Origin of the sequence: Streptococcus sp. HMSC065H07 (assembly GCF_001837325.1) — a bacterium.
Lineage (GTDB): Bacteria > Bacillota > Bacilli > Lactobacillales > Streptococcaceae > Streptococcus > Streptococcus salivarius_H.
Genome location: NZ_KV832014.1, coordinates 1 through 47041, shown reverse-complemented (window position 1 = coordinate 47041; position 47041 = coordinate 1). Strand labels below are relative to the sequence as shown.

Genomic DNA, 47041 nt, shown 5'->3' with positions numbered 1-47041 from the left:
AACACTTTTTTTGAAGTTTTTTTACTTCTCGTGTTGGCCGCCCCTTCCGAAACAGCTTCGAAACAGCTTATTTATAATATCATCTCTGACTTATCTTGTCAATAACTTTTTTAAAGTTTTGGAACCTTTTCAAGTTTGTGGCAAGTCAGTTAAGACAACTTTTATATCTTAACACCCAAATAAATGCTTGTCAATAGGGTTTTTCAAAAAATAAAGGAAGCATGTCTCTCAACCTACTTCCCTTCTTTTTTAATTATTTAGCTTCAATCAAACCGTAGTTACCGTCTTCTCGTTTGTAAAGAACATTAGTTGTATGATCCTCGCTATCAGTATAGATAAAGAAGTCATGACCCAACAATTCCATTTGAAGGATAGCTTCTTCAACATCCATTGGTTTCAACTCAATGTTTTTAGTTCTTACAACTTCAACAGCTGGTGCTTCTTCAACTTGTTCGTTATTAAAATCAGCTGAGAATACTTCTCCTGTTGGAACTTTTTCACGATGCTTACGTGCAATTTTTGTTTTGTTTTTACGGATTTGTCTTTCAATCTTATCAACCACTAGGTCAATAGAACCATACATATCTTGCGAAACATCTTCTGCTCTTAGTGTTACAGAACCTGTTGGAATAGTAACCTCTACTTTAGCTGTCTTTTCGCGATAAACCTTAAGATTTACACGTGCATTCAATTCTTGGTCTTCGTTGAAGTATTTTTCAACTTTGCTAAGTTTACTTTCAACATAGTCACGAAGTGCTTCAGTTACTTCGATGTTTTCGCCACGGATACTATATTTAATCATAAAAGACCTCTTTCTCGCTTGTTAGCGTTTTCTTTATCTTTATTATATCCTTTTCATGAAAATTTGCAAGGATTTTTATTATCTAGCTAGTGAAAAGGTCAAAACTTCTTTAATACCTATACCTTCTAATAGTTGGACCATCTGATATAAAGTGGATCCTGTTGTATAGATATCATCCACTATAATAATCTTATCTGGTACATCTATACCTTTCTTGAGACAGAAGGCATTATCTTGACTTAAACGCTCCTCACGTGTTTTCGATGATTGCTTCTCAATATCTCTTTTCTCAAAGATATCCTGATAGGGAATTCCCTCTATTAATCCCTCAACTTGGTTGAATCCTCTTTCTACCAGGCGTTCTTCTGATAATGGGACTGGCACTATGGCGTAACCTTTTTTAAAAAATGGTTTTAAGTTATTTCTTATATCTTTTTGAAATATTTTTCTAAGACAATAGTCTCCCATAAATTTATAGCGACTAAAATACTCTTTCATATTTTCCTCATATCGATAAATAGCAAGGTGCTTAGGAATATAGCCTTTTTTCATCCAAAGTTTACAATCAATACAAGCATCTCCATATAACTCTTTATTACAATTTTGACATCTTTCTTTTGAGAGGTTTTTAAACTGATGTTTACAAGATCGGCAAGAGTACTCTTTTCTTTGGTTAAACATAATGAGGTCTCTTAATTTTGGTAGTGATTCAATCCAATCATTACATAGCAGACACTTCATTGTTAAATCCTCCTTTTTTATTCATAACCTTTATCTCTTCTCGACACCGAAGCATTGATTTGGAGAGTCCTTCATGAAAGAAATAAAGCTTTCCTGTCGGTCTATCTGGTGATCTTCCAACTCGACCTCCAATCTGAATAAGACTCGAACTAGTGTATAAGTGATGATTTGCCATACAAACAAAAACATCTACTTGTGGAAAGGTTACACCACGTTCGAGAATAGTTGTTGTAACTAAGATAGACAGTTCTTTTTCTCGGAACTTCTCTACGATAGTTGAACGCTCCTCACTTTTTGAGGAAACAAAGGCCATTTTTTCATCTGGAAGATATTTTTGTAGAATACTTGTAAACTTTTCACCTATCGCTATATTTGGAAAGAAGATTAATAGAGGAAATTTTGATTTACGTTGCTTTTTAATCTGATAAAGAAGAGGTCTTGGAAGCTTACCTCTTGTCAGAGATTTTTGTAATCTGCCCTGCCAGAAGAATTTAGGAAGTACTAAAGGATTTCCATGGAAACGTCTAGCAAGGTGATGCTTTTCTAAAGTCCCAAGTCGAACTTGCTCTTCTAAAGATAATGTTGAAGTCGCTGTTAAGTAAATAAATCGACCTGTTTCGGTCTTCGCCTGTTCTACAGCATGATTTAACATGACATTTCCTACAAAAGGATATGCGTCTACTTCATCTACAATAACTAAGTCAAAACTCTGGTAAAACTTTAGTAGTTGATGTGTGGTAGCTATTACAAGCGGACTACCATCATATGGTTCACTCTCAGCATGAAGCAGGGAAATACTACAAGTAAAATCCCTCTTCATACGTAGAAATAATTCTCGACAAACATCAACCCTAGGACTTGCGATAGCTACATGACCTTTATTTTCCAGAACATAGGCAACGATGTTATAAATCATTTCTGTCTTACCAGCACCGGTCACAGCATGTACGAGACTATCTTTCTGTTTTTGATAAGTTCTCAAAAGTTTCTCTGAGACCTTAGCTTGATAGGGAGTTAGTTCTCCAAACCACTTCAAAACAGGAAATTCAATTTCTGATGTTTTGGAAGGAAAATAATAAAGTTCTTTTCCTTCTTGGTTTCTACCAAAGACAATACATGCTCTACAATAATACTGACCTCCCGGTAATTGCCAATCTTCCTCTATCCGACTGTAACATCTTTTACATCTAAGTTGTTTATCGACCTTTATCATACTTTCTAATGTTAAAGCCTCTGGGTGATAGTTCACTGGCAACTGCTCTTTCGTAAATAGTCGTCCATAATATTCTTTAGGTACCATATCTTTCTATTCGAAAATATGTTTGAATTCATCTTTTTATGATAAAATTTTTTTATGGATTACAAAACTATTGCCAACGATGGAATCGTTGAAGAAGAAATAAAAAAATCTCGTTTTATTTGTCACTTGAAACGTATCAGCCGTGAGGAAGAAGGAAGAGAATATATCGCTCAGATTAAGAAACAGCATCACAAGGCCAATCACTCTTGCTCTGCAATGATTGTCGGAGATGATGGTCAAATTAAGCGTTCAAGTGATGATGGCGAACCTTCTGGAACAGCTGGGGTACCTATGCTTACTGTTCTAGAAAAACAAGGACTTACTAATATCGTAGCAGTTGTGACTCGTTATTTTGGAGGAATCAAGCTTGGGGCAGGTGGTCTTATCCGAGCTTACTCTGGTAGCGTTGCCCATGCTATTGAAGAGATTGGCCGAGTTGAAGTCAAGGAATTAACAGGACTAACCGTAGAGTTAACCTACTCTCAATACCAAGTCTTCTCCAACTTCCTTGAAAAAGAAGGACTACAAGAATTTGATACAACTTTCTTATCAGATGTTTCTACTACTTTATTTGTCGAAGAGTCTGATATTGAAAGACTTGGTCAAGAACTAACTGAGTTCTATCAAGGGAAAGTTAATTATGAAAAATCTGGAAAGAAAATCGTTGAAATTCCTATCTGATAGTTAAACGTTATCACAGTGATAAAGAAGATGTATTTTACAAGTTGAGCCTACCGTCGTATACTTAAAACCATCAATCAAAGATTAAGAGGATTTTAAATATGACAATTTACAACTCAATCACTGAACTTGTTGGAAAAACACCTGTTATTAAACTTAATTCTATTGTTCCAGAAGGATCAGCAGATGTTTACGTTAAACTCGAAGCATTCAACCCTGGTTCTTCAGTAAAAGACCGTATTGCTCTTCGTATGATTGAAGATGCTGAAAAAGCTGGTACGATTAAACCTGGTGATACCATTGTTGAACCAACTTCAGGTAACACTGGTATCGGTCTCGCTTGGGTTGGGGCTGCTAAGGGCTATAAAGTTGTTATCGTAATGCCTGACACAATGAGTGTTGAACGTCGTAAAATCATCCAAGCTTATGGAGCTGAACTTGTATTGACTCCTGGTAGCGAAGGAATGAAGGGTGCGATTGCTAAGGCTAAAGAAGTTGCTGCTGAACGCAATGGTTGGGTGCCACTTCAATTTGCTAACCCATCAAACCCAGCTGTTCACGCGGCTACAACTGGTCAAGAAATTCTTGAAGATTTTGGTGCAGAAGGTTTGGATGCTTTTGTTGCTGGTATCGGTACTGGTGGTACTATTTCAGGTGTTTCAAAAACCCTTAAGGCTGCTAATCCAAATATCAAGGTTTATGGTATTGAAGCTGATGAATCTGCCGTCTTGAACGGTGATAAACCAGGACCACACAAAATCCAAGGTATTTCAACCGGTTTCATTCCTGACACATTGGATACAAAATCATATGACAGTGTTGTCCGTATTCCTTCTGATGAAGCTATCGCAACATCACGTACATTGGGTAGCCAAGAAGGTTTCCTAGCTGGTATCTCATCAGGTGCTGCTATTGCTGCCGCCCTTAAGGTTGCTGCTGAACTTGGCGAAGGTAAAAAAGTCTTGACACTCTTGCCTGACAATGGTGAGCGCTACCTCTCTACAACACTTTACGATTTTCAAGACTAATAAAAAAGAAGCTGGAGCATAATGCTCTAGCCTCTTTTTATTGTATAAAGTTAAGCCTGTAGTTCATTAATTACTAGAAAAAGTAAGGATTTTAATCTCATTTCCACTGAACTGTTTCTACAAACTTTCTATTTTTAGGGTAACTAAAGTTAAGAATTTATTTTGTTTTATCCTTTTTATTAGTCTAACTCTTTTGCTTCTGTTTCTGCAATTTCAGTAACTGTAAATCCTGCTTCTACAAAAACCTTCTTGAGTTGGTCAATTCCAATCTCTCCTTCAACTTGGAGTTCGACACGAAGTACAGTGTCATTTTTAGGTGCAACAATTGTACGTTCGATGTTGAGATTCTCACTAGCGATAAGGTTAGCAATTTTTTCCAAAACACGTGGAGTATCTGGAACTTCCAACCCAATACGAATTCCCGCTTGACCATAACCAGAAATTTCCAAGAAAGCACGAAAGACATCTTTATCTGTGATAATTCCTGAAATTTGGTCATTGTCCACAACTGGAAGCACTCCAATCTTATTTTGAAGCATGATATAGATTGCATCCTCAAGGCTAGCATATTTGGAAACAGTAAGGACATTCTTAATCATGATATCTCCTACTTTTGTCTTATTAAGGAGATAGTTCATTTCATAAATTGATAAGCTTGTTGCTTTTGATGGTGAGGCCTCCGCCATTGTACCTTCTGTAATAAGCCCAACAAGTTTATCGTGTTCAATTACTGGCAAACGGCGCAAACCTTTCTCACGCATAATATCTGCAGCTGCTGCAACTGTTGTTTCTGGTGAGACATAAACTACACGTTTCGTCATAAAATCTTTTACTGCCATGTTTCATTTTCCTCCGAATGATTTCTTACTTGTATTATACCACACTAAGTGAAACCGATTGCAATATTTTACTGAAAAATTAGTATTTTACAATCAGCATAAGACGATAGAAAAACGCCCTTGGGCGCTTTTTCTTATCCTCCAAGATAGGCTTTACGAACTTCATCTGATGCAAGAAGTTCTTCACCAGTACCTGAAAGAACCACTTTACCAGTTTCAAGAACATAACCACGATCCGCAATTGACAAAGCCTTATTGGCATTTTGCTCGATCAAAAGAACGGTAGTCCCTTGTGCCTTAATATCTTCGATAATATCAAAAATTTCTTGAATAAAGATTGGAGCAAGTCCCATTGAAGGTTCATCCAAAAGCAAAAGTTTTGGACGGCTCATAAGGGCACGACCCATTGCAAGCATTTGTTGCTCACCACCAGAAAGTGTCGCTGCATCTTGATTCTTACGTTCTTCTAGACGTGGGAAACGTTGGAAGACTTTTTTCAAGAGAGCTGCGTTCTCTTCTTTATTTGTATGAAGGAAAGCTCCCATTTCAAGATTTTCCATTACGGTTAATCCTGCAAATACATGACGTCCCTCAGGTACTTGAGCCAAACCTTCGGCAACAATCTTACGTGCTGGTGTTTTGTGGATGTCGTTTCCAAGATAAGAAATGGTTCCCTCAGTTGGACGAACAAGACCTGAGATGGTACGAAGAATTGATGTCTTACCTGCACCGTTAGCTCCGATAAGAGTTACGACTTCACCTTCATTAACTTCAAAGCTGACGTTTTTTACAGCTTCGATCGATCCATATTTAATTGAGAGATTTTCAACTTTCAACATTGCCATTATGCTTCACCTCCCAAGTAAGCTTCAATAACGCGTTTGTTATTCTTAATTTCATCAGGTGTTCCTTCGGCAATCAAGCGTCCATATTCCAAAACATAAATACGCTCAGTAACATCCATGACCAAACTCATATCGTGCTCAATCAAGATGATGGTAATTCCGAAGTCTTTTTGAATTTGACGAATATGAGCAGTTAATTCAGCTGTTTCTTGTGGGTTCATACCCGCAGCTGGTTCATCAAGGAAAAGAATTTTTGGTTCTGTTGCAAGTGCACGAACAATTTCCAAATGACGTTGTTGTCCGTAAGCCAAGTTTTTCGCAAGTGTATCTGCCTCACCATCCAAGTTGAAGATAGCCAAGAGTTTCATAGCTTTTGCTTTTAACTCTTCTTCACTTGAATAGTACTTAGGCAAACGCAAAAGAGATGCAAAGAAATTTGAAGGTTGCTTATTTGATAAACCAACAAGAACGTTTTCAAGTACAGTCATGTCTTTGAAAAGACGGATATTTTGGAAAGTACGTGACAAACCGAGTGAAGCGATTTTATAAGGTGCTTTACCGTTTAGGACTGTACCATCAAGTGTAACAGTCCCTTCACTTGGCTCATAGACACCTGTCAAAAGGTTAAACAAGGTTGTTTTACCAGCACCATTTGGTCCGATAAGCCCAACCAACTCACCTTCATTGAGTTCCATTGAAACATCACCAACGGCAGTCAAACCACCGAAATTTTTAGTCAGATTTTTAACTTCAAGAAGTGCCATTTTTATTTGCCCTCCTTAGATTTATTGAAGAATTTTGAGAGATAGAGTTCTTTTGTTCCAAGAAGTCCACCTGGACGGAAGAGCATTACAAGAATCAAAGCCAAGGCGTAAATAATCATACGAAGGTTTGAAACATTTTGTAGGAACATGTTGATAATACCAAGAACAACAGCGGCAATGATAGTACCTGTGATAGATCCAAGACCACCAAGAACGGCAATGATAAGGTAATCAATTGATTTCATGATGGTGAAGTCTTTTGGCACGACTGTACCGATGTAGCTGACATAAAGTGAGCCAGCAATCGCTGAAATCATGGCACCGATAACAAAGATAAGAACCTTCATTTTTGTGACATTAACACCCATTGACTCAGCAGCAATTTCATCTTCACGAAGAGTGATTGCTTGACGTCCAGTTGCTGAACGTAAGAAATTAAGCACCAAAATGGTAATGATTACCACAAAGAAATAAATTACAGGCCAACTAGTATAGGGAAGGATACCTGTCAAACCAGCGGCACCATTGGTCAATTCACCACCATTAACGATAATGATACGGATGATTTCAGCCATACCAAGAGTTGCAATGGCAAGGTAGTCACCTTTCAAACGAAGGGTAGGTAGACCAAAGATAAGGGCAACAATAGCTGCGATGATGACACCGACAACCATTGAGAGGTAGAAACCGTCATATGTTGGCATCATACCAGTGATGATAGCTGATGAATAGGCACCAATTGCCATGAAACCAGCTTGCCCAAGTGTAAATTGCCCTGAGAAACCAAGAACCAAGTTAGTACCAAGTCCCATAAGGATTGAGATTCCAATCCCCATTAAGATTTGGATATAGTAAAGGTTCATGATACCTGAAAGTTCAAGAGCTTTCAAAACAAGGAAGAGCCCAATGATAAGACCAAACCAAATAAGGTTTACTTTTAGATTTTTCTTCATGTCTTACACCTTCTCTTTCACATTTTTACCGAGGATACCCGCTGGGCGAACCAAAAGGATAACAATCAAGACACCATAAACGATGGCATCACGGTAACTTGACAAACCAATTGCAGTTGATAATGTCTCCAAAATACCGATAACAAATCCACCAAGTGCTGCACCAGGGATAATACCGATACCACCAAGAACAGCGGCAACAAAGGCTTTAATACCTGGCGTCATACCCATAAGAGGTTCGATAGAGTTATAGTAAAGACCAATAAGGACACCTGCTGCCCCTGCTAGTGATGATCCAAGAGCAAAAGTGAAGCTGATAGTGTTATTAACATTAATACCCATCAATTCAGCGGCATCACTGTCTACAGATACGGCACGCATAGCTTTACCCATCTTAGTCTTTTTAACAATCAATTGAAGAGCAACCATAAGGACAAGGGCAACTACCAAGATAAGCAATTGCACATTTGTTACAGAGATTGATCCAAGATGATAAGTCTTAATCGCAATCTTTTGAGGGAATGAACGTGTATCTGCACCTACAAAGAGAACCATGATGTACTCAAGGAAGAATGAGACACCGATAGCCGTAATCAAGGCAGAAATACGTGTCGAATTACGGAGTGGGCGATAAGCCAAGAACTCAATGACAACCCCTAAAATCGCACAGACAAGCATAGCAAAGACAAGGGCAACCCAGAAATTCATTCCAAGGCTATTAATCGCATAGTAACCAACGAAGGCACCCATCATATAGATGTCTCCATGGGCGAAGTTAATCAATTTGATAATCCCATAAACCATGGTATATCCAAGGGCAAGTAGGGCATAGATACTACCCAAGATGATACCATTGACTAGTTGTTGGGGAAGTTGTTCAAAAAACATATATAACCAAACTTTCTAGTTCATTTTCAATATTGATAACAGATTATTTTTCAATTTCAACGGCTTCCGCTGAAACTTCTTCACCATTATCTCTTTTAACCATAAGAGCTGCTTTAATAGGGTTATGATCCTTATCAATCGTCATTTTACCTGTAACCCCGACAAAGTTTTTCAAATGTGCTAAGTTATCAGCAATATCAACTGATGTTTTCGCATCTTTAGATGCTTCTGCAATCATATAAACTGAATCGTACGCTAGAGCAGCAAACATATTTGGTTCAGTTTTGTAAGCTTTTTTATATGCTTCGATGAATCCTGATGCTTTGTCAGAAAGAGAAACATTTGTTGAATACCCTGATACATAGTAGACGTTTGAAGCATTCTTTTTACCTGCAAGCTCAGTAAATTTCGCATCACTGAATCCGTCAGGTCCTAGAATTGGTTTATCAATTCCAAGGTCACGTGCTTGTTTAGTGATAATACCAGTCTCAGTATAGTAACCAGGCATTACAATCGCATCATAATCAAGGTCTTTAAATTTAGTCAAAGCTGACTGATAGTCCTTGTCACCTGAAGCAAAGGTAGCTTCAGTAACGATTTGACCTTTATATTCACGCTTGAATTCATCCGCAATCCCCTTAGCATAATCCGAAGCATTATCATAGTAGAGAACTACTTTCTTAGCATTCAAATTATTGTAAGAATAAGTTGCCAAAACTTTACCTTGGTAGCTATCTTTAAAGGTTGTACGGAAAACAAATTTCTTAGCTCCGTTAGCATCTACCGTAAGGTCATCCTGAGTACCAGAAGGTGTCAACAAAGGAACCCCTGTTTTTTGTGATACGAGGCTAGCCGCAGCGACAGCACCTGATGTCGCTGGACCAACGATAGCATTTACATTACTCTGAATAGCCAAGTTCGTTGAAGAGGTTGAAGCTTCAGCGTTTTCAGATTTATTATCTTTTGTGACAAGCTCAAGTTTTTTGCCATCGACGCCACCAGCTTTGTTAATTTCATCAACAGCCAACTTAATACCATTTTGCTCTGCCTTACCATAGGCTGCAACGGCACCTGTCAACTCCATATTAACACCAATTTTGATGGTATCGCCAATCTTAGTACCATTGGCATTAGCAGTCACATCTGGTGACTTGCCACAGGCAACCAAGAAAATGGAAGCAAAAAAGGCTAACACAATAAGTGTGATCTTTTTAGACATAAGATTTCTCCTTAATATTTTCTTAAAAAAGTCCATCTTATAGCTTACAGAATTATCAGACAATTGTCAACTATACCTAACTAAGCTTTAGCCACAGTAATCGTTTCCATTACTTTAAGAATAACTCTTTGAAAAAAAAACTTTTCTCCCCTTAAAGAGAAAAGTTCTTAAACGGTTCAGGAACTGAGGTGTCGTAGCGTTCCAGACTACCTACAAAGTCCATATCAATATCAGAATAGTAGGAAGGCAGAACTTTTTTCACTGCTTTCATTCCATCGAGCTCTTTCAAAATATCCTCAACCTTGTCCTCATCTACATAAAGGTGCACATAACGCATCTTATAAGAATGGTAGACAACATCCCCAAACTTGGTAATTTTACGTAAGTCTCTATTGTAGTATAAATAAACAATAATGCCTTGATGCTTAATCATGACTCATTTTCTCCTTTATGTTAGTGTCTCCCTTTTTATGATGCGGTTTGTGAGGGGCAAGAGGTAGCCCAGAATCGATAAAAATCTGGTCTGAAACAGCTTGGGCAATCTCCTCACCAAGATTGGCTAAAATAGTCTGCAAATCGAACTCTGCCTGACGATAGCCAATAACCACCTCGTTCAAATCAATTTGGCGCTTCATTCGCAAAACCTGACGTTTCAACTCTCTCACATCTGGTCTAAAAGCTTCGTACTCCTTAGCAGTATCATAGCTATTCTTTAATTCCTGAAATGCAAAGAGTTGCTCTTGAAGTTCTCTGTCATTTTCGAATTTCTGGCGTTTCAAACGGTAATTTTCTACCTCAGGTAGCTTTAGAAAATACGAAACAAGACAATCTATAGCTTGATCAATAGCAAGCAACTCCTCATTGATTATTAACATGTTTTCTATTATAACACAAAAAGCCAGATGAAACGGTCCTTATACAACCGATTTGCATCTGACTTTTATTTAAGACAAGCTCAGTCTATTTTAATTGGTTATTAGCCATGATTTCATCGATAAAGCCATATTCAAGCGTTTCTTGGGCACTCATCCAATTGTCACGTTCAGCGTCTACATGAACTTTTTCAATTGGCTGTCCAGAATTATCCGCCAAGATTTGCTCCAAGTTATTACGCGTTTTGAGCAAATGTTCAGCTGCGATAGCCATGTCTGTTTGTTGCGTACCACCACCAGTACCACCCATCGGTTGGTGAATCATGTACTCTGCATTTGGCAACATGAAACGTTTACCTTTGGTACCGCTTGAAGCGATAATTGTTCCCATAGATGCTGCCATCCCCATAACGATAGTCTGAACATCAGACTTGATGAAGTTCATTGTATCAACAATGGCAAGACCTGCCGAAACTGATCCACCTGGTGTATTAACATAAAGATAGATATCTTTTGTGTTGTCTTGAGCATCCAAGAACAAGAGTTGGGCGATAATTGAGTTTGCCATATTATCTTCAACAGGACCTGTTAACATGATGATACGATCCTTGAGCAAACGTGAGTAAATATCATAAGAACGCTCACCGCGTGATGTTTGTTCAATTACTACAGGAATCATATGAATCCTCCTTTTAATATTGTCTTGATGCTATTATATGATTTTAGTCAAATTAGGTCAAATAAAAAACATCATTCTTAGCACTCTTTTCAAAAGAGTGCTAAATCACTCTAAAACAATCTCACTTAAAACTTATTAATCTAGTAAAAAAAGGGAAATTTTCCCTTTTCAACTTATTTTGTACCAAAGAGACGGTCACCTGCATCTCCAAGACCTGGAACAATATAACCGTTTTCATTAAGTTTCTCATCCAAAGATGCTGTGTAGATATCGATATCTGGGTGAGCATCTTGCAATTTTTTGACACCTTCTGGTGCTGCAACTAAGCAAACAAACTTGATATTAGCTGCACCACGTTTTTTAAGTGAGTCTACTGCCAAGATTGCTGAACCACCAGTCGCAAGCATAGGGTCTACTACAAAAATCTGACGTTGATCAATGTCTTCTGGTAATTTAACCAAGTACTCAACCGGCTCAAGAGTTTCCTCGTCACGATACATACCAATATGACCAACTTTAGCTGCTGGTACAAGGCTAAGGAAACCATCGACCATACCAATACCCGCACGAAGAATTGGAACAATCGCCAATTTCTTACCAGAAAGTTGTTTTTGTACAGTTTTGGTAATTGGTGTTTGAATTTCAACCTCTTCGAGAGGAAGGTCACGAGACACTTCGTAACCCATGAGCATAGCAATTTCATTAACTAGCTCACGGAAGTCCTTAGTAGAAGTATCCTCACGACGGAGGATTGAAAGTTTATGTTGAATCAGTGGATGTGAAATAACTTGAAATTTACCCATAATAGTTTCTTCCTTTGCTTTATACTCACTCCATTATATCAAAAAGGCAAAAAAAACGCTTGCTTTACTGCAAACGTTTTTGAAAAGGATTATTTTTTAGGCAAATGAATCTTTCCTGTGACCAAACCATAGCCAAGAAGAGCTAGACTTGCAATTGCTGCAAAGATAGTCGCCAAGATTGAAAGAATGTTGCTCTTTGAACCTTCTGAATCACTTGGTGTCTTAGGAGTCGTAGCAAGTTTGGCAGCAACTTTAGTATTGTTGTCTTTACTTGACTCATCAGACTTAGTTACTTCATCAGCTTTAGCGACTCCGTGAGACTGAACTTCCTCTTCAGACTTCGCTGGTTTTGGAGCTTCTGTTTCAGTGACAGACTCTTCTTTAACAGGAGTCGTTGAAACAGTTGGTCCAGTTGCTACAATAGCCTCTGGTACTGGTGACGCAATCTCTGTAGCTTGAGCTACTGGACGACGGTCACCCACAGAACCCTCTGTTGAAGGTTTCGCAGGAACCTCTACATGATGATCATCTGATGAATTATTATCATTAGATGGGCGGTCTGTGAAATAAGGGAACGGATTACGAACTGGAGAATCTGGATTCGTCGGCGTTGCTGGTTTATCTTCTTTATTAGTTGATGGTTGATTATTGTCTGCTGGTTTAGAAGGTGTATCTGGTTTGTTAGACTTATCATCAACAGAATGATTACCTTCTGTTGGATTTACTGGTGTTTCTGATTTATCTGATTTCTTGTCTTCACCATCTTTAACAGTTACAGTTAAGACACCGCGAGCTTCAGAAACGCCCGGTGAACCATCAACTGTAGGATAAGTATGTGGTTTAAGACCATAATCTGACACTGCATAATAATCTACGTTATAGTCCTCATTTGGCAATTTAGCACTGTTTTGATCGGCCACGTGTACCAAGCTTTCACTAGATTTATCCCAAATCCAGTCCCCTTGGTTGGTCATCTTAGGAAGAACTTCTGTAGTATCATCTTCATTCATCTTAATGAGGAAGCTTGGAGCCCATGTCGATTTATTCTCAGCACCAGCAATACCACCACGGTTAGTCATGTAAGAAGTTACCAAAAGAGTATCTGATGATCCTTCAACAGGAACCGCATAGTAAGAATAGGTAGATGTACGCCAGTCAGCTGGAACAGAGGCTGTCAAGACCACACCTGAGCCGTTAAGTGGACGGTATTTCCCACGGAGGCTGTCTGATACGAATCCAAGCATGACAACGTCATCACCGACAGCTTCACGCGCTGCTACAGTACCTTCAGCATCCGTAGATTTGTTGATACGTGAAGCAGTGAAGAGGTAATACTTGCCACCCATCTTAACAACACTTGGACGTTCTACTTCATCAGTAACCATGTGGCTAGTGACAAGCGGTGTGTAAAGTTCAGCTACAGATGGATTTTTCTCATTATCATCAAGTTTCAAGATACCGATAGAACCATTTGCCCATGATGCAAGGTTGTAAAGGTGTTTATTATTAACAATATTGAGGAATGACTTAAGGTTAAAGGCGTCATCTCCTCCATAGTTTGACCATTTGTAAATTTGTTTTTCGCCTTGGTAGTTTTCGTCACCTGTATTTGATTCAAAAATAAGGTAACGGCTACCGTTATCTTCAATGATGTGTGGGTCACGAAGACAGTAGTTATCCGTACGGTCTGGATTACCATCATGGTTATGGTCATCATCAAAAGTACTCATAAATTTAGGATAGCTTTGATAGTGATAATTATCTCCACCAAAGAGAATGTGGTCATTTTCAACTGACTTGATAACAACTTCGTCGTTTTCAACAGCTAGGTTAAGTGTAGCACTAGCCAATTGTTGCCAGTTCAATTTACCGCCACTAGTATCATTCTTAGTGTAGTAAAGTTGGATACTACCGTCAGAGTTTACCGTCGCTGAACCTGACCATTGTTGGTCATCTTCAAGGGCATTATAACCAAAGATTGGACCCGCATTTTTCCAATGCGTAAAGTCATTATCTCCGTATTTACTATAGAGCAAGTAAATGTGGTTTGAGTTTTTATTTGGTGCACCGGCCATTGAGATAACCAACTGATAACCGTTCCAGTTGCTTACTACACCTGACTCAGCATCTTGGACTGGCCAAGAATCCCAAACGTCGATTTCTTCTTTTTTCATCGTTTGGGCATCAACAGTGTTGAAAGCAGGCATATTGATGATTGTATCTGCTTTAAAGTAAGGAACTGCCAATTTGCTGTCTTGCTTCAAGAAGCTAGCAACGATATCTTTCAAGTTACGGTAAGTCAAGCTAGTACCTGTACCCTTGATAGCATCATCGCTAAAGTCAACTTTATTAAGTGCTTTAATTTCTTCCTCAGTCAAGGCAACGATTTGATCTGAGGTCATATTATCTTCAACAATAGACTTGATACGACCGTTAAGTTTGCTAAGGTTTGCATTAGCAGCGCTGTTTTCAGTAGGTTTAAGGGCTACTTCAGTATGTGTATCAGCTGTTTCTGAGCTTGCTGTTGAAGTTGGTGCTTCTACTGCAGCCTCTGATGTATGAGCTGGAGCAGAAACCGCAGCAACTGTTGATGAAGGTGTTGTTGCATCTGATGAAGATGTCACTACTGTGCTAGACGCCTTTTCTTCGACTACTGATGGAGTTGTGTTGCTTGGTTGTGTCTCTGTAACTGGTGTAGTTGTAACCTCTGAATGTGCAACTGAAGATTCAACTGCTTCTGAAGTTGCCACACTTGTTGCTGTTTCACTGGCTACCGTTAGAGATGCTGTGCTTGTTTCTGGTGTTGCTGTCGCAGTAGCTACAGCTGGTGCTGTTTCTGTAACTTGATCAGCTTTTACCTGAGTGGCACCTAAAAATGCCAAGGTACCAACAAGTGCTGATGTTGCCCCTACTGCGGCAACCTTACGGATGCTATAACGCATCTTTTTGCACTCTGCTTGCTTTGGTGCTACTGTATTTGACTGTGAATTAACTGTACTATCCATATAAAACTCTCCTTTTAGGTTTTTACATGTTTTATTCTATCATTTTTTAATCTAAATTCCAATCTTTTTTTAATGACAAATTGATATTTTTTGTAAAAAACTATTTTTTTGTTAAAATAATAACTACAAAATAAGTAATTTTATCAGGAAATATCACTATATGGAATCAAAATATTCACCTCTAATTTTAGCTCTCGTTTTTTTAATTTTATTTTTTGTTTTTATAATAAAAAATGAGAACGCTAACAATCCTTCCCAAAAAACAAATAAGGTTTCTGTGAGTCAAACCTTTCATCTAGCATCTCATAAAGGATGGTCTAACGACCTACAGACTATCGTGTGGAATCAAGAAAAAAATTACTATGATATCTATTTTCTACACTCTGTGGATGGGGCTACTGACCCTTTTGGACCCAACGGTCAAGATTGGACACATACAACGACTAAAGATTTTATCACCTATAGTAAACAAGAGACTGCTATACCAGCAAAGGGTGGTGACCCTAAAGAGGGGTGGCATTCTGCTTGGACAGGTAGTGTAGTCACAGATAGTCAGGGGATTTCTGGTATCCAAAACGAAGAACCTGTCGCCTATTTTACTGGACTCATGGATGATGGAAGCCAGGCAATCTATGCTAGTGAGTCAAACGACAAGGGAGCTAGCTTTACTAAAGCTTTAAAAGATGGTAAACCTTTATTGACAAAGGAACACTCCTATAACGGTAAAGATTTCCGCGATCCTTATGTCTTCCACTTCAAAGACAAATTACTCATGTATGTCGCTGAAGGTGACGCCTTAGGTGTTTATCAATCTCAAGATGGTATCAACTGGACCAAAGCAGATAGCAAGGGAGACTCCAAAATCCTACCCGAAACATTTTTTAAGGGGCGTAACTGGCAGGACAACGCTCCTATCGAGTGTCCCATTCTCAAAACAATGACAACAACTGACGGTCAGGAAAAGCAAGTTCTCTTTTTTGGAGCTAAGGATACAGCTTCAGGCGAAACAACTGGAACCTACTATACTGTAGGGCATTTAGATGGTAACGGCTTATTTATTGTAGATACAGAAACAAAACGCTTAGATCAAGGCTCAGACTATTATGGCGCTAACTTCACTGGAAGCGATCGAATTGAAGAAAGCAACCATAACCTTATCAGTCTTGGCTGGGTTGGTAATTGGAACTACTTCACGTCAGGCATTCACAGTGACCAAGAGGCCAAGAGTGATTTTCTAAAAACTATCGGATTTTACGCTACACCCAGAAAGCTACAACTGGATAAAGACGGTATTATTCAGTCCGCCCCCCTCTATAAAAATGAACAATTAACCCTCAAAAATCAAAACGGCAACATTTCGAGTCAAAGGCCACTCACCAGTGACAATAGAAAACCTTGGATTGATAAAAGTCACAATCAGAATGCTAATGGCCTTCTTGATCTTGCTGGAAAAAATAGTGCAGGATATTACCAACTGCATTTTTCAAATATTAAGAAAGAAGGAGGCTATATCTACATTGATATCTGGCAAGGCTCTGATTACGTTAAAATCGCCTACCAAATAACAAGTGGTACCTATCAGGTCTCTGCCTATGCTGCCGAACTGAATAACAGCATGGATGGTAGTCAAACTGCCTCTTCTTACTATTACGATGGTCTCTTGGGTAACGGTCAAGGTTATAAAGCTGACAGTCTCTATAAGGAAACTGATAATATCACTATAACGCTTATTACAGACAATCGTAGCTTGGAAATTTTCTTCCCCAATGGCCAAACCTACACTCTAGCCAGATTTAATACCTCTGGCAGGCAGGATGTCAAGGTCTTCTCCACTCAGGAAGATCTTCTACTCAACTTGAAAATCTACGATGTACACTCATAACAATAATAAAAGTGATGCTGTTCGCATCACTTTTATTATTTTCCAAAGACAGAAACGAGACGTTTAACCCCTTCTGCAACAACTGTAGTTGGCGTAGCTACGTTAAAGCGGAAATGCTTTTCTCCTTCGGAACCAAAAGTAATACCATCATTTAGCACTACCTTGGCTTCTTCTTTAAGCAAACGTCCAAGTTCATTATGGTCTTGGTCATAGGCTGAAAAATCAAGCCAGACCAAGTAAGTTCCCTCAGGTTTCATGACCTTGATATTAGTCTTTTCACTAAGTTCCTTGGTTAAAAGGTCAATATTAGTTTCAAAGACAATTTTCAATTCCTCTAACCAAGGTTGCCCATAGGTCAAAGCTGCTTGCGTTGTAATCAAACCAATGGTTGGAATTTCATGTTGATTATTTGCCAATTGCTTTTGTTTAAAGGCTTTACGTAAGTCTTCATTTTCAATGATAGTAAAACTGTTTTTGGTACCAGCAATATTAAAGGTTTTAGTAGCCGAACTAAGCACCAAGGTAAAGTCCTTGTAAGCATCTGAAATGGTATTCATAGAGATGTGCTTATTTCCATATAGAGCTAAGTCTTGGTGGATTTCATCAGATACCAAGAGGACACCATGTTTCTGGCACAAATCTGCCACCTTAGTCAATTCTTCTTTAGTCCAGACACGCCCACCCGGGTTATGTGGGCTACAGAAAACATAAAGTTTAACATCATTCTCGACGATATCACGTTCCAATTGTTCAAAATCAATTTCGAAATGGCCATTAACCTTAACAAGACTATTTTCAATCAACCGACGATTATTCAAGCGGACAGAACGAGCAAAAGGTGGATAAACTGGTGTGTTGATGAGAACAGCATCACCTTCTTTGGTAAAGGCTTGAATAGCCGTTGAAATAGCTGGAACAACACCTTCAATGAGAACAATACTCTCTTTATCAACGACGTAACCGTGTTGATTTTTTTCCCAATTAATGATGGACTGATAAAGCTCTTCACTTGGATAAGGATAACCAAAAATATGTGTCTCAGCATAGTTGATAACTGCATCCCTAATCTCAGGAACAGGTAGGAAGTCCATATCAGCAACCCAAAGCTCAAGTAGTTCTGGATTACTTTCGGCTTCGTGCCATTTCATGGTATTTTGATCCAAGCGATTTGGTTGTGTTGTAAAATCATAACGTGTCATAGATAACTCCTTAAAGACTAAGGGCATTTTCCAAGTCAGCAATCAAATCTTGTGCTGCTTCAATACCAATTGAAAGACGAAGCAAGTCGTCTGTCAAACCATAGGAAGCACGCACATCACCTGGAATATCTGCGTGGGTTTGTGTCGTTGGGTAGGTAATCAAGCTTTCGACACCACCTAGACTCTCCGCAAAGGTAAAGACCTTTAGGGAATTGATAATGGTAGGAATCTTGTCTTGATTAGCCACTTTGAAGGAAATCATACCACCCTTGCCTGGATAGAGGACTTCCTTAACAGCTGGTGACTTTTCTAAGAAAGCTACAACTTCTTGAGCATTGGCTGTCGATGCCTCCATTCGAAGTTTTAAGGTTTTAAGACCACGCATGAGCATATAGCTATCAAATGGTGACAAGGTAGGACCAGTAGTATTGAGGTTATAATAAAGTTTATCGTAGAATTCTTGGTTGCTGGTCACAACAACACCAGCCAAAACATCATTATGCCCTGATAGGTATTTAGTAGCTGAATGTACAACGATGTCAGCACCTTGAGTAATCGGGGTTTGATAGATTGGGCTATAGAAAGTATTATCAACAATCACCACCGCACCCTTGTCATGAGCAATTTTGGCCACTTTTTCAATATCAAACTCAATCATAAGTGGGTTTGTCGGTGTTTCGATGTAGACAATATCGGTATCTTCTGTAATAGCCGCAATCATCTCGTCTTCTGTATTAGTGTATTCAAAAAAGAAACGCCCTTCTTTTTCCTTGTCATTAAACCAACGGAAAGAACCTCCGTAAAGGTCACGTGCAGCTACAACCTTACTGCCTACTGGGAAAATTTCAAAGGCCAAAACAATGGCGCTCATCCCTGAACTTGTCGCAATAGCATAATCTGCTTTTTCAATAGCTGCAAGTGTTTTTTCCACTGTTGCGCGTGTTGGATTTTTAGTTCGTGTATAGTCAAAACCAGTAGAATGGCCAAATTCTGGATGTTGGTAAGTTGTTGAAAAATGAATTGGTGAAGCCAAGGCTCCTGTTGCTTCATCCGAATTGATTCCTGCGTGTGCCAAAACGGTTTCTAATTGATATTCTTGTGTCATAATGTGCCCTTTCTACATGGTAAAGTGGATATGCTCCATATCTATGACCTCTATTTTATCACTATTTTCTGAAAATAATGGTAAGTTCATCATACGGATTCTTGATAGTTAGTTATAGTTTATTTCTATAACCTAAAAAGACAGATAGATACTGACTCTAATTTAAAATAAGCCCAATTTTTGAGATTTTCGAAAGTAGGTTTTCAAGCATCAAAAAGTGCCTGAAACATTATCGTTTCAGGCGCTAAGAAATGATTTAAAAGTCTTGCTTCAATCTAAGGTATGCCACTGACTTACTTTTTATCAAATAAGCGATATCTGATTTCTTCCAAAGCCATAATAACAAACGGACAAGCAAGTAAATAGAGCCAATCATCAAGTCCAATAGGTGCAGTGTTAAATAACGTGTGGAAGAAAGGCACGTAAGACAGGAGGATAAAGAGGACAATTTCTAAAACAATCCCTAAGCTAATAATACGATTAGCAAATGGATTAACTTGGAATATAGACCCTCTACCTTTACGACTATTCATAGCCATACCAATTTGGGTAAAGATAATAGCACCTAAGGTCATAGTGGTTGCCTCTCGATAAAGAGGACCTGAGCTGGCCAAATGGTTTAAATTACCTTGATTAACCCAATAATTAAGGAAGAAAGCCCCCATAGCTAAGGCTGCTTCAATCAGTCCATACCAGACAAAAGCTTTAATCAATAATTGTCGATTGAGCAAGCGATCTGAAAGACGTCTTGGCGGTCTATCCATAACGCCCTCTTCAGGTGGTTCAACCCCCAATCCCAAAGCAGGTACCATATCTGTCCCCAAGTCAATAGCTAGGATTTGCATAACCGTTAAGGGAAGAGGTATGCGTCCCAAAGAGAACAAGAAGAAAGCAGAGGGTACGGCTTCTGGCGTGTTGGAATTAAAAATATAAGTCAGGAATTTTTGAATATTTCTATAAACTGCACGACCTTCTTCGACAGCATGAACAATAGAAGCAAAATGATCATCTGTTAAGATCATATCTGCAGATTCCTTGGCAACATCAGTTCCTGATACCCCCATAGCTACACCGATATCAGCTTTTTTAAGGGCAGGGGCGTCATTAACACCATCACCAGTAACAGCGACAACTTCACCAAGCTCTTGAAGGGCATTGACCACACGGTATTTTTGTTCAGGAGCCACACGAGCAAAAACGATTTCGCCTTTAAGAGCTTCTTTAAGCTGATTGTCATCCATACCAGCTAGTTCAAGGCCTGAAACAACACGCGCATCGTCTCCTTGTACAATTCCGATTTTCTTAGCAATGCTAAGAGCTGTCAAACCATAGTCACCTGTCACCATGATAATACGAATACTAGCTCTATGGCATTTTTCAATGGCTTCACGCACACCCTGACGTGGCGGATCACTCATGGCAACCAAGCCTAGAAAGACCATATTGTCCTCCAAGGTCTGCATGTCCCATTTGTCTTCTCCAATATGCTCACTGTCTAAAGGTCTATAGGCCACAGCTAAAACACGTAAACCGTCTCGGGCAAACTGGTCGTTGGCCGCAAGGATAGCCTGACGCTCAGTAGCTGTCAATGATTTAATCATTCCTTGATTATCATAATAGTCTGAGCAAAGCTCCATCACTTCTTTCGGAGCACCTTTGGTGATAGAAATATGCTGACTGCCATCTAATCCTAACTCAAGCTTATGCATTGTTGTCATCCGTTTACGATCAGAATCAAAGGGGATTTCCTTGAGGCGAGGGGCCCAAGTATGATTGTCATTTAAATTAATTCCTGCTTTTTCGGCGAGAACATTAAGACAAGCCTCAGTTGGATCACCTAAAATTGTAAAATTGGGATTATCAGCACTAGGGGCCACAACTTGAGCATTACTAGCCAAATGAGAGAATCGTACCAAACGATTAAGAAGCTCATTGTCTTCAAGAGAAATAGGTCGTCCTTCCTGCTCAATCTGTCCTTCTGATGCATAACCTAGCCCAGTTACCTCATAACTGTCTGACAAAGTCCACAGATGGTTAACCGTCATGGCATTTTGCGTCAAAGTCCCTGTTTTATCCGAACAAATAACAGAAGTTGCTCCCAACGTCTCAACCGAAGACAGTTTCTTAACCAAAGCATGGTCCTTAGCCATGCGCTGAACGGCCATGGCTAAAGATAGAGTAACTGTGGGAAGAAGTCCTTCAGGAATAAAGGCCACAATCATCCCCAATGCAAAAATAAAGGCTTGAGACAAAGGCTGATGGACAAATAGAGTCGCTGCCACCATAAAGAAGAGACCTACAGACACCGCAATAACTGAAATCTGTTTAGTCAAATGGTCTAATTCTTTCTGAAGGGGACTCTTTTCCTGAGCAAGATTCTGTGTCAAATCCGCAATCTGTCCAAACTCAGTTTTCATCCCGATAGCAGATACTATAAAATGTCCAGAACCAGAAGAGACAGTAGTCCCTGCAAATACCATATTGTCATACTCTAACTCAGTCTTGTCGGGAGTCAAATCTGCTTGATCTGACTTATAAATAGGATTAGACTCACCAGTGAGGGCAGACTGGTTAACCTGCAAATCTGTCACAGCGACCAAGCGTCCATCTGCAGAAATACGGTCTCCTTCTTCAATGAAAACCAAGTCACCTGGCACCAAGTCCTGAGCTAGAATCTTATCCTCCTTACCATCACGAAGAACTCGCGCATAGGATGGAAGAAGCTTATTAAGAGCTGCCGTAGCCTGACTCGCCCTATATTCTTGAATAAAGCTAAAGAGACCATTAATAATGTTGACCAACCAAATTGCAATCCCCAACTCTAAACTATGAGAAAGCATGGCGATAAAGCCACCACCCCACAATAAGAGTGCCATAAGACTAGTAAAATGTCTGAAAAAGGTCAGCCAAATAGGCTCCTTCTTACTTTCCTTCAATTGGTTAGGGCCATACGTCGCCTGCCTCTCCTTAACCTCTTGTGAGCTCAAACCCTGAGGGCTTGTCTGCAAGACTTGGTAAACTTGTTCGGGAGGATAGGTCCCTAATTTTATATGTTCTTGTCTAGAATCAACCATAATCCTTTCCTCGATTCTAAATCATTAAAACGATTTCATTTTTTCACCCCTATTATACTCCTTTTTCAGAAAAGGTTGAAAAGAAAAAAACCAAGCCACATGACTTGGTTTAGATTTTATTTAATATGTAATTTAGCACGCAGACTAGCAGCTCGGGCACCAAGTAGTTGGTCAGCCATACGAGTTACAAGAGCAAGAACGCCGTAGACACCGATTCCAAGGCCTCCTCCAATGACCAAGTAAATCACACTACCCATACGGCTTGTTGGTGACAATACAAACTGGAACAACCAATAGAAGATCGCAACTGGAATAGCCATGAGTACCGTAAGGATACAGATGAGCAAGGCTTTTCTAAACACTGTCTTACGACTAAAGTGCGTAACAGTGTGGAGGTGATTATACATGAGAGCAATTGGAACACCTAAACCGATGGCTGTTGAAATAACCGGGCCAAGGGCTCCTAAGAAAATAATCAATGGCAGCTGTAGAATAGCCTTAACTAAAACCCCAATCGCAAAATAGTTGATAGCTTTGCGGGTTTCAAAGATTGCCTGAAGCATTGGTGCTAAAACGCTATACAAGGCCAAGAAAATAACTTGAATCAGACTGGCTACAAAGAGCAAGTGGGCCTGACTATCTGGCGCACCATAAAAGACTGTATAAAGTGGTTTAGCTAAAATCACTGATCCTACAATGGCAGGAACAATAAAGAGCAAAAGCAACTGTAAGTTATTAATAATCAGTTTAGCTGCTCCCCTAAGATCCTTCTTAACCATATTTTCAGTCAAGAGTGGAATCCCAACCCCAGCAATGGAGATAGCTACAGCAATCAAAATCATAGTAATCTTACTTGGGTTTGAAGACAAGTAAGCATAGAGAACCTGAAGCTGACTGTTGCTATAGCTTGTAAACTTCTCCATAGTACGGATAAAGGTCCATTGGTCAATCAACTGGAAAAGTTGAACTGCTGACCCAGTAATAATGAAAGGAATGGCTTCCTTAAAGGTTTCAATAACAATTGCAGTTGGATTGATATCCGGATGAACAGCCTGCTTGCCAAAAAGACTCTTGAGTTTACCCTCCTTCCAAAGGTAGAAGAAAAGCACCCCATAACTAGCCAACATACCGATAAAAGCGGCAAAAGTCGATTGGACAACTGCTGTCACATAATCGCCTGTCCCAATTTTCATGATGAAGAAGGTCGCCAACAGCATCCAAATAACACGGATAATCTGTTCCGCAATCTGACTCAAGGCATAAGGTTTCATGTTGTTAAAGCCTTGGAAAAAGCCTCGTAAAACAGACATCGATGGGAAAATAACAACTGCCCAAGAAAGACTACGCATGACGCGAACCAGATCCTCGTCTCCCCCAGAAAGGTAAGACATCCACGGCGAAGCAAAGTACATGAAAACGCCAAAGATAAGTCCGAGACCAATCATGTAATACAAGATACGCTTGAGTAAGAAGAAACTCGTCTCCATCTTTCCAAGTGTGTTGTATTTAGACACCTGTTTGGCAATTGCGACTGGAATACCTGCTGTTGAAATCAAGAGGAAAAGAGCATAAATATTATACCCTTGACCAAAAAGGGCATTGGCTTGGTCACCTTGTTTACCCATCCAAGCATACCAAGGAATAATGTAGAGTGCCCCCAATAGACGACTGATAATATTGGATGCTGTCATCCATGCCGTCCCTCTTAGCATCTGCTGCTGCTGTGTATCAGTTTTAGTTTCAGTCATAACTTTCTTTCTAGAGAATAAAATATAATCTAGTTTATTATAAACTTTTGGCTGTGACTTGTAAAACAAGAACATTAAGGCTAAAATAGGAACTATGATTACTATTGAACAAGTTCTAGAGGTTCTTAAAAAGGACCATAATTTTAGAGATATTATCGACCAAGACAACTACTACTATTCATGGACTGGGGTGACTTTTGATCATCTTTCTTATGATAGTCGTGATGTCACACCATCGTCCCTCTTCTTTGCCAAAGGAGCTGCTTTCAAGCCTGAATTTTTAGAGAATGCTGTCAAAGCTGGCTTGAGTTTCTACGTGGCTGAGAAAGATTATCAAGTGGGAATACCTGCCATTATCGTATCAGATATTAAGCAGGCTATGAGCCTCGTTGCTCAGGCCTTCTACCAATACCCTCAAGACAAGCTTAAATTGCTGGCTTTCACTGGGACAAAAGGGAAAACAACAGCAGCCTACTTTGCCTTCAATATTCTCAAGCAAAGTCATAAACCTGCTATGCTTTCAACCATGAACACGACACTAGACGGAAAAAACTTCTTCAAGTCTACCTTAACAACACCTGAGAGTTTGGACCTTTTCCGTATGATGGCTGAAGCTGTTGCTAATGGCATGACCCATCTGATTATGGAAGTCTCAAGTCAAGCCTATCTGACTAAGCGTGTCTATGGACTGACTTTTGATGTAGGTGTCTTTCTTAACATCAGCCCAGACCATATTGGGCCTATTGAACACCCAACCTTTGAAGACTACTTCTACCATAAGCGTCTTCTCTTGGAAAACAGTCGAGTTGTTATTGTTAATAGCGGTATGGATCACTTTGATTTTATCGCTGAGGAAGTTGTGGATAAAGAGCATGACTTCTATGGTAAAAACTCCGACAACGCTGTTAAACATGGCTCTGGTTTTAGCTTTAAGGCAAGTGGGAAATTAGCCGGTGACTATGATATCCAACTTATCGGTGACTTTAACCAGGACAATGCTATGGCTGCTGGTCTGGCCTGCCTACGTCTCGGAGCTAGCCTTCAAGACATCAAGGAAGGAATCGCTCAAACCTCTGTTCCAGGGCGTATGGAGGTTCTAACCCAAACTAATGGGGCTAAGACATTTGTTGACTATGCTCACAATGGAGATAGCCTAGATAAGCTCTTACAAGTCGTAACCAGCCATCAAGATGGTCGTATTAGTCTAATTCTAGGGGCTCCAGGAAATAAGGGTGAAAGCCGTCGTAAAGACTTTGGACATGTCCTCAATACCTACCCTGATGTTGATGTCATCCTAACAGCTGATGATCCTAACAAGGAAGATCCTCTTGCTATCTGTCAGGAAATTGCTAGCCACATCAGTCGCGAGGTTCGTATCATTGTCGATCGAGAGGAAGCAATCAAAACAGCAATGTCTGAGACTACAGACTCTAAAGACGCTGTGGTTATCGCTGGTAAAGGTGCTGATGCCTTCCAGATCGTAAATGGTAAACGTGATAACTATGCTGGCGATATTGAAGTCGCTAAGAAATATTTGTAAAGATTTAATTAAAAAGATTCAATGATGTGTCATTGAATCTTTTTAATTCATCTCATTTTTACAAATTAAAGCAATACTACCGATAACGTCTCAATTGAGGTGGTTCATAAGACTGGACAAAAGCTGCAATTTCTGAAAAATCATCTGTAAAGAGGAATTTTGCTACTGTTTCAGCCTCCAAAAAATCATGAGCAACCATGGTATCTAACATCGTTTTCATAGCGTCATAATAGCCATTGAGATTGAAGAAAACACAGGGGTTGTCCAACTTACCGACTCGAGCAGCTGCAATAGCTTCAGAGATTTCTTCCAGTGTCCCTAGACCTCCTGGAAGGGCGATAAAGAGATCTCCTTGCTCTAGCATAGCAGTCTTTCGTTCTGCCATAGTTTCTACTATGGTCATTGAAGTTAACCCCTCATAAGCTATCTCCCTATCTTTGAGGAATTGTGGCATAATGCCATGAGCCTGTCCACCATTTTCCAAAACCGTATCACCAAGAACTCCCATAAGTCCCATCTTACTGCCACCATAGACTAGGGTATGACCATTTTTAGCAATCCACTGACCCAAGGCAATTGTTGCTTTCTTAAAGCTAGGACTGTCACCTATATTAGCTCCCAAATAGACCGTTACTTTCATTGAAGTCCTCCTTTTTATTCTATTATAACGCAAAATTCCTGCCATAACTGACAGGAATTTTTTCTTAGTCTTTACGCTCCAAATTACGAAGCATTTCATCAATTTTATTACCGTATTCGATAGACTCATCCTTAATAAAGGTCAAATCCGGAATCTTATACATGGTCAATTTTTTACCAAGTTCACGCTTGATTGTACCAGTAGCCTTTTCAAGACCAGTTTGTGCCTTTTGGTTATCTGAGGCCAAGGTTGAATGAATGGTGTAAAAAATCTTAGCAGCTGACAAATCACCAAGCATCTGTACATCTGTGATAGTGACATCTTGCACGCGTGGGTCACGAACTTTCTTTTGAAGAATTTCATTGACCTCACGTTTGATTTCCATCCCAACACGGTCTACACGAAATGAATTTCCCATAGTCTTATCCTTTCTCTCTTATTATGATGGAACAAAAGCCAGGCCAGATGACCTAGCTTTGTCTCCTTAGTAAGCTTTTTTAAAAGCTAACAAAATTAACGTTTAATTTCTTCCATAATATAAGCTTCGATAACGTCATCAACTTTAATATCGTTATAGTTTTCAATCATCAAACCACCCTCTTGAGCGTTTCCGACTTCTTTAACGTCATCTTTAAAGTGTTTCAAGCTTGCCAATTTACCATCAAAAATAACGACACCATCACGAATCACACGGGCACTTGAGTCACGAGTGATTTTACCACTAGTAACCATGAACCCACCGATTGTTCCGACTTTAGAAACTTTGAAGGTTTCACGGATAATAGCTTCACCAATGACTTTTTCTTCAAATTCAGGATCAAGCATCCCTTTCATGGCATCTTCGATTTCTTCGATAACCTTGTAAATGATGCTGTGAAGACGAATTTCAACTTCATCAGTTTCCGCTTGTTGACGTGCTTGTGGTGTAGGACGAACGTTAAATCCGATGACAACGGCATCTGAAGCTTCCGCAAGAGTAATATCAGATTCGTTGATAGCACCTACTGCTGAGTGAACAACATTAACGCGAACACCCTCAACATCAATCTTAAGAAGTGACGCTGCCAAGGCTTCAACAGAACCTTGTACATCGGCCTTGATGATAACATTAACAGTCTTCAATTCACCGGCTTTAAGGGTATCAAAGAGGTTATCAAGGCTAACACGATGTGTTTGTTGACGTTGTTTCATAAGGGCACGTTTGGCACGTTCTTCACCGGCTGCGCGAGCTGCTTTTTCATCTTCATAAACGGCAAAATGGTCACCCGCCATAGGCGCTTCGTTCAAACCAGTAATTGAAACTGGTGTTGATGGTGCTGCAGTCTTAATACGACGACCAAGGTCATTGGTCATAGCACGGACACGTCCGAAGGTATTACCAACAACGATTGGGTCTTGAACATGCAAGGTACCTTGTTGAACAAGGAGGGTTGCAACTGCACCTTTACCTTTGTCCAAACGAGCTTCGATAACAGTACCGATAGCACGAACACTTGGATCCGCTTTAAGCTCTTCCACTTCAGCCACAAGAAGAACGGTTTCAAGCAATTCTTCAATGTTTTGTCCAAATTTAGCTGAGATTTCAACGAATTCACTATCACCACCCCATGCAGTTGAGATAACGCCATGCTCAGCCAATTCACCGATAACACGTTCTGGGTTAGCACCTGGTTTATCAATCTTGTTAATCGCAACAATGATTGGAACACCAGCAGCCTTAGAGTGGTTGATGGCTTCAATAGTTTGTGGCATAACACCGTCATCCGCAGCGACAATCAAGATAGTAATATCTGTAACAGAAGCACCACGGGCACGCATAGATGTAAAGGCCGCGTGTCCTGGAGTATCAAGGAAGGTGATTTTCTTACCACCCTCTTCAATTTGGTAGGCACCAATATGCTGTGTGATACCACCAGCTTCTCCAGTCGCAACACGTGAGTTACGAAGGGTATCAAGAAGGGTTGTTTTACCATGGTCAACGTGTCCCATGATAGTAACAACTGGTGCACGTTCTACCATAGCATCTTTATTGAGGTAGTCTTCGTCAACAAAGAAACGTTCGATATCAGCATTATCGACTTCTTCTTTCTTGGTTGCCTCAATGCCGTAGTCAACCATCAACAACTCAATAGTATCCCCATCAAGAGATTGGTTCTGAGTTGCCATAACACCCATCATGAAGAGTTTCTTAACGATTTCAGCTGGCTCACGTTTAATACGTTTTGCGATTTCTGCAACCGTCATGCCTTCAGTATATTCAAATTCTTTTGGTAATTCATGGAATTTACGCTCTGTTACTGGTTTTGGAGCTGAATTACCACGGTTATTTTTACCTTTTTTATTTTTGTTTTTATTCCAGTTACTATTTCGTTGATTTCTCACTTGGTTTTGATTATTCCACTTATTATTTCTTGTTTGCTTAGGTCCATCTTCATTCTCGCGACGATTATCACGTGATTTATCTGGACGTGCCTTTTTACGACGTGTATCTTGTGCTTGCGCAGCTGGAGCTGGTTGAGCAGCCGGTGCTGGCTTAGGAGCTGGCTTAGCTTCAGCAACTGCTTTTTGAGCAGCGACTTCAGCCTGTTGTTTTTCTTTTCTTGCCTTTTCTTGCTCTTTCGCACGGCGTTGCTCTGCAGCTTTTTCTTCGCGGAAGCGTGTTTCACTTTGACGTGAATACTCTGCATTTTGCTCTGCTTTCAAGGCTGCTGCACGCGCTTTAAAGTCAATACGTGGACCTGCCTGATTGTTGCGGGCAACATCGTTACGTTTATTTCGACCTTGATCATTGCGCTGTTTACCTTGGAAATTACGGTCACGATTACTATTGTTACCGCGGTTCCCATTATTACGGTTGCCTTGACCATTTCCGTTTTGGTTGCGACGATCATTATTCTGACGTTTACCTTGATCGTTCCCTTGTTGATTTCGGTTACGATTACGGTTGTCACGGCCTCCGCCGTTTTGACGACGCTCTGCTTCTGCCTTGGCACGTGCTTCACGTTCTGCCTTAAAATTACGGCTTTGTGGTTTTTTCGGAGTCGCAGGGGCTTCTTTGACTTCAGCCTTTGATGTTTCTTTAGCTGGAGCTGATTTCGCAACAGGTACCTTATCAACCTTAGGCGCTACCTTTTCCTCTTTAGGAGTTGGTGTCGCTTTAGGAGCTGGCTTGCTTTCAGCCTTAGCTGTTCCCCCTTTTAAACTTGAAGTGATACGATTAGCATCAGCTTCTTCAACTGATGAGGAATGGCTCTTCACAGAAAGACCAAGTTCTTGAGCTTTCGCAACAACAACCTTGCTTTCTACACCAACCTCTTTTGCGATTTCATATAATCGTTTCTTTGACACGTGATGTCCTCCTATTCTTTAGTCCATAAGAGTCCTCATTTTCTTTGAAAATCCAGCATCAACTACAGCAACCGTTTTTCTTGGTTTACCAATAGCCATGCTTAATTCCAGTGCGTTAAACACTGTAGAGACTTCTATATTATAGTAGTTACATTTATCAGTCGTCTTTTTAGTCACGTTACTACCAGCATCATTGGCAAGAAAAACTAGTCTCGCCTGCCCTGATTGAACTGCCTTAATGACAAGTTCCTCGCCAGAAATAAGCTTTCCAGCTCTTTGTGCTAGTCCCAACATATTTGACAATTTTTCTGTGTTATTCAAGACCTAACTCTCTTCTTTTGACCTTGTGATCCACATAAGCAATGAGTTCATCATAAAAACTTTCAGGAACATCCATGGAGAAACTATGGTTAAAAGCACGTTTCTTTTTGGCTTGGAGAGCTTCTTCATTATCTAATTTAATGTAAGCACCTCGGCCATTTTTCTTTCCTGTTGGATCAATGAAAATCTCACCATCTTTAGTTTTTACAATGCGGAGCAAATCACGTTTATCAATGATTTCTCCTGAGACAACTGATTTGCGTAAAGGTATTTTTCGTGTTTTAGCCATCAAACACCTCTATGTTCTTCTTATTCTGCTTCTGTTGTTTCAGTTACTTCTTCTGTTGTGACTTCAACAGGTGTAGCTTCTTCTGCAACAATCTCATCTACAACTTCCTCAGTAGCAGCCTCAGCTTTTTCAGCTTCGAGTGCTTCGTATTCAGAAGCTGACTTGATGTCAATACGGTAACCAGTCAAATGAGCTGCCAAACGAACGTTTTGCCCACGACGACCAATTGCAAGAGATAATTTGTTATCTGGTACAACTACTGTTGCACGTTTGCTATCATTTTCGTCGAAGAGAACATAGTCCACTTCAGCCGGTGCAATAGCATTGTAGATGAATTCAGCTGGATCTTCAACCCATTGAATAACATCAATATTTTCCTCAACAGGAACTTCAATTCCTGTCTTAGCATCCAAACGTGTTGGGTGGAAACGGCTGACAACTTTCTTAATATTGCTTCCACCACGACCAACGATAGTACCAATAGCATCAACGTTAGGATTATGACTGCGAACAGCAACCTTAGTACGATCACCTGCTTCACGAGACACACTCATGATTTCCACAGTTCCATCAAATACTTCTGGAATTTCTTGTTCCATGATACGTTTGATGAACTCTGGATGGCTACGACTGACAAAGACGTTAACACCTTTAGGGTTGTTTTCAACTTTATAAACATAAACATCAATGACATCATGTGACTTAAAGCTTTCACCAGGAATTTGATCTTGGCGTGACAATTGAGCTTCGAGCGTTCCAAGATTGACATAAATGAAACGTTGGTCGAAGCGTTCAACTGTTCCTTGCATGATTTCACCTTCATGTTGCTTATAGTCATTATAAGTGATTTCACGCATCTGCTTGCGCATTTTTTCCATAATGGTTTGTTTGGCAGATTGCGCTGCAACACGACCAAATTCATCGACTGACTCTTCAAAACGAATCTTGTCACCGAGCTCGTAAGCAGAGCTGATAGCAAGTGCATCTTTCAAGCTAATTTCCAAACGACTATCAAAGACTTCATCTACAACTTCACGAACGGTATAAACTTGAAAATCACCTGTTTTTTCATTGAATTCAACTACAGCTGATTCTGACTGACCATAACGACGCTTGTAGGCTGACTTAAGTGATTCAACCACAGCATCGATGATGTCTTCCTTGTTAATGTGTTTTTCTTCTTCCAAGACACGGAAGGCTTCTAGCATTTCTTTGCTCATATTCTTTGTTGTTTTAACCTCTAAAGGCCAAAACTGGCATCCTTTCTTTATTTACACTAATAGTTTTAGAGTTTGACTGCCAAACGAGCTTTAGCAACTGTTTGATAGGGAATCTCAACAGTTTTATGGCGAGTCTTATCAAGGTAATCAATTGTTAGGGTTTCCCCATCAAAGGCCACCAAGTCACCTTGGAAAATCTTGATCTTATCAATAGCCTTGTAAAGACTAACATTGATATACTGACCAACAGCATTTGTCAAAGCTTCTTTGGTTTTTAAGGGACGCTCTAACCCTGGACTAGAAACTTCCAGCATGTATTGATCCGGGAAAGGATCAGGCTGAATAGTATCCAAGAGGGGACTGATAATTTCAGTCAAGTCTGCAGTATCTTCTACAGTAATACCTCCTGGCTTATCAATCAAAACTGACAAGACATAGTCACCGCCAAGCTTTTCGTACTCGATATCGACCAGTTCGTATGGCTCAGGAATAGCTGGAGCTACGACTGCCGTCACGAGATCAATAATTTTTTGCGACATTATGACCTCCTTACACACACAAGAGACGAAGTTTCTACTCCGCCTCTCTTTCGTTATTTTCCTATATTATAGCATAGCTCAAAAGCCATTGCAAGGAATAACCATATTGCTATCATTTCAATGCAAAAAGGTTGGGAATCACCCAACCTTATTTATTGCGTCGCTGGAACAGTGCTATAGGTAGTCACACCCGATCCATTATTATTGTATGTAGGGGTTGTCGTACCTTGTTCCTGAACATAATTACCTGTGTTTTCACTATAATTATTACTATAGTTAGTGCCTCCATTATAGGTACTTACCGATCCACCACCTGCTGCCTCAGATGGCCCAGCCTCATAATTTGAAGATGCTTCACTTGAAGCCGCACTTCCTTTAGAATTAACGAAATCATCTGAACCATAGTTAGAGCTACCAGATCCATAGAGAACCAAACTAGTCTTAAGATTGGATTCAGAGACTTTTTTCTTACCAACTTCCTTCTTAATACGGTTTTGTACCTTAAGAATATCCTCAGTTGAAGCTACTTGATAACTTCCACCATTGAACATGGCATCCGAACCAGCCAATTGGTAGGACTTAATATTTTTAAGGGCATCACTATAACCCATCAAGCTACGCAAAGTATTGGTATCACCAAGATCGATACTGGTTTGAACATTTGAACTTACAGCCGACAAAATTTTCTTGTAAGAACCAATAGAGTCCATCTTCAATAGCTTAGCTACAACCTTTTGAATAACCTCACGTTGACGTTTTTGACGACCATAGTCACCATCAGGGTCATCGTAACGCATACGTGAATAGACTAAAGCTTGCTCACCATTGATTTTATGGGTTCCGGGCTCAACTTTTGCCTGAAATTCAGGTTCATTTTCTGCAATCGAAATTGGAAAATCAAAATGATTCGTTACCTCAATACCACCAACAGCATCTACCAAATCAATCATACCCTGCATATTAATCAGTGCATAATAGTCAATATCAATATCTAAAACCTTTTGAATGGTTGAAATAGCCAAGTCAGCACCACCCTCAGCATATACTGAATTTAGTTTTGCTTCACCCGACCCCTCAATATCTGTCAAAAGGTCACGTTCCAAACTGGTCATGGTTGTTTTCTTAGTCTTAGGGTTCACTGTTACCAAAATCATGGTATCAGAGTTTCCTTCCCAGGTTTCCTTACGTTCTTTGGATCCTGTATCTACCCCCATCAAGAGAATAGTTATAGGCTTAGTCTGTTGAATAGCCTTACTATTCCCTGAAGTTGCTTTAGAAGCCCTAAACGTTTTTGACAATTCGCCTGTGGCGTAATTATAAGTTGTCGTTAGGTAAATACCAGCAGCTACTACTGTCGTTGCAAAAATCGCCAACAACATCAATAAAATTTTTCGTCCAAGTTTCATGTTTTTTCCTAATCTATGAGTTTAGCCATAAGGTAAACATCTAGAAATTCTCCATTTTTAGTTCTTGCACCACGTTTCTTAGTGCCTTCAATGTCAAATCCGAATTTTTGATAGAGATGAACCGCCCGTTTATTACGTGCTTGAACCGTCAACTCTAAGCGGCGGATAGTTGGTGTATGATCTGCCCAGTCAATCATTGTTTCCATAAGAAACTGGCCAACACCATTCCCCCAGTAGGGTTTAGAAACCGCAATAAATACGTCGCCAATATGACTGGTCTTAGTATCTTGATCAGAGGTAACATTACAAACACCAATGACCTCATGACCCAATTTCGCCACCAAACAAATCTCATTAAGCCTATGCTGATGACTTTCAATATAAGTGGCTAACTGTTCAGCACTCAGTATAGAACTTCTATCATCTTGTGCTAGAAAATCCGATTCCAAGGCTACAGTCTCTAGTAAACGAGCTAGAGAGGCAGCATCCTCTCTTTGAGCTTCCTCAATGACTAATTCTTGCTCAGCCATTTATCATTTCCTCCTGAATCTCCTTACTTCTAGGACCGAAAGATTCAAAAAGCAACTGACGTCCATCTCCATGATGAGATATCGAAATTAGGAGATAATCCCCTAACAGACTCTCATCTAGGAGCTCACCCCACTCGATGATTGTCACACCTTCACCATACAGAAAATCATCTAAATCAATAGAATCTGGATCATCACCAATGCGGTAGACATCTAAATGATAGAGTGGCAGTCGCCCCTCATACTCCCTTACAATAGTATACGTTGGACTCTTTATCATCTGTGAAATATCCAAACCTTTGGCAATTCCCTTAGTCAAGGTCGTTTTGCCAGCTCCCAGATCCCCTGAGAGAACAATTATATCTCCAGAATCGAGCAGTCGACCTAGCTTTTGGCCGATACTAATCAATTCTTCTTCATTTTGACTGTAAATCATGTTTTCATTATATCAAAAAATAAAAATATGGACTAGAATCCACTGTAAAAATACAGTAGAAACTTATAAATATTGAATCATTTAAGTAAGAAGTTAAGATATGTATTTTAATCTTCAATTTATTTTAACCACATCAATCACTCATAGATTAGAAATCGTTTTGTAAAACTTACTATAGATTTGAAAGTTAATCAAAAAAACTCTCTCACATTCCCCAGATAAAATCGCAAAAGAAAAAGCCTGACAAATATACAGACTTTTAACTTTCAAGCTTTAGAACACAGCCATACTGATGAAGTTAAGGATAAACAAGATATCCAAAATCCACATAATAAAGTGGACATCCTTAGCTTGACCTTTGACGATTTTGACCAAAGTATAAGTAAGGAAACCAGCTGCGATACCATAGGTAATACTATATGAGAATCCCATGAAAATAGAAGTGAAGAAGGCAGGAATAGCTTCAGACAAGTCTTCCCAATCGACACTCTTAAGGTTAGAGAGCATCATAACACCTACAATAATAAGAATAGGCGCTGTTGCCGCATTTGGAACGATTGACACCACTGGACTAAAGAAACTAGAAATGGCAAAGAGTACAGCAACCACAAGAGCTGTCAAACCAGTACGTCCACCAGCACCAATACCTGCTGCAGATTCAACGTAAGTTGTAACGTTTGAAGTCCCTGCAATGGCACCAATACTTGTACCAACAAGGTCAGAGTAAAGAGCACGGTCAAGAGCTTTTGATTCGTTGTTATCACCTGTTGAAGCAATGATACCAACCTTCTCACCAGTACCGATTAAGGTACCGATAGTATCGAAGATATCAGTCAATGAGAAGGCAAGGATAGCCATAAAGACACCAGGCAAACGAGAAACGTCTGCAAAGAGTGATCCCAATCCCTTAGATCCAAGCGCTGCACCAAAGACCTGACCAAGATCTTTAATAGATGATGTCAAGCTAGCTGCGTGCCAATCGATGCTTCCAAGATCAACGACACCAGCAAAAATAGCAATGATAGTCGTTACGAGGATTGAAAGAAGAACTCCACCACGAATACCTTTAACAATAAAGAAAATCGCAATCGCAAGACCAATCAAACCTACAATTACAGTTGGATTATTGAAGGCAACCAAACCTGGTGTAGCTGACGATGAAGCTGTAATTGACGCCTTGGCCATGTCAGCACCTTTACCTGCTACAGTGTAGGTATGTGGATTAATTGAGAATTTCAAGAAACCAGCATTTTTAATCCCAACATAGGCAAGGAAAACACCGATACCTGCTGAAATAGCAGATTTGAGAGCTGTTGGAATAGACTCAATAATCATCTTACGTACTTTAGTTACCGTGATGATCAATGAAATAACACCACATAGAAAGACCATTGCTAAGGCCTCTTGCCAAGTGTAACCCAAAGAAAAGACCACTGTGTAGGTGAAGAAGGCATTAAGCCCCATACCAGGCGCTTGAGCGTATGGTAGGTTAGCATAAAATGCCATCATCAATGTCCCTGCAACCGCACCAATAATTGTTGCTAAGAAAACACCTTGTGCAGGCATTCCTGTTTGGGCCAACATCGCTGGGTTAACAAAGAGGATGTAAGACATGGCAAAGAAAGTTGTCAATCCGGCAGTCACTTCTGTGCGGACATCAGTACCATGTTCTTTCAATTTGAAAAACTTTTCCATGAAAGTTTAGACTCCTTAATAAAAAATATTGTCAAAATCCGAATAATTTCGGAACATTCTCATGTAGAATGCAACATTACTATTCTACATGAAATCATTTGACGGTGCAAGGTTTATTTCCTGAGACTTTTCTTATGAAAAACCGAACGTTCTTAGAAAGCTCTTTCTTAATCACCAACAAAGGACAGATTTTTGCTATAATAGGAACATGACAAAAAAATTGATTGCACTAGATCTTGATGGAACGTTATTACGCCCAGATGGAACTATTTCAGAATTTACACAAAAAACGATTAAAGACGTACAAAACAAAGGACACCAAGTCGTTATTGCTACAGGTCGTCCTTATCGTATGGCTATTGACCATTACAAAACACTAGGGTTAGAAACACCACTCATCACCTTCAACGGCTCTTTGACCAATCTTCCAGACCAAGACTGGGCTTATGAGCATTCGGTTAAATTAGATAAGAAATATCTGATTAGCCTCTTACAACGCCATGATGAATTAGAGATGGATTTTCTGGCTAGTGAATATCGAAAACACTTCTATATCACTATGAATCACCCAGAGCGTATTCAACCACAACTCTTTGGTGTTGATAAAATTATTGAGGCTATGCGTTTAGAACCAACTAAAATCACGCGCAACCCTAACGCTCTCCTTATGCAAACTCGCCATGAAGATAAGTACCAACTAGCCGATGACATCAAGAAAGACTTCAAGGAAGAAATTGAAGTTGATTCTTGGGGTGGCCCACTTAATATTTTGGAATTTTCGCCTAAAGGTATTAACAAGGCCTACGCCCTGAACTACTTACTTAAGGCCATGCGTAAATCAACGGATGATTTGATTGCTTTTGGTGACGAACACAATGACACAGAGATGTTGGAACTTGCTAAAACTGGTTATGCCATGAAGAATGCTAGCTCTGTCCTTCTTCCCCACGCTAACGAACAAATTGAGTGGACTAATGAAGAGGATGGCGTTGCTCGCAAACTTCAAGAACTCTTTTTATAAACAAGAAAAGACACTGAAAATTTCTTCGGTGTCTTTTGTTCTGATTAAGGTAAAATAGCCACTGCACGCACTGGGGAACCTGTCGCCTTGTCCCAGTGAGGAAATGCAATTGAAATCAAAGCACCAACGGCTGGAACTTGATCCAATTGGTTCAAGACTTCTACCTGATAAATGTTTTGTTCCAAGAGGTAGTATTCGTTAACCAAGCCATGTTCTGCTGCTGGAATACCAGCATCTGTATCAAAAGTCTCATGACCGACAGCCTTAACATGGCGTTCATGAATCAAGAATTCTAGAGCTTCGCGGCTCCAACCTGGACTTTGCTGAACCCCATTTTCATCAAGGTTGCGCATAGCATCTTGATCTGGCCAACGCTTCGACCAATCACTACGAAAAGCGACAAAGGCCCCTTCAACAATTCGTCCATGTTCTGCTTCAAAGTCTAAGATATCTTGTTTGCTCAAGACAAAGTTTGGACTCGCAGCAACTTCTTTAGACTTGTCGATAACATAGAGTGGTAAAAGAAGATCTTTGAGGGCAATCTCATCCAACCAACGACCACCTTCTACAAAGTGAATCGGTGCATCAATATGCGTTCCGTATTGACCAACCACTGTAAATTTTTGAACATGGAAACCATCTTTTAATGTGAAAAGGTCTTCTTGTTTCAAAGCTGGGAGAGCTGGAAAGTGTGGACTTTCCGCATTAATTTTGTGGGTCAAGTCAACCCATTTCTTAGATTGCAATTCATTATAAATACTTAGTAAATCTGACATAAGGAGGTCCTCTTTTCTTATAGATTTAACCTTAAATAGTTAATTGAAGAAATTATAGCAGCCATTGCTAGCTATTACAAGCATTTATCTCATTTTTTCTTAATCCCATTTCTTCTAGTTAGATATAGCTTCAAACTATATCTAGCTCCTTTTGTCTGAAAAGAAAGTATATTTGCGATAATTTGATATTTTTTTCAATTTTATGACACTTTTATTACGAAAAGCATTGACAAATCTATGATAACGTTTTACAATTAGATTGTTCTAATTTTCGAGGGACTAAAAAAATATTGTTGTCATTTTCATGTCATGAATGATAATACCAATAATCATTTTTCTATTCCTAAGAAGCAATATATAAAAGGAGGAAGAACACTAATGGGTATCGGTATTATTATTGCTAGCCATGGTAAATTCGCTGAAGGTATTCACCAATCAGGTTCTATGATTTTTGGTGAACAAGAGAAAGTTCAAGTGGTTACTTTCATGCCAAATGAAGGTCCTGACGACTTGTACGCTCACTTCAAAGATGCCATCGCTCAATTTGACGCTGACGACGAAATTCTTGTCCTTGCAGACCTTTGGTCTGGGTCACCATTTAACCAGGCAAGCCGTATCAAGGAAGAAAATCCTGATCGCAAGATGGTTATCGTGACAGGACTCAACTTGCCAATGCTTATCCAAGCATATACGGAACGTATGGTAGCTCCTGATGCTGGGGTTGAAGAGATTGTCGCTAACATTTATAAGGAAACAAAAGAAGGCGTTAAAGTCCTTCCAGAAGGCCTTATTCCTGAAGAAGACACTAAACCAGCCGACGCTAAGCCTTCTGTTCCTAAAGGTAGCATTCCTGAAGGAACCGTTCTTGGTGATGGAAAAATCAAATACGTTTTGGCTCGTGTTGACACACGTCTCCTCCACGGTCAGGTTGCGACTGGTTGGACTCACTCAACTCACCCAGACCGTATCATCGTTGTTTCAGACACTGTTTGTCATGATAAACTTCGTACAAACATGATTAAACAAGCCGCTCCATCTGGTGTTCAAGTTCACGTTATCCCAATTAAAAACATGGTTAAAGCAAACAATGACCCACGTTTTGGTGATACACGTGCTATGCTTCTCTTTGAATCTGTTGAAGATGCTCTTGCTGCTGTTAAAGCAGGTGTTGATGTTAAAGAAATCAACCTTGGTTCTTCAGCTTATAAAGAAGGAAAAGTCAACGTTACTAAAGCTCTTTCATTTGACCAAACAGATGTGGATGCTATCAAAGAGTTGCAATCATTGGGTGTCAAATTTGACGTTCGTGGGGTACCAAGTGATAGCCCAGCAAACGTTGATACCTTGATTAAGTCAGCTGAAACTAAATTAGCAGAGAAGAAATAATTTTGGAGGATGCATAAATGAGTTTAGTACAAATTATTTTAGTCGTAATTGTTGCTTTCATCATCGGTTGTAGCTCAGTTAACGACCAAATCGAAACATACCAACCAGTTGTGGCTTGTTCCCTTATCGGTCTTGTTACTGGTCATCTCGAACTCGGCGTAATGTTGGGTGGTAGCTTACAGTTGATCACTATGGGATGGGCTAACGTTGGTGCTGCCATGGCACCAGATGCCTCACTTGCCGCTGTAGCTTCTACAATCATCCTTATCTTGGGTGGTCAAGGAGCTAAAGGAATTGGTCCAGCCATCGCCCTTGCGGTTCCTTTGGCTGTTGCCGGTCTTGCCTTGACAATGTTTGTCCGTACTGCAACTGTCTTCATCGCTCACATTATGGATAGTCGTGCTGAAGATGCTGATATCGCTGGTATTGAAAGATGGCACTTTATCGGTATGTCCCTCCAAGGTCTCCGTGTTGCTATCCCTGCCCTCCTCTTGTTATTGATTCCTGCACACCTTGTACAATCTGGTCTTGAATCTATGCCTGAATGGTTAACATCAGGTATGACAATCGGTGGTGGTATGGTTGTAGCCGTTGGTTATGCCATGGTTATCAACATGATGTCTAGTCGCGAAGTTTGGCCATTCTTCTTCCTTGGTTTTGCTTTGGCTGCCCTCAAAGAATTGACCTTGATTAGCTTGGGTATCATCGGCCTCTGTCTTGCCGTTATGTACCTTGCACTTGAAGCTAGTGGTTCAAATGGTTCTTCAAATGATGGAGGATCAGGTGATCCCCTCGGTGAAATTCTGGAAGACTTTTAATTAGGAGGAAAGAAAATGGCTGATTCAAAAATTAAATTAACAAAAGCAGATCGTTTCAAAGCTTTCTTGCGCTCATACTTCCTTTTAGCTTCATTCAACTATGAACGTATGCAAAATGGTGGTGTGGCTTACACCCTTATTCCTGCAATCAAAAAACTTTATCAAACAAAAGAAGAACGTGTAGCTGCTCTTAAACGTCACTTGGAATTCTTCAATACACAACCTTTCATGGCTAACCCAATCTTTGGGGTTACACTTGCCTTGGAAGAAGAACGTGCCAACGGTGCTGACATCGATGATGCCGCTATCTCAGGGGTTAAGGTTGGTATGATGGGACCTCTTGCAGGTGCCGGTGACCCTCTCTTCTGGTTTACCCTTCGCCCAATCTTCCTTTCATTAGGAGCAGGTTTGGCTGTTTCAGGTAACATCTTGGGACCTATCGTCTTCTTCGTACTTTGGAATGCTATGGTCGCTGCTGTTAAATGGTACACTCAAGAGTTCGGTTATAGAGCTGGTGCTGCGATTACAGACGACGTATCTGGTAACCTTCTTCAACAAGTAACTCGTGGCGCATCAATGATGGGGATGTTCGTTATCGGTTCTCTTATCCAACGTTGGGTAAGTATCACCTTCACACCAGTTGTCTCAACTGTTAAACAACAAGAAGGTGCTTATATCGATTGGGATAAACTTCCAAAAGGTATTGCCGGTGTTAAAGAAGCCTTCCATCAACAAGCTGCTGGTCGCTCTCTTGACGCTAACAAGGTAACAACCTTGCAAGACAACTTGAACCAATTGATTCCTGGTCTTGCTGCCCTTGGTTTGACTTTCCTCTGCATGTACCTTCTTAAGAGAAAAGTTTCTCCAATCGTTATCATTTTGGGTATCTTTGTTCTAGCTATTGTACTCCACATTATTGGTCTACTCTAATCGGAGCAAGGTATGGTTAAATCGCTCAATACCGAAATGGCTCACACATCTAAGGGAACTTGGTTTCGTGAAGGGCCTATTTACGGAAATATCATGGTCGGTGATAAGGCCTTCGAATTTTACAATGATACGAAGTTACAAGACTACGTTCAAATTCCTTGGGATGAAATCACTTATGTGATTGCCGATGTCTACTTCGGTGGTAAGTTCATCCCACGTTTTGAAATCCGTACTAAGCAAAATGGACGTTTCCGTTTTGCCAGTCGAAAAAGCCGAATAACTTTGAAAGAAATTCAAAAAAGAATTCCTCGAGAAAGTTTAAGAAAAGCACCTAGCTTCATCGTTGTTCTCAAACAAGGCTTTAAGAATCTTTTCCGACTCATTGTCAAGAAGAAATAATCTCCGAGTATTATAAAAAGATTGTCCAATCTAATGGTTGGGCAATCTTTTTATAATGTTTTGCTCATTTTTGAAAGAAATTGACTTCTTTTGAAATTTTTTCTCACTAGCTATTGACATCTGCGTGAAAGCGTTTTACAATATAATTGTTCTTGATTTCTTATGTTTAAAAAGATTGAGAGACGCTTTTTTTAGCGTCTTGATAAAAATCGGAGATAGTCTTTTTAAGCCTAGGAAAAAATAATTTATAAGGAGGAGAACACGAATGGGTATCGGTATTATTATTGCCAGCCATGGTAAGTTCGCTGAAGGAATCCACCAATCAGGCTCTATGATTTTTGGAGACCAAGAGAAAGTTCAAGTCGTAACTTTCATGCCAAGTGAAGGTCCTGATGACTTGTACGCTCACTTCAACGACGCCATTGCACAATTCGATGCTGATGATGAAATTCTTGTTTTGGCTGACCTTTGGTCTGGTTCACCATTTAACCAAGCTAGCCGAATTGCTGGAGAAAATCCAGATCGCAAGATTGCTATCATCACAGGACTTAACTTGCCAATGCTAATCCAAGCATACACTGAACGTATGATGGATGCTAACGCTACTGCAGAGCAAGTTGCTGCTAATATCATCAAGGAAGCTAAGGGTGGTATCAAAGCACTTCCAGAGGAGCTTAATCCAGTTGAGGAAACAACAGCAGCTCCTGTAGAAGCTGCTGCACCTCAAGGAGCTATCCCAGAAGGGACAGTTATCGGAGATGGTAAACTCAAGATTAACTTGGCACGTTTGGACACACGTCTCTTGCATGGTCAGGTAGCAACTAACTGGACACCTGCTTCTAAAGCAGACCGTATCATTGTTGCTTCAGATGACGTTGCTAAAGATGAGCTTCGTAAAGAATTGATCAAACAAGCAGCACCAAATGGGGTTAAAGCAAACGTTGTTCCAATTCAAAAATTGATTGATGCTTCTAAGGACCCTCGCTTTGGTAACACACACGCGCTTATCTTGTTCGAAACTGTTCAAGACGCACTTCGTGCTATCGAAGGTGGCGTGCCAATCAAAGAACTTAACGTTGGTTCTATGGCTCACTCAACTGGTAAAACAATGGTTAACAACGTTTTGTCTATGGACAAAGACGATGTTGCTTGCTTCGAAAAATTGCGTGACCTTGGCGTTGAATTCGACGTCCGTAAGGTACCAAATGATTCTAAGAAAGATTTGTTCGACCTTATCAAAAAAGCTAACGTTCAATAACCTTCATTCGGATAAATTAGTTGATAATCTCAGCTAATCACAACTCAATAGAAAAGGAATTATTACCATGTCAGATATGTCAATTATTTCTGCAATTTTGGTCGTAGTTGTTGCCTTCCTTGCTGGTCTTGAAGGTATCCTTGACCAATTCCAATTCCACCAACCACTTGTTGCATGTACCCTCATCGGTGCTGCTACAGGTAACCTCACTGCAGGTATCATGCTTGGTGGTTCTCTTCAAATGATTGCCCTTGCTTGGGCTAATATCGGTGCCGCTGTCGCTCCTGACGCTGCCCTTGCCTCTGTTGCTGCTGCCATTATTTTGGTTAAAGGTGGTAACTTCACAACTGAAGGTATCGGTGTTGCGACTGCAACAGCTATCCCACTTGCGGTTGCCGGTCTCTTCCTAACTATGCTTGTTCGTACAGCATCTGTTGCCCTTGTTCACGCTGCAGATAAAGCAGCAGAAAGCGGAAACATCGCTGGTGTTGAACGTGCACACTACCTCGCCCTCCTTCTTCAAGGTTTGCGTATCGCTGTGCCAGCTGCCCTTCTTCTTGCTATCCCAGCAGAATCTGTTCAACATGCCCTTGGATTGATGCCTGACTGGCTCAACCACGGTATGGTTGTCGGTGGTGGTATGGTCGTAGCCGTTGGTTACGCCATGGTTATCAACATGATGGCAACTCGTGAAGTTTGGCCATTCTTCGCCATCGGTTTTGCTTTTGCTGCTATTAGCCAATTGACACTTATCGCTCTTGGTGCTATCGGTGTCGCTATTGCCTTCATCTACCTCAACCTTTCTAAACAAGGTGGCGGAAATGGTGGCGGAACTTCAACTGGTTCAGGCGACCCAATCGGCGATATCTTGGAAGACTACTAGGAAGGGGTGCTCTCATGGCTGAAAAAATTCAATTATCTCAAGCGGATCGTAAAAAGGTTTGGTGGCGCTCACAATTCTTGCAAGGTTCATGGAACTATGAACGTATGCAAAACTTGGGTTGGGCTTACTCACTCATTCCTGCTATCAAAAAACTCTACACTAACAAAGAAGACCAAGCCGCAGCTCTTAAACGTCACTTGGAATTCTTCAATACCCACCCTTACGTAGCTGCTCCTATCATGGGTGTTACCTTGGCTCTTGAAGAAGAAAAAGCTAACGGTACTGACATCGAAGATGCTGCTATCCAAGGGGTTAAAATCGGTATGATGGGACCTCTTGCCGGTATCGGTGACCCTGTTTTCTGGTTCACAGTTCGTCCTATCCTTGGTGCCCTTGGTGCATCATTGGCACAAGCTGGTAACATCGCTGGTCCACTTATCTTCTTCATCGGTTGGAACCTTATCCGTATGGCCTTCTTGTGGTACACTCAAGAACTTGGTTACAAAGCAGGTTCAGAAATCACTAAAGACATGTCTGGTGGTATCTTGAAAGATATTACTAAAGGGGCATCAATCCTTGGTATGTTCATCTTGGCTGTCCTTGTTGAACGTTGGGTTTCTATCGTCTTCACTGTAAACCTTCCAGGTAAAGTTTTGTCTAAAGGTGCCTATATCGAATGGCCTAAAGGCAATGTTAGCGGTGACCAACTTAAGACTATCCTCGGCCAAGTTAATGACAAACTTAGCTTCGATAAGATTCAAGTGGATACCCTCCAAAAACAATTGGATTCATTGATTCCAGGTTTGATGGGACTTCTCCTTACTTTTGCATGTATGTGGTTGCTTAAGAAGAAAGTTTCACCAATCACAATTATCATTGGACTCTTTGTAGTTGGTATCATTGCAAGCTTCTTCGGAATTATGTAAAAAAGAGTAAGAGTTTAGCAAAGCTGAACTCTTTTCTTATGCTATAATAAAGGTACTACAATCAAAAAGCGAGATAGATATGGCACAATCACTAAACAAAACAGTTGAATTGCATACAACAGGCGTTTCCTACATGGCTATCGGAGGGAAAGTCGGCAAATTTCTAATCGGAGATGTGGCTCTTGAATTCTACCCAGATGTCAATGTCGAGCAATACATTCAAATTCCATGGACTAGCATCACTCAAATCGGTGCGAATGTCTCAGGAAAGAGAATTAGTCGCCACTTTGAAGTGTTGACAGACAAGAGCAAATTCCTCTTTGCTTCTAAAGATTCTGGGAAGATTCTAAAAATTGCTAGGGAACACCTTGGCAATGAAAAAGTCGTCAAGCTACCAACTCTCATTCAAACTATTGGGGCTCGACTCAAAGGTTTATTTGCCAAAAAATCATAATTTTTGTATAATATAACAGACGGATAAGTACTAGCTAGACCCTTACAGAAAGCCTGCGGTTGCTGCGAGCAGGTAGGGTTAACCTACGAAATTCTACCGTTTCTAATAATTAAAAACATAAACAAGTGCACTCCTGTGAAGTTGGATGGAACCGTGGCCTATGTCACTCCAACACTTTCACTGGAGTGTTTTACTTTTTGGAGGAACTTATGTTAGATGTAAAACGTATTCGTAACGACTTCGATGCCCTTGCCGAAAAATTGGCTACACGTGGTGTTGCTGCTGAAACTTTAAATGAACTTAAAGAGCTTGATGTTAAACGTCGTGAACTTCTTATCAAATCTGAAGAACTCAAAGCTCAACGTAACATTGCTTCAGATGGTATCGCTCAAGCTAAGCGTAACAAAGAAGATGCTTCCGAACAAATCGCAGCAATGCAAAAAGTCTCTGCAGAAATTAAGGAAATTGATGCAGAACTTGCTGCTATCGATGAAAAGCTTAATGCCATCGTTGTGACACTTCCAAACACACCAAATGACTCTGTTCCAGTAGGTGCTGACGAAGACGAAAACGTAGAAGTTCGTCGTTGGGGAACACCTCGTGACTTTGATTTTGAAGTTAAAGCACACTGGGATCTTGGGGAAGACCTTGGTATCCTAGATTGGGAACGTGGTGCTAAAGTCACTGGTTCTCGCTTCCTTTTCTACAAAGGACTTGGGGCAAAATTGGAACGTGCGATCTACAACTTCATGTTGGATGAGCACGCTAAAGAAGGTTACACTGAGATGATCACACCTTACATGGTTAACCACGACTCAATGTTCGGTACTGGTCAATATCCAAAATTCAAGGAAGATACTTTCGAGCTTGACGGTACTGACTACGTCCTTATCCCAACGGCTGAAGTTCCTTTGACAAACTACTACCGTGGTGAAATCCTTGACGGTAAAGAATTGCCAATCTACTTCACAGCTATGAGCCCTTCATTCCGTTCAGAAGCTGGTTCAGCTGGTCGTGATACACGTGGTTTGATTCGTCTTCACCAATTCCATAAGGTTGAAATGGTCAAATTCTCAAAACCTGAAGACTCTTATGATGAATTGGAAAAAATGGTAGTTAACGCTGAAAACATTCTTCAAAAACTTAACTTGCCATACCGTGTCATCACTTTGTGTACTGGCGATATGGGATTCTCAGCTGCGAAAACTTACGACTTGGAAGTTTGGATTCCAGCACAAAACACTTACCGCGAAATTTCTTCATGTTCAAACACAGAAGATTTCCAAGCCCGTCGTGCACAAATCCGATACCGTGACGAAGCCGATGGTAAGGTAAAACTTCTTCACACTCTTAACGGTTCAGGACTTGCTGTTGGACGTACAGTAGCCGCTATCCTTGAAAACTACCAAAACGAAGATGGTTCAGTAACTATCCCTGAAGTTCTTCGCCCTTACATGGGTGGTGCTGAAGTGATTTCACCAAAATAACAAGGAAACTCCATTCACATCTAAACTACACCCCAAAGGTTAGACAAAAAAATCTAACTTTTAGGGTGTTTTATTATGAAATTAACTAAGGATAAAAACAGAAATTTTCGAGAATCGGTAACAGAGTTTTCTTTAGACATTTTTCTAAAGATTACTAAGCATTCTCATTCAACTTACTAATACCACTTACCCTTTTGAACAAGCTTTTAAAGATTATATTGATTATTACAACAAACACAGTAAGGGAAAACTAAAACATACTAAGATTAGTAGTGAGAAAATCTCCGACGGGAGAAAGTACTCACTACTTTT

General features: G+C 40.2%; 44 protein-coding genes. 14 read left to right on the top strand and 30 right to left on the bottom strand.

The annotated features are described in order from the left end of the window. Positions 1-253: 253 nt before the first annotated feature. The 3 genes from hpf to HMPREF2637_RS01130 all read right to left on the bottom strand — a co-directional run bounded on the left by hpf (position 254) and on the right by HMPREF2637_RS01130 (position 2843). The gene (hpf, locus tag HMPREF2637_RS01140) at positions 254-802 is read right to left on the bottom strand and encodes a ribosome hibernation-promoting factor, HPF/YfiA family (protein ID WP_002883786.1); all 549 of its coding nucleotides are present in this window, start codon (positions 800-802) and stop codon (positions 254-256) included. A 78-nt stretch (positions 803-880) separates the two neighbouring features. Continuing rightward, on the bottom strand, positions 881-1543 hold the full coding sequence (locus tag HMPREF2637_RS01135) for a ComF family protein (RefSeq protein WP_064524565.1): 663 nt from the start codon (positions 1541-1543) through the stop codon (positions 881-883). Further along, complete coding sequence (locus HMPREF2637_RS01130) at positions 1524-2843, bottom strand: ATP-dependent helicase ComFA (protein WP_064524563.1); 1320 nt, start codon at positions 2841-2843, stop codon at positions 1524-1526. The genes HMPREF2637_RS01135 and HMPREF2637_RS01130 overlap by 20 nt, the downstream gene beginning before the upstream one ends. A gap of 54 nt (positions 2844-2897) precedes the next feature. On the opposite strand from HMPREF2637_RS01130, the gene HMPREF2637_RS01125 reads away from it, so the two are divergent. Beyond that, complete coding sequence (locus HMPREF2637_RS01125; protein WP_064524561.1) at positions 2898-3524, top strand: YigZ family protein; 627 nt, start codon at positions 2898-2900, stop codon at positions 3522-3524. Between the two features lie 101 nt (positions 3525-3625). Continuing rightward, positions 3626-4552 carry a cysteine synthase A gene (gene cysK / locus HMPREF2637_RS01120; protein WP_002883742.1) on the top strand — a complete coding sequence of 309 codons (927 nt, stop codon included), beginning with the start codon at positions 3626-3628 and terminating at the stop codon, positions 4550-4552. Positions 4553-4731: 179 nt separating this feature from the next. Here the strand turns inward: cysK and HMPREF2637_RS01115 are convergent, their stop codons facing one another. From HMPREF2637_RS01115 to HMPREF2637_RS01065, 11 genes are all read right to left on the bottom strand, one after another. Then, complete coding sequence (locus tag HMPREF2637_RS01115; RefSeq protein ID WP_064524560.1) at positions 4732-5391, bottom strand: CBS and ACT domain-containing protein; 660 nt, start codon at positions 5389-5391, stop codon at positions 4732-4734. A 134-nt stretch (positions 5392-5525) separates the two neighbouring features. Next, a complete protein-coding gene (locus tag HMPREF2637_RS01110) occupies positions 5526-6236 on the bottom strand; it encodes an ABC transporter ATP-binding protein (RefSeq protein ID WP_002883761.1) in 711 nt (236 codons plus the stop codon). After that, the gene (locus HMPREF2637_RS01105) at positions 6236-7000 is read right to left on the bottom strand and encodes an ABC transporter ATP-binding protein (RefSeq protein WP_002883723.1); all 765 of its coding nucleotides are present in this window, start codon (positions 6998-7000) and stop codon (positions 6236-6238) included. The genes HMPREF2637_RS01110 and HMPREF2637_RS01105 overlap by 1 nt, the downstream gene beginning before the upstream one ends. Positions 7001-7002: 2 nt before the next feature. Further along, positions 7003-7953, bottom strand: a complete 951-nt coding sequence (locus tag HMPREF2637_RS01100; RefSeq protein ID WP_037600371.1) for a branched-chain amino acid ABC transporter permease — start codon at positions 7951-7953, stop codon at positions 7003-7005. A 3-nt stretch (positions 7954-7956) separates the two neighbouring features. Then, complete coding sequence (locus HMPREF2637_RS01095; protein ID WP_002883743.1) at positions 7957-8841, bottom strand: branched-chain amino acid ABC transporter permease; 885 nt, start codon at positions 8839-8841, stop codon at positions 7957-7959. Between the two features lie 43 nt (positions 8842-8884). Beyond that, positions 8885-10060: an ABC transporter substrate-binding protein gene (locus tag HMPREF2637_RS01090; protein WP_070838925.1), complete on the bottom strand. Its 1176-nt coding sequence runs from the start codon at positions 10058-10060 to the stop codon at positions 8885-8887. A gap of 151 nt (positions 10061-10211) precedes the next feature. Continuing rightward, positions 10212-10493 carry a DUF2129 domain-containing protein gene (locus HMPREF2637_RS01085; protein WP_070838924.1) on the bottom strand — a complete coding sequence of 94 codons (282 nt, stop codon included), beginning with the start codon at positions 10491-10493 and terminating at the stop codon, positions 10212-10214. Continuing rightward, positions 10486-10935 carry a YlbF/YmcA family competence regulator gene (locus tag HMPREF2637_RS01080; protein WP_070838923.1) on the bottom strand — a complete coding sequence of 150 codons (450 nt, stop codon included), beginning with the start codon at positions 10933-10935 and terminating at the stop codon, positions 10486-10488. The genes HMPREF2637_RS01085 and HMPREF2637_RS01080 overlap by 8 nt, the downstream gene beginning before the upstream one ends. An 85-nt stretch (positions 10936-11020) precedes the next feature. Then, positions 11021-11611, bottom strand: coding sequence for an ATP-dependent Clp protease proteolytic subunit (locus HMPREF2637_RS01075; RefSeq protein ID WP_002883818.1), 591 nt, complete (start codon positions 11609-11611; stop codon positions 11021-11023). A 173-nt stretch (positions 11612-11784) separates the two neighbouring features. Next, on the bottom strand, positions 11785-12414 hold the full coding sequence (gene upp / locus HMPREF2637_RS01070) for a uracil phosphoribosyltransferase (RefSeq protein ID WP_002883819.1): 630 nt from the start codon (positions 12412-12414) through the stop codon (positions 11785-11787). Between the two features lie 89 nt (positions 12415-12503). Then, positions 12504-15419: a glycoside hydrolase family 68 protein gene (locus HMPREF2637_RS01065; RefSeq protein WP_070838922.1), complete on the bottom strand. Its 2916-nt coding sequence runs from the start codon at positions 15417-15419 to the stop codon at positions 12504-12506. Between the two features lie 277 nt (positions 15420-15696). Between HMPREF2637_RS01065 and HMPREF2637_RS01060 the strand changes: the two genes are divergently transcribed. Beyond that, entirely contained in the window at positions 15697-17301 is a 1605-nt protein-coding gene (locus HMPREF2637_RS01060; RefSeq protein WP_256315627.1) for a glycoside hydrolase family 32 protein, read from the top strand. A gap of 35 nt (positions 17302-17336) precedes the next feature. Here the strand turns inward: HMPREF2637_RS01060 and HMPREF2637_RS01055 are convergent, their stop codons facing one another. The 4 genes from HMPREF2637_RS01055 to HMPREF2637_RS01040 form a co-directional block, all read right to left on the bottom strand. After that, positions 17337-18500 carry a MalY/PatB family protein gene (locus HMPREF2637_RS01055; protein WP_070838920.1) on the bottom strand — a complete coding sequence of 388 codons (1164 nt, stop codon included), beginning with the start codon at positions 18498-18500 and terminating at the stop codon, positions 17337-17339. A gap of 10 nt (positions 18501-18510) precedes the next feature. Continuing rightward, positions 18511-19605: a cystathionine gamma-synthase gene (locus tag HMPREF2637_RS01050; protein ID WP_037599041.1), complete on the bottom strand. Its 1095-nt coding sequence runs from the start codon at positions 19603-19605 to the stop codon at positions 18511-18513. A 293-nt stretch (positions 19606-19898) separates the two neighbouring features. Then, positions 19899-22679, bottom strand: coding sequence for a cation-translocating P-type ATPase (locus tag HMPREF2637_RS01045; RefSeq protein ID WP_070838919.1), 2781 nt, complete (start codon positions 22677-22679; stop codon positions 19899-19901). A gap of 116 nt (positions 22680-22795) precedes the next feature. Beyond that, entirely contained in the window at positions 22796-24427 is a 1632-nt protein-coding gene (locus HMPREF2637_RS01040; protein WP_014633916.1) for a putative polysaccharide biosynthesis protein, read from the bottom strand. Between the two features lie 94 nt (positions 24428-24521). Here HMPREF2637_RS01040 and HMPREF2637_RS01035 point away from each other — a divergent pair, with 94 nt between their 5' ends. Next, entirely contained in the window at positions 24522-25967 is a 1446-nt protein-coding gene (locus HMPREF2637_RS01035) for a UDP-N-acetylmuramoyl-L-alanyl-D-glutamate--L-lysine ligase (RefSeq protein ID WP_021143575.1), read from the top strand. A gap of 76 nt (positions 25968-26043) precedes the next feature. Here the strand turns inward: HMPREF2637_RS01035 and HMPREF2637_RS01030 are convergent, their stop codons facing one another. The 11 genes from HMPREF2637_RS01030 to HMPREF2637_RS00980 form a co-directional block, all read right to left on the bottom strand. After that, positions 26044-26607 carry an LOG family protein gene (locus tag HMPREF2637_RS01030; protein WP_049545736.1) on the bottom strand — a complete coding sequence of 188 codons (564 nt, stop codon included), beginning with the start codon at positions 26605-26607 and terminating at the stop codon, positions 26044-26046. A gap of 64 nt (positions 26608-26671) precedes the next feature. Further along, positions 26672-27025: a 30S ribosome-binding factor RbfA gene (gene rbfA, locus HMPREF2637_RS01025; protein ID WP_002883798.1), complete on the bottom strand. Its 354-nt coding sequence runs from the start codon at positions 27023-27025 to the stop codon at positions 26672-26674. 95 nt (positions 27026-27120) lie between these two features. Next, positions 27121-29955: a translation initiation factor IF-2 gene (infB, locus tag HMPREF2637_RS01020; protein ID WP_070838918.1), complete on the bottom strand. Its 2835-nt coding sequence runs from the start codon at positions 29953-29955 to the stop codon at positions 27121-27123. An 18-nt stretch (positions 29956-29973) separates the two neighbouring features. Next, complete coding sequence (locus tag HMPREF2637_RS01015; RefSeq protein ID WP_002883776.1) at positions 29974-30276, bottom strand: YlxQ-related RNA-binding protein; 303 nt, start codon at positions 30274-30276, stop codon at positions 29974-29976. Next, positions 30269-30565 carry an RNase P modulator RnpM gene (rnpM, locus tag HMPREF2637_RS01010; protein WP_002883779.1) on the bottom strand — a complete coding sequence of 99 codons (297 nt, stop codon included), beginning with the start codon at positions 30563-30565 and terminating at the stop codon, positions 30269-30271. Before rnpM ends, HMPREF2637_RS01015 begins: the two co-directional genes overlap by 8 nt. 20 nt (positions 30566-30585) lie before the next feature. Further along, positions 30586-31785: a transcription termination factor NusA gene (nusA, locus tag HMPREF2637_RS01005; RefSeq protein WP_060973184.1), complete on the bottom strand. Its 1200-nt coding sequence runs from the start codon at positions 31783-31785 to the stop codon at positions 30586-30588. Between the two features lie 65 nt (positions 31786-31850). Further along, positions 31851-32324 (bottom strand): ribosome maturation factor RimP, encoded by a 474-nt coding sequence (gene rimP, locus HMPREF2637_RS01000; protein WP_002883745.1) that lies wholly within the window; start codon positions 32322-32324, stop codon positions 31851-31853. A 152-nt stretch (positions 32325-32476) separates the two neighbouring features. Then, positions 32477-33730: a glycopolymer--peptidoglycan transferase LytR gene (locus HMPREF2637_RS00995; RefSeq protein WP_070838917.1), complete on the bottom strand. Its 1254-nt coding sequence runs from the start codon at positions 33728-33730 to the stop codon at positions 32477-32479. 8 nt (positions 33731-33738) lie between these two features. After that, positions 33739-34260, bottom strand: a complete 522-nt coding sequence (locus HMPREF2637_RS00990) for a GNAT family N-acetyltransferase (protein ID WP_021143570.1) — start codon at positions 34258-34260, stop codon at positions 33739-33741. After that, positions 34253-34696, bottom strand: a complete 444-nt coding sequence (gene tsaE, locus HMPREF2637_RS00985; protein WP_002889989.1) for a tRNA (adenosine(37)-N6)-threonylcarbamoyltransferase complex ATPase subunit type 1 TsaE — start codon at positions 34694-34696, stop codon at positions 34253-34255. Before tsaE ends, HMPREF2637_RS00990 begins: the two co-directional genes overlap by 8 nt. Positions 34697-34969: 273 nt before the next feature. Then, the gene (locus HMPREF2637_RS00980; RefSeq protein WP_002883789.1) at positions 34970-36391 is read right to left on the bottom strand and encodes an NCS2 family permease; all 1422 of its coding nucleotides are present in this window, start codon (positions 36389-36391) and stop codon (positions 34970-34972) included. A gap of 208 nt (positions 36392-36599) precedes the next feature. Here HMPREF2637_RS00980 and HMPREF2637_RS00975 point away from each other — a divergent pair, with 208 nt between their 5' ends. Beyond that, on the top strand, positions 36600-37412 hold the full coding sequence (locus HMPREF2637_RS00975; RefSeq protein WP_014633589.1) for a Cof-type HAD-IIB family hydrolase: 813 nt from the start codon (positions 36600-36602) through the stop codon (positions 37410-37412). Between the two features lie 44 nt (positions 37413-37456). Here the strand turns inward: HMPREF2637_RS00975 and HMPREF2637_RS00970 are convergent, their stop codons facing one another. Next, positions 37457-38188, bottom strand: a complete 732-nt coding sequence (locus tag HMPREF2637_RS00970; RefSeq protein WP_070838916.1) for a cyclase family protein — start codon at positions 38186-38188, stop codon at positions 37457-37459. A 378-nt stretch (positions 38189-38566) separates the two neighbouring features. On the opposite strand from HMPREF2637_RS00970, the gene HMPREF2637_RS00965 reads away from it, so the two are divergent. The 9 genes from HMPREF2637_RS00965 to serS all read left to right on the top strand — a co-directional run bounded on the left by HMPREF2637_RS00965 (position 38567) and on the right by serS (position 46729). Then, a complete protein-coding gene (locus tag HMPREF2637_RS00965; protein WP_064524533.1) occupies positions 38567-39574 on the top strand; it encodes a PTS sugar transporter subunit IIB in 1008 nt (335 codons plus the stop codon). Between the two features lie 17 nt (positions 39575-39591). Next, positions 39592-40392: a PTS mannose/fructose/sorbose transporter subunit IIC gene (locus HMPREF2637_RS00960; protein ID WP_021145048.1), complete on the top strand. Its 801-nt coding sequence runs from the start codon at positions 39592-39594 to the stop codon at positions 40390-40392. Positions 40393-40407: 15 nt separating this feature from the next. Beyond that, positions 40408-41322, top strand: coding sequence for a PTS system mannose/fructose/sorbose family transporter subunit IID (locus HMPREF2637_RS00955; protein ID WP_060973177.1), 915 nt, complete (start codon positions 40408-40410; stop codon positions 41320-41322). Positions 41323-41334: 12 nt separating this feature from the next. Then, on the top strand, positions 41335-41721 hold the full coding sequence (locus tag HMPREF2637_RS00950; protein ID WP_021145046.1) for a DUF956 family protein: 387 nt from the start codon (positions 41335-41337) through the stop codon (positions 41719-41721). Between the two features lie 265 nt (positions 41722-41986). Continuing rightward, positions 41987-42979 carry a PTS sugar transporter subunit IIB gene (locus HMPREF2637_RS00945; protein WP_064524531.1) on the top strand — a complete coding sequence of 331 codons (993 nt, stop codon included), beginning with the start codon at positions 41987-41989 and terminating at the stop codon, positions 42977-42979. Between the two features lie 67 nt (positions 42980-43046). Next, positions 43047-43862, top strand: coding sequence for a PTS mannose/fructose/sorbose transporter subunit IIC (locus HMPREF2637_RS00940; protein WP_048790689.1), 816 nt, complete (start codon positions 43047-43049; stop codon positions 43860-43862). 14 nt (positions 43863-43876) lie between these two features. Beyond that, the gene (locus HMPREF2637_RS00935; RefSeq protein WP_014633591.1) at positions 43877-44788 is read left to right on the top strand and encodes a PTS system mannose/fructose/sorbose family transporter subunit IID; all 912 of its coding nucleotides are present in this window, start codon (positions 43877-43879) and stop codon (positions 44786-44788) included. 79 nt (positions 44789-44867) lie between these two features. Next, the gene (locus HMPREF2637_RS00930) at positions 44868-45242 is read left to right on the top strand and encodes a DUF956 family protein (RefSeq protein WP_002883765.1); all 375 of its coding nucleotides are present in this window, start codon (positions 44868-44870) and stop codon (positions 45240-45242) included. A 209-nt stretch (positions 45243-45451) separates the two neighbouring features. Next, positions 45452-46729: a serine--tRNA ligase gene (gene serS, locus HMPREF2637_RS00925; protein ID WP_064524529.1), complete on the top strand. Its 1278-nt coding sequence runs from the start codon at positions 45452-45454 to the stop codon at positions 46727-46729. The last annotated feature ends 312 nt before the right edge of the window (positions 46730-47041 follow it).

Coding starts and splice junctions, on each gene's coding strand:
- hpf (WP_002883786.1), bottom strand. CDS start 802: ATGATTAAATATAGTATCCGTGGCGAAAACATCGAAGTAACTGAAGCA.
- HMPREF2637_RS01135 (WP_064524565.1), bottom strand. CDS start 1,543: ATGAAGTGTCTGCTATGTAATGATTGGATTGAATCACTACCAAAATTA.
- HMPREF2637_RS01130 (WP_064524563.1), bottom strand. CDS start 2,843: ATGGTACCTAAAGAATATTATGGACGACTATTTACGAAAGAGCAGTTG.
- HMPREF2637_RS01125 (WP_064524561.1), top strand. CDS start 2,898: ATGGATTACAAAACTATTGCCAACGATGGAATCGTTGAAGAAGAAATA.
- cysK (WP_002883742.1), top strand. CDS start 3,626: ATGACAATTTACAACTCAATCACTGAACTTGTTGGAAAAACACCTGTT.
- HMPREF2637_RS01115 (WP_064524560.1), bottom strand. CDS start 5,391: ATGGCAGTAAAAGATTTTATGACGAAACGTGTAGTTTATGTCTCACCA.
- HMPREF2637_RS01110 (WP_002883761.1), bottom strand. CDS start 6,236: ATGGCAATGTTGAAAGTTGAAAATCTCTCAATTAAATATGGATCGATC.
- HMPREF2637_RS01105 (WP_002883723.1), bottom strand. CDS start 7,000: ATGGCACTTCTTGAAGTTAAAAATCTGACTAAAAATTTCGGTGGTTTG.
- HMPREF2637_RS01100 (WP_037600371.1), bottom strand. CDS start 7,953: ATGAAGAAAAATCTAAAAGTAAACCTTATTTGGTTTGGTCTTATCATT.
- HMPREF2637_RS01095 (WP_002883743.1), bottom strand. CDS start 8,841: ATGTTTTTTGAACAACTTCCCCAACAACTAGTCAATGGTATCATCTTG.
- HMPREF2637_RS01090 (WP_070838925.1), bottom strand. CDS start 10,060: ATGTCTAAAAAGATCACACTTATTGTGTTAGCCTTTTTTGCTTCCATT.
- HMPREF2637_RS01085 (WP_070838924.1), bottom strand. CDS start 10,493: ATGATTAAGCATCAAGGCATTATTGTTTATTTATACTACAATAGAGAC.
- HMPREF2637_RS01080 (WP_070838923.1), bottom strand. CDS start 10,935: ATGTTAATAATCAATGAGGAGTTGCTTGCTATTGATCAAGCTATAGAT.
- HMPREF2637_RS01075 (WP_002883818.1), bottom strand. CDS start 11,611: ATGATTCCTGTAGTAATTGAACAAACATCACGCGGTGAGCGTTCTTAT.
- upp (WP_002883819.1), bottom strand. CDS start 12,414: ATGGGTAAATTTCAAGTTATTTCACATCCACTGATTCAACATAAACTT.
- HMPREF2637_RS01065 (WP_070838922.1), bottom strand. CDS start 15,419: ATGGATAGTACAGTTAATTCACAGTCAAATACAGTAGCACCAAAGCAA.
- HMPREF2637_RS01055 (WP_070838920.1), bottom strand. CDS start 18,500: ATGACACGTTATGATTTTACAACACAACCAAATCGCTTGGATCAAAAT.
- HMPREF2637_RS01050 (WP_037599041.1), bottom strand. CDS start 19,605: ATGACACAAGAATATCAATTAGAAACCGTTTTGGCACACGCAGGAATC.
- HMPREF2637_RS01045 (WP_070838919.1), bottom strand. CDS start 22,679: ATGGTTGATTCTAGACAAGAACATATAAAATTAGGGACCTATCCTCCC.
- HMPREF2637_RS01040 (WP_014633916.1), bottom strand. CDS start 24,427: ATGACTGAAACTAAAACTGATACACAGCAGCAGCAGATGCTAAGAGGG.
- HMPREF2637_RS01035 (WP_021143575.1), top strand. CDS start 24,522: ATGATTACTATTGAACAAGTTCTAGAGGTTCTTAAAAAGGACCATAAT.
- HMPREF2637_RS01030 (WP_049545736.1), bottom strand. CDS start 26,607: ATGAAAGTAACGGTCTATTTGGGAGCTAATATAGGTGACAGTCCTAGC.
- rbfA (WP_002883798.1), bottom strand. CDS start 27,025: ATGGGAAATTCATTTCGTGTAGACCGTGTTGGGATGGAAATCAAACGT.
- rnpM (WP_002883779.1), bottom strand. CDS start 30,565: ATGGCTAAAACACGAAAAATACCTTTACGCAAATCAGTTGTCTCAGGA.
- nusA (WP_060973184.1), bottom strand. CDS start 31,785: ATGAGCAAAGAAATGCTAGAAGCCTTCCGTGTCTTGGAAGAAGAAAAA.
- rimP (WP_002883745.1), bottom strand. CDS start 32,324: ATGTCGCAAAAAATTATTGATCTCGTGACGGCAGTCGTAGCTCCAGCT.
- HMPREF2637_RS00995 (WP_070838917.1), bottom strand. CDS start 33,730: ATGAAACTTGGACGAAAAATTTTATTGATGTTGTTGGCGATTTTTGCA.
- HMPREF2637_RS00990 (WP_021143570.1), bottom strand. CDS start 34,260: ATGGCTGAGCAAGAATTAGTCATTGAGGAAGCTCAAAGAGAGGATGCT.
- tsaE (WP_002889989.1), bottom strand. CDS start 34,696: ATGATTTACAGTCAAAATGAAGAAGAATTGATTAGTATCGGCCAAAAG.
- HMPREF2637_RS00980 (WP_002883789.1), bottom strand. CDS start 36,391: ATGGAAAAGTTTTTCAAATTGAAAGAACATGGTACTGATGTCCGCACA.
- HMPREF2637_RS00975 (WP_014633589.1), top strand. CDS start 36,600: ATGACAAAAAAATTGATTGCACTAGATCTTGATGGAACGTTATTACGC.
- HMPREF2637_RS00970 (WP_070838916.1), bottom strand. CDS start 38,188: ATGTCAGATTTACTAAGTATTTATAATGAATTGCAATCTAAGAAATGG.
- HMPREF2637_RS00965 (WP_064524533.1), top strand. CDS start 38,567: ATGGGTATCGGTATTATTATTGCTAGCCATGGTAAATTCGCTGAAGGT.
- HMPREF2637_RS00960 (WP_021145048.1), top strand. CDS start 39,592: ATGAGTTTAGTACAAATTATTTTAGTCGTAATTGTTGCTTTCATCATC.
- HMPREF2637_RS00955 (WP_060973177.1), top strand. CDS start 40,408: ATGGCTGATTCAAAAATTAAATTAACAAAAGCAGATCGTTTCAAAGCT.
- HMPREF2637_RS00950 (WP_021145046.1), top strand. CDS start 41,335: ATGGTTAAATCGCTCAATACCGAAATGGCTCACACATCTAAGGGAACT.
- HMPREF2637_RS00945 (WP_064524531.1), top strand. CDS start 41,987: ATGGGTATCGGTATTATTATTGCCAGCCATGGTAAGTTCGCTGAAGGA.
- HMPREF2637_RS00940 (WP_048790689.1), top strand. CDS start 43,047: ATGTCAGATATGTCAATTATTTCTGCAATTTTGGTCGTAGTTGTTGCC.
- HMPREF2637_RS00935 (WP_014633591.1), top strand. CDS start 43,877: ATGGCTGAAAAAATTCAATTATCTCAAGCGGATCGTAAAAAGGTTTGG.
- HMPREF2637_RS00930 (WP_002883765.1), top strand. CDS start 44,868: ATGGCACAATCACTAAACAAAACAGTTGAATTGCATACAACAGGCGTT.
- serS (WP_064524529.1), top strand. CDS start 45,452: ATGTTAGATGTAAAACGTATTCGTAACGACTTCGATGCCCTTGCCGAA.